46 protein-coding genes and 1 pseudogene are annotated in these 48,132 nt (G+C 58.3%); 31 read left to right on the plus strand and 16 right to left on the minus strand.

Annotated features, from left to right (window positions below; translation table 11 throughout):
• Positions 1–141, plus strand: a pseudogene (locus ACI2KB_RS28155) (cyanate hydratase); the annotation flags it as partial.
• A 99-nt stretch (positions 142–240) separates the two neighbouring features.
• Here the strand turns inward: ACI2KB_RS28155 and ACI2KB_RS28160 are convergent.
• Entirely contained in the window at positions 241–1,143 is a 903-nt protein-coding gene (locus ACI2KB_RS28160; RefSeq protein ID WP_404640225.1) for a LysR family transcriptional regulator, read from the minus strand.
• Positions 1,144–1,246: 103 nt separating this feature from the next.
• Between ACI2KB_RS28160 and ACI2KB_RS28165 the strand changes: the two genes are divergently transcribed.
• The 3 genes from ACI2KB_RS28165 (at position 1,247) to ACI2KB_RS28175 (ending at position 4,208) form a co-directional block, all read left to right on the plus strand.
• On the plus strand, positions 1,247–2,665 hold the full coding sequence (locus tag ACI2KB_RS28165; protein ID WP_404640227.1) for an aldehyde dehydrogenase family protein: 1,419 nt from the start codon (positions 1,247–1,249) through the stop codon (positions 2,663–2,665).
• 173 nt (positions 2,666–2,838) lie between these two features.
• The gene (locus ACI2KB_RS28170; protein ID WP_404640229.1) at positions 2,839–3,213 is read left to right on the plus strand and encodes a nuclear transport factor 2 family protein; all 375 of its coding nucleotides are present in this window, start codon (positions 2,839–2,841) and stop codon (positions 3,211–3,213) included.
• 86 nt (positions 3,214–3,299) lie between these two features.
• Positions 3,300–4,208 carry a LysR family transcriptional regulator gene (locus ACI2KB_RS28175; protein WP_404640231.1) on the plus strand — a complete coding sequence of 303 codons (909 nt, stop codon included), beginning with the start codon at positions 3,300–3,302 and terminating at the stop codon, positions 4,206–4,208.
• Positions 4,209–4,217: 9 nt separating this feature from the next.
• On the opposite strand, the gene ACI2KB_RS28180 is transcribed toward ACI2KB_RS28175, so the two are convergent.
• A complete protein-coding gene (locus ACI2KB_RS28180; protein ID WP_404640233.1) occupies positions 4,218–5,156 on the minus strand; it encodes a LysR substrate-binding domain-containing protein in 939 nt (312 codons plus the stop codon).
• Between the two features lie 281 nt (positions 5,157–5,437).
• On the opposite strand from ACI2KB_RS28180, the gene ACI2KB_RS28185 reads away from it, so the two are divergent.
• The 7 genes from ACI2KB_RS28185 to ACI2KB_RS28215 all read left to right on the plus strand — a co-directional run bounded on the left by ACI2KB_RS28185 (position 5,438) and on the right by ACI2KB_RS28215 (position 14,686).
• Positions 5,438–6,202: an SDR family NAD(P)-dependent oxidoreductase gene (locus tag ACI2KB_RS28185; RefSeq protein WP_404640235.1), complete on the plus strand. Its 765-nt coding sequence runs from the start codon at positions 5,438–5,440 to the stop codon at positions 6,200–6,202.
• A 95-nt stretch (positions 6,203–6,297) separates the two neighbouring features.
• Entirely contained in the window at positions 6,298–6,753 is a 456-nt protein-coding gene (locus ACI2KB_RS28190; protein ID WP_404640237.1) for an SRPBCC family protein, read from the plus strand.
• A gap of 172 nt (positions 6,754–6,925) precedes the next feature.
• Positions 6,926–7,690, plus strand: coding sequence for an SDR family NAD(P)-dependent oxidoreductase (locus ACI2KB_RS28195; protein ID WP_404640239.1), 765 nt, complete (start codon positions 6,926–6,928; stop codon positions 7,688–7,690).
• Between the two features lie 109 nt (positions 7,691–7,799).
• Positions 7,800–9,488, plus strand: coding sequence for a DUF1302 domain-containing protein (locus ACI2KB_RS28200; RefSeq protein WP_404640241.1), 1,689 nt, complete (start codon positions 7,800–7,802; stop codon positions 9,486–9,488).
• 32 nt (positions 9,489–9,520) lie between these two features.
• Positions 9,521–10,894, plus strand: a complete 1,374-nt coding sequence (locus tag ACI2KB_RS28205; protein WP_404640243.1) for a DUF1329 domain-containing protein — start codon at positions 9,521–9,523, stop codon at positions 10,892–10,894.
• Positions 10,895–11,159: 265 nt separating this feature from the next.
• On the plus strand, positions 11,160–12,197 hold the full coding sequence (locus ACI2KB_RS28210) for a WD40/YVTN/BNR-like repeat-containing protein (RefSeq protein WP_404640245.1): 1,038 nt from the start codon (positions 11,160–11,162) through the stop codon (positions 12,195–12,197).
• The gene (locus tag ACI2KB_RS28215; RefSeq protein ID WP_404640247.1) at positions 12,194–14,686 is read left to right on the plus strand and encodes an RND family transporter; all 2,493 of its coding nucleotides are present in this window, start codon (positions 12,194–12,196) and stop codon (positions 14,684–14,686) included. Before ACI2KB_RS28210 ends, ACI2KB_RS28215 begins: the two co-directional genes overlap by 4 nt.
• A gap of 158 nt (positions 14,687–14,844) precedes the next feature.
• Here ACI2KB_RS28215 and ACI2KB_RS28220 read toward each other — a convergent pair whose 3' ends face one another.
• From ACI2KB_RS28220 to ACI2KB_RS28230, 3 genes are read right to left on the minus strand one after another with little or no spacing between them, the layout of a single operon-like run.
• Entirely contained in the window at positions 14,845–15,654 is an 810-nt protein-coding gene (locus tag ACI2KB_RS28220) for an HpcH/HpaI aldolase/citrate lyase family protein (RefSeq protein WP_404640248.1), read from the minus strand.
• 12 nt (positions 15,655–15,666) lie between these two features.
• Positions 15,667–16,827, minus strand: a complete 1,161-nt coding sequence (locus ACI2KB_RS28225) for an acyl-CoA dehydrogenase family protein (protein ID WP_404640250.1) — start codon at positions 16,825–16,827, stop codon at positions 15,667–15,669.
• Positions 16,828–16,882: 55 nt separating this feature from the next.
• Positions 16,883–17,710, minus strand: a complete 828-nt coding sequence (locus tag ACI2KB_RS28230; protein ID WP_404640252.1) for a MaoC family dehydratase N-terminal domain-containing protein — start codon at positions 17,708–17,710, stop codon at positions 16,883–16,885.
• A gap of 228 nt (positions 17,711–17,938) precedes the next feature.
• Here ACI2KB_RS28230 and ACI2KB_RS28235 point away from each other — a divergent pair, with 228 nt between their 5' ends.
• The 10 genes from ACI2KB_RS28235 (at position 17,939) to ACI2KB_RS28280 (ending at position 27,215) form a co-directional block, all read left to right on the plus strand.
• A complete protein-coding gene (locus tag ACI2KB_RS28235; RefSeq protein WP_404640254.1) occupies positions 17,939–19,135 on the plus strand; it encodes an acetyl-CoA C-acetyltransferase in 1,197 nt (398 codons plus the stop codon).
• 144 nt (positions 19,136–19,279) lie between these two features.
• Entirely contained in the window at positions 19,280–20,170 is an 891-nt protein-coding gene (locus ACI2KB_RS28240; protein ID WP_404640256.1) for an MBL fold metallo-hydrolase, read from the plus strand.
• Positions 20,171–20,287: 117 nt separating this feature from the next.
• Positions 20,288–21,190, plus strand: a complete 903-nt coding sequence (locus ACI2KB_RS28245; RefSeq protein WP_404640258.1) for a LysR substrate-binding domain-containing protein — start codon at positions 20,288–20,290, stop codon at positions 21,188–21,190.
• 253 nt (positions 21,191–21,443) lie between these two features.
• Positions 21,444–22,136, plus strand: a complete 693-nt coding sequence (locus ACI2KB_RS28250) for a 3-oxoacid CoA-transferase subunit A (RefSeq protein ID WP_404640260.1) — start codon at positions 21,444–21,446, stop codon at positions 22,134–22,136.
• Between the two features lie 3 nt (positions 22,137–22,139).
• Positions 22,140–22,805: a 3-oxoacid CoA-transferase subunit B gene (locus tag ACI2KB_RS28255; RefSeq protein ID WP_404640262.1), complete on the plus strand. Its 666-nt coding sequence runs from the start codon at positions 22,140–22,142 to the stop codon at positions 22,803–22,805.
• A gap of 13 nt (positions 22,806–22,818) precedes the next feature.
• Positions 22,819–23,703 (plus strand): acyl-CoA thioesterase, encoded by an 885-nt coding sequence (locus ACI2KB_RS28260; protein WP_404640264.1) that lies wholly within the window; start codon positions 22,819–22,821, stop codon positions 23,701–23,703.
• A gap of 170 nt (positions 23,704–23,873) precedes the next feature.
• Entirely contained in the window at positions 23,874–25,163 is a 1,290-nt protein-coding gene (locus tag ACI2KB_RS28265) for an MFS transporter (protein ID WP_404640266.1), read from the plus strand.
• A 32-nt stretch (positions 25,164–25,195) separates the two neighbouring features.
• Positions 25,196–25,519, plus strand: a complete 324-nt coding sequence (locus tag ACI2KB_RS28270) for a 4-methylmuconolactone methylisomerase (RefSeq protein WP_404640268.1) — start codon at positions 25,196–25,198, stop codon at positions 25,517–25,519.
• A 49-nt stretch (positions 25,520–25,568) separates the two neighbouring features.
• Positions 25,569–25,847 carry a muconolactone Delta-isomerase gene (gene catC, locus ACI2KB_RS28275; RefSeq protein WP_404640270.1) on the plus strand — a complete coding sequence of 93 codons (279 nt, stop codon included), beginning with the start codon at positions 25,569–25,571 and terminating at the stop codon, positions 25,845–25,847.
• A gap of 99 nt (positions 25,848–25,946) precedes the next feature.
• Positions 25,947–27,215, plus strand: a complete 1,269-nt coding sequence (locus ACI2KB_RS28280) for an acetyl-CoA hydrolase/transferase family protein (RefSeq protein WP_404640271.1) — start codon at positions 25,947–25,949, stop codon at positions 27,213–27,215.
• Between the two features lie 115 nt (positions 27,216–27,330).
• Here ACI2KB_RS28280 and catA read toward each other — a convergent pair whose 3' ends face one another.
• From catA to salA, 4 genes are all read right to left on the minus strand, one after another.
• Complete coding sequence (catA, locus tag ACI2KB_RS28285; RefSeq protein ID WP_404640272.1) at positions 27,331–28,266, minus strand: catechol 1,2-dioxygenase; 936 nt, start codon at positions 28,264–28,266, stop codon at positions 27,331–27,333.
• A 49-nt stretch (positions 28,267–28,315) separates the two neighbouring features.
• Positions 28,316–29,437 (minus strand): muconate cycloisomerase family protein, encoded by a 1,122-nt coding sequence (locus ACI2KB_RS28290; protein ID WP_404640274.1) that lies wholly within the window; start codon positions 29,435–29,437, stop codon positions 28,316–28,318.
• 21 nt (positions 29,438–29,458) lie between these two features.
• A complete protein-coding gene (locus tag ACI2KB_RS28295; protein WP_404640276.1) occupies positions 29,459–30,883 on the minus strand; it encodes an MFS transporter in 1,425 nt (474 codons plus the stop codon).
• A 75-nt stretch (positions 30,884–30,958) separates the two neighbouring features.
• Entirely contained in the window at positions 30,959–32,260 is a 1,302-nt protein-coding gene (salA, locus tag ACI2KB_RS28300) for a salicylate 1-monooxygenase (protein WP_404640278.1), read from the minus strand.
• A 148-nt stretch (positions 32,261–32,408) separates the two neighbouring features.
• Between salA and ACI2KB_RS28305 the strand changes: the two genes are divergently transcribed.
• Positions 32,409–33,314: a LysR family transcriptional regulator gene (locus ACI2KB_RS28305; RefSeq protein WP_404640280.1), complete on the plus strand. Its 906-nt coding sequence runs from the start codon at positions 32,409–32,411 to the stop codon at positions 33,312–33,314.
• Here ACI2KB_RS28305 and ACI2KB_RS28310 read toward each other — a convergent pair.
• A complete protein-coding gene (locus ACI2KB_RS28310; RefSeq protein WP_404640282.1) occupies positions 33,276–34,229 on the minus strand; it encodes a LysR family transcriptional regulator in 954 nt (317 codons plus the stop codon). The two genes, ACI2KB_RS28305 and ACI2KB_RS28310, sit on opposite strands and share 39 nt — an antisense overlap.
• Positions 34,230–34,367: 138 nt before the next feature.
• On the opposite strand from ACI2KB_RS28310, the gene ACI2KB_RS28315 reads away from it, so the two are divergent.
• The 6 genes from ACI2KB_RS28315 to ACI2KB_RS28340 all read left to right on the plus strand — a co-directional run bounded on the left by ACI2KB_RS28315 (position 34,368) and on the right by ACI2KB_RS28340 (position 39,021).
• Positions 34,368–35,243, plus strand: a complete 876-nt coding sequence (locus ACI2KB_RS28315) for an NAD(P)-dependent oxidoreductase (RefSeq protein ID WP_404640284.1) — start codon at positions 34,368–34,370, stop codon at positions 35,241–35,243.
• Between the two features lie 47 nt (positions 35,244–35,290).
• A complete protein-coding gene (locus ACI2KB_RS28320) occupies positions 35,291–35,605 on the plus strand; it encodes an NIPSNAP family protein (RefSeq protein ID WP_404640286.1) in 315 nt (104 codons plus the stop codon).
• 11 nt (positions 35,606–35,616) lie between these two features.
• Complete coding sequence (locus ACI2KB_RS28325) at positions 35,617–36,588, plus strand: VOC family protein (protein WP_404640288.1); 972 nt, start codon at positions 35,617–35,619, stop codon at positions 36,586–36,588.
• Entirely contained in the window at positions 36,581–36,958 is a 378-nt protein-coding gene (locus ACI2KB_RS28330; protein WP_404640290.1) for a YciI family protein, read from the plus strand. Before ACI2KB_RS28325 ends, ACI2KB_RS28330 begins: the two co-directional genes overlap by 8 nt.
• Positions 36,959–36,967: 9 nt before the next feature.
• Entirely contained in the window at positions 36,968–37,921 is a 954-nt protein-coding gene (locus ACI2KB_RS28335; RefSeq protein WP_404640292.1) for a fumarylacetoacetate hydrolase family protein, read from the plus strand.
• 149 nt (positions 37,922–38,070) lie between these two features.
• Positions 38,071–39,021 (plus strand): transporter, encoded by a 951-nt coding sequence (locus tag ACI2KB_RS28340; protein WP_404640294.1) that lies wholly within the window; start codon positions 38,071–38,073, stop codon positions 39,019–39,021.
• A gap of 92 nt (positions 39,022–39,113) precedes the next feature.
• On the opposite strand, the gene ACI2KB_RS28345 is transcribed toward ACI2KB_RS28340, so the two are convergent.
• Both ACI2KB_RS28345 and ACI2KB_RS28350 read right to left on the minus strand, forming a co-directional pair.
• The gene (locus tag ACI2KB_RS28345) at positions 39,114–39,893 is read right to left on the minus strand and encodes a coniferyl-alcohol dehydrogenase (RefSeq protein ID WP_404640296.1); all 780 of its coding nucleotides are present in this window, start codon (positions 39,891–39,893) and stop codon (positions 39,114–39,116) included.
• Positions 39,894–39,917: 24 nt separating this feature from the next.
• Entirely contained in the window at positions 39,918–41,369 is a 1,452-nt protein-coding gene (locus ACI2KB_RS28350) for an aldehyde dehydrogenase (RefSeq protein ID WP_404640298.1), read from the minus strand.
• 197 nt (positions 41,370–41,566) lie between these two features.
• Between ACI2KB_RS28350 and ACI2KB_RS28355 the strand changes: the two genes are divergently transcribed.
• Entirely contained in the window at positions 41,567–42,451 is an 885-nt protein-coding gene (locus ACI2KB_RS28355) for a helix-turn-helix transcriptional regulator (protein WP_404640300.1), read from the plus strand.
• 110 nt (positions 42,452–42,561) lie between these two features.
• Here the strand turns inward: ACI2KB_RS28355 and rclC are convergent, their stop codons facing one another.
• Positions 42,562–43,173, minus strand: a complete 612-nt coding sequence (gene rclC, locus ACI2KB_RS28360) for a reactive chlorine resistance membrane protein RclC (protein WP_404640302.1) — start codon at positions 43,171–43,173, stop codon at positions 42,562–42,564.
• A 125-nt stretch (positions 43,174–43,298) separates the two neighbouring features.
• On the opposite strand from rclC, the gene ACI2KB_RS28365 reads away from it, so the two are divergent.
• Entirely contained in the window at positions 43,299–44,288 is a 990-nt protein-coding gene (locus ACI2KB_RS28365; protein WP_404640304.1) for an NADPH:quinone reductase, read from the plus strand.
• Positions 44,289–44,365: 77 nt separating this feature from the next.
• Here ACI2KB_RS28365 and ACI2KB_RS28370 read toward each other — a convergent pair whose 3' ends face one another.
• Together ACI2KB_RS28370 and ACI2KB_RS28375 are read right to left on the minus strand one after the other, a co-directional pair.
• A complete protein-coding gene (locus ACI2KB_RS28370; RefSeq protein ID WP_404640306.1) occupies positions 44,366–44,983 on the minus strand; it encodes an isochorismatase family protein in 618 nt (205 codons plus the stop codon).
• A 101-nt stretch (positions 44,984–45,084) separates the two neighbouring features.
• Positions 45,085–45,930, minus strand: a complete 846-nt coding sequence (locus ACI2KB_RS28375) for a pirin family protein (protein WP_404640308.1) — start codon at positions 45,928–45,930, stop codon at positions 45,085–45,087.
• A gap of 115 nt (positions 45,931–46,045) precedes the next feature.
• Here ACI2KB_RS28375 and ACI2KB_RS28380 point away from each other — a divergent pair, with 115 nt between their 5' ends.
• Entirely contained in the window at positions 46,046–46,972 is a 927-nt protein-coding gene (locus ACI2KB_RS28380) for a LysR family transcriptional regulator (protein ID WP_404640309.1), read from the plus strand.
• 21 nt (positions 46,973–46,993) lie between these two features.
• On the opposite strand, the gene cynR is transcribed toward ACI2KB_RS28380, so the two are convergent.
• The gene (cynR, locus tag ACI2KB_RS28385; protein ID WP_404640311.1) at positions 46,994–47,878 is read right to left on the minus strand and encodes a transcriptional regulator CynR; all 885 of its coding nucleotides are present in this window, start codon (positions 47,876–47,878) and stop codon (positions 46,994–46,996) included.
• Positions 47,879–48,132: the final 254 nt, after the last annotated feature.

Here is a 48,132-nt window from a genome sequence, read left to right on the forward strand (position 1 = left end):
CTGGTTCACGAGCAGTTTGGTGACGGCATCATCAGCGCGATCAACTTCAAGATGGACATCAAGAAAGTCGAAGACCCCGAAGGTGGTTCCCGCGCGGTGATCACTCTGAACGGCAAGTTCCTGCCTTACCGGCCTTTCTGATTGGCCTGCATGCCGCAGTGTCCGGCGCGTACCGGGCGCTGCCATGCCGACCAATCGCTTGTTGCACGTCGGCTCAGAACATCTGTTGTGCGCACGTTTTTAAAGATTGGCGCGGCGTTGCTCATGAATAAGATCGATCAACGCCCGAAGCCCGACCGGAATATGCCGGTGACCTGCGTAATAGAGCGATAAGCCTGGTAAAGGACTCGCCCAGCGCTGCAACACCTCGATCAAACGCCCTTCATTGATGTCTTTCTCTACATACCACCGTGGCAGTTGCGCAAGCCCAAGTCCATCTCTTGCGGCCTCCCGCATCAGCAGGGGCGCGTCCAGAATTAGCGACCCAGCTACCTCCACCGTCACGGTCGCGCCTTCTTGTACAAATTCCCACGGTGAGGCAATGCCACTGGGATACCGCGCGCGAATACAGGGTAGGGTTTTCAGGTCTTCCAGGCACGTGGGCCGGGTGTGGGTGGAAAAGTATTGCGCAGATCCCACCACGGCAATCGGGATGCTGTCGGTGATCGGGACTCGAATCATGCCACTGGCGACGCGAGAACTCAGGCGCAAACCCGCATCGAACCCATCCGCGATGATGTCCACCAGCTTTTCCTGAGTCGAGATCTCCAGCGTCATGGCTGGATAGCGCGCCATGAACGTGCGCATCAGAGGCTGGAATAACATCAGCGCAGCACCGAGGGAGCTATTCAATCGCAAGATCCCGGTGGGCTCGGGCTTCTGTTCCTGAAGCGATGCCATGGCCGCGTTGATGCTCGCGACGGCGGGCCGTATTTGTTCTACAAAGCGTCGCCCTGCATCAGTAAGCGAAACGCTGCGGGTGGTGCGATGAAACAGACGTTCGCCCAGCCGTGCTTCGAGCCCCCTGAGGGCATTGCTCACGCCGGTAGTCGACATGTTCAGCTCGACCGCGGCCGCGCGAAAATTCTGCTTGTTCGCCACCGCGAGGACGACTTCCAGTTCAACGAGGCCGTGCTTATACATTGTCCTGATTTTCCAGATAGTCCATCCGTATTTGAACTCATTATTTCGATTCCCTTCAACTGTTAGATTCGAACCTCTACAGCGTTTAAGGAGGACATTCGAGATGTGGAATGTAGACCAAGCCTATATCGACGGCGCATTCGCTCAGGTTCACGGTACTGAACGGGTGCCAGTCATCAATCCGGCATCCGAACAGATCATCGGCCATGTCACGCTTGCCAACCGTGCCGACGCGACCCGGGCAATCGAGGCGGCCATGCGCGCTCAAGGCACATTAGCGTCGTTCAGCAAGGCGCAGCGCATCGAGATGCTGAACGCCTTGCAGCAGGCTGTGCTGTCGAACTCGGATCAGATTCGCGATTCAGCCATCGAGGAGTACGGCGGTGTGTTCGCTCGCACCCAGTGGGTCAGTCAATACGCTGCCCAGTGCTTCGAAAATTCAGCGCGGTTGCTTGAGCGATACGAGTTCGTCAAAAAAATCGGCGATGCTTCGGTGATCATGGAGCCTATAGGGGTGGCGGCATTGATTGCCCCCTGGAACAGCGTTGCCGGGACAGTCTGCAGCAAATTGGCTTCAGCCATCGCGGCGGGTTGCACGTCGGTGATAAAGCCCAGCGAGCTCAGCCCGCTCCAGACTCAAGTGCTGGCCAACGCCCTTCATCAGGCAGGACTGCCCAGTGGGGTGTACAACATACTGCTGGGACGCGGCCACGAAGTTGGCGACGAACTGACGCGCCACCCGGGTATCTCCAAAATATCGTTCACCGGCTCCACGTCCACCGGCAAGAACATCGCGCGTGCGAGTGTCGACACGATGAAGCGTGTGAGCCTTGCGTTAAGCGGCAAATCCGCGATGGTGTTGCTGGCCGACGCTGATCTTGCGACAGCCATTCCGTTGGCCCTGAACGCTGCGTTCATGAACAACGGTCAAGCGTGTGTTGCAGGCTCTCGGCTGCTGGTGCCACGAGCACGTCTAGATGAGGTGGTCCGCTGCGTACAGGCCTGCGTCAAGACGATGCGGGTAGGAGATCCGCGCAACCCTGCGACGGTCATCGGGCCGGCGGTGTCTCTGGTGCACTATGAGCGCGTGCAAGGCTTCATACGACGAGGTCTGGAGCAGGGTGCAACGTTGGTCGCTGGTGGAGAAGGCCGGCCTGAAGGGCTCAAGCGCGGCTATTTCGTGCGCCCCACGGTCTTCGCCAACGTCAGCGAGGACATGGACATTGCACGAGAGGAAATTTTCGGACCGGTGTTGTGCATCATGGCCTACGACTCGCTGGACCAGGCCATTGCCATGGCCAACCGCAGCGATTACGGCCTGCAGGCTTATGTCTTTTCCAACGACTTGGACATGGCGCAGCAGGTGGCCTCACGCCTGGAGGTCGGGACGGTCCTCGTCAACCGCTGCACGACCGAATTGCTGGCACCCTTTGGTGGGCGCAAGCAATCCGGGGTAGGGCGCGAGTTCGGATTATCTGGCATGGAGTCCTTTCTGGAACCGAAGACCGTCCTGGCCAGTTGATGCGCCCTGGTTGGAAGGCGTGAGATTGGCGTAGACCCGGTCCCAGGCATTCGCCAGATTGGTGCGCCAGTGCAACATGCTTTGGTGATTTTGCAGTATTGCCATGAGTGGAGGCAGAAAATAGAGTCAGTTCATACAAAAACAACAACGAGAGTGACCTCATGACTTTTTCAATGAAAAAAATGTTCGACTGCATTGATAGCCAGGATCTGGACGGATTTTTAGAACACCTGGCCGATGATGCTGTGTTCAGATTCGGCAATTGGCCTAGCATGAAAGGCAAAGAGGCCATTCGCGCCGGCACGTTGGGGTTCTACTCACAGATCCAGTCACTTCGCCATGAGATGACCGGCGAGTGGATCACCGGCAACGTGACCATCATCGAGTTCGACAGCTTCTACAAACGCCATGACGGCGTCATCGTGAATGTGCCCTGCTGCGTGGTGCTGCGCTTCAACGCCGAGCGTCTGATCGAAGACTATCGCATCAATATCAACCTAGGGCCGGTGTTCGCCGAGACCCCCGAACCTCACCTCGTAGCTGCCTGATCGCTTCGGCGTCATGTGCCTCTGTGTGCGAAGCGACTGTCCCGTCGCGGCGTGCGCAGGGGGGGGAGAGTGTGCAGGGCGCTGAGATGAAAGATCTAAATCTGCTGTATGTCTTCGAAGCGATCTGGCGTGACCACTCGACCTCTATCGCCGCACAGAACCTGGGCGTCACCCAATCGGCTGTCAGCGGCAGTCTCAAGCGTCTGCGCCAGACCTACGGGGATCGGCTGTTCACCCTGGTTGGGCGTCGCATGGAGCCTACGCCTTTCTGTGTGCAGATCGCCGCGCCTTTGCTCGAATCGCTCGAACTGATCAGAAACGCGCAAAGCCAGATGGTCGAGTTCGACCCAAAGCTGTGCCGCAAGACCTTCACCTTCAGGATGCTCGACGTGGGGGAGGTCGTGTGCCTCCCCCCCATCCTCAAGCGCTTGGCGAATCAGGCGCCATTGGCAAGATTGAATACTGTTCGCGGCGCCATGGATGAAACCCTCGCAGGTCTGGCCACCGGCAGGGTGGACATAGCATTGGGCTATCTGCCGTCTTTGCAGACCGATATCCATCGTTTGCCGGTGTTCTCCCAGCACTATGTCTGTGCGATGCGACGCCATCACCCATTGGCCGAACAGCCTTTAGGCCTTGATGAGTATCTGGCCAGCGATCATTTGGTGGTCGAAGCGGGGGGCACCAGTAATCAGGCCCTTGAGCGTGCGCTGGTGGATGCCGGTGGCAGATCGTGCATCAGAATGCGAGTGCCGCATCACCTGTCCAGCGCGCATCTGGTATTGCAGAGTGACATGCTGTGGACCTTGCCCAACGCCTTGGGCAAAACTCTTGCGCAGTTCTATCCCCTAGTCATCAAACCGCTGCCGTTACAGGTCCCGTCGTTCGAAATAGATCTTTACTGGCATGACCGTTTTCACCGCGATCCGCTGAACAAGTGGTTGCGAGAGATGGTCAGTGGTGTGCTCAAGAGTCAGCAGGCGGAGTGGCAGTGATTGCGGCGGTCATTGCGCCGCTTCTTTGGACAGAGTGCCTGCTCGGATGAGTTCTGGCAGATGCAGCCCCAGATAATCGATCACGCTGCGTACTGAGGGCAGCATGCCTTTGGGTTTCGGGTACACCAGGTGAATCAGGTGCGATGGTCCAGCCCATGAGGGCATGACTGTTTCCAGTGTGCCAGCACGAATCGCGTCCACCACGATCGGCTCGGGCAGCATGGCGATTCCCAGGCCATTGAGCGCCGCATCCAGCTGCATGCTCAGATCATCTGATATCAGGCATGGGGTGTGAGCCAGAAGAATTTCATGCTGCTGCGGATCGTGCAGCAGCCAGCGACCGGCCCCGTCGTGCATGTCGGCTGGAAGGCAAAGTGTAGGCAGCCCGGACAACGCCTTGATCGAAGTCGGACGTCCCAGGCTCTGCAGCAGGGCAGGGCTGGCCACAAGAATCCGCCTGGCTTTTCCCAGCGTCCTGGCAACCAGCCCCCCGGTGTCTTCGATATGAGTCAGCGCTCGCAGTGCGATGTCTATGCGTTCTTCGTACAGGTCTACCTCGCGGTCAACGGCAGTGACCTCCAGCCGCACCTTTGGAAAAGCCAACATGTAACTCGGAAGCAAGGGGGAAAGGTAAGCGCGCGCCATCAACTGTGGGCAGCTCACGCGCACAAGTCCCACAGGCTCGCGACGCAGGTGCTCGATACTCTCGAATGCCGTTTGCGCGCCGTCCACGACCGCCTGGCTCAAATTGTAGAAATGTTGTCCGGCTTCGGTCAGAGAGACTTGCCGAGTCGTACGGTGCAACAGGCGGGCACCCAAATGTTTTTCCAATAATGCGATATGACGGCTGAGCAAAGTTTTTTCTATCCCGCTTGCCCTGGCCGCCGGTGAGAATCCACCGTGCCTGACTACCAGTACGAAGTAGTAAAGATCGTTCAAGTCATTCATGAGAGGCCTCTGTTTTTATTATCGACTTTCGTGCCCCGCTCAGGCTTGGCGAACCGAATGATACACAGGTTATTGGTGCATGGACGCAACAGTCTTTAGCGAATTCCTCGTCTAGTCACAGGTAAGTGCGCTGCTTAAAGTTCAGGCGTCACTTCTCTATCACCGGGAAGCGACCATGAAAAAATGGCAGTCATGGTTAGGGGCGAGCGACGCTACGCAGGGCGTGCATCGCTGCCTTTTAACGAGATGAATAACAAAAATGTGGCCAATGGAAGCATGTCATGAGCGAGTTAACGCAACGCAATATAATGGTCACCGGTGCATCTGGCGGCATTGGTCAAGCGTCTGTTATTGCACTGGCAGCGGCCGGTGCGAGAGTGATCGTACTGGACCGAGATATCGCCGGGCTTGAAGATCTGGTTGAAAGCGTGCTGGCCAATGGCGGCGCGATCCATGCCATTCCCTGTGATGTAACCGATGAGCAGGTCGTGGCTTCTGCCGTTGCAGAGGTGGTCACAAAGTTTGGTGTCCTGCATGGTGCTTTCAACAACGCCGGTATCGAACAAAGTCATCTCCCCCTTCACGAAATCTCGGCCGATGCCTGGCATCGCATCATCGACGTCGACCTGACGGGTGTCTTTTTCTGCATGAAACATCAGATCCGCGCCATGCTCGCAAGCGGCGGCGGTTCGATCGTCAATACTGCTTCTGCGTTGGGGGCCGTTGCCATTGCAGCGGCCTCGGATTACATCGCCGCCAAGCATGGGGTGCTGGGCCTGACCAAGGCCGCAGCCGTCGATTACGGGCCGCACAATATCCGCGTCAATGCCATCCTGCCGGGCATCATCGAAACGCCGATGATTCTTCGTCTGAGCCAGGAAGACAACTTCGCCAACCAGTTTCAGGCATTGCGTGAACGCCATCCCATCGGTCGCTTTGGCAAGCCTGAAGAGGTGGCCGCGGCTGCTCGCTGGCTGCTGTCCGATGCCTCAAGTTTTGTGACCGGTACCACGCTATCGGTAGACGGCGGATACCTCGCCATTTGAACCCTCTGCCCGATTCCCCATCGATTCGGCTAGAGCAGCACGTAATCACAAGGCATCGGTGATTGCGAACTTGAACAATAACAAAGGTGAGTCACATGATTAACGTGAGCAAGCGGCTGGAAGTCAATCCGGCAGGTGAAATCAAGCTGAGCCGTGCACAAGTCTGGGAAGGCCTGGTGCAAAAAGCCCGTAATCCGATCGGTTATGTCAAACCCATGGAAAACTGTGAACTGGTGGAAGAAGCGCCGGGGGGCAGCCCTTTCATTCGCGAAGTTCGTCTGCATGGCGAGACGTTGCAGGAGTTGATTACCTTGTTTCCGCAGGAGCGCGTCGAGTTTGTACGTCTTTCAGGCGGCGCGCGCGGCATTATCAAGAATATTATTGAAGAAGAAAACGGGACATTATTTCTGCGCTTCACCTTTACCTTTTCGTTAGAAGGCGTTCAAGCGGGCAGTGCCGAAGAAAAGGCATTCGCTGAGGGCATGGAAAGTTCTTACCTGGAAGCCGTCAACACGACCTTGGGCAAGATCCGAACACAAAGTGCCGCTTGATAGCGTCATTCTGCATTCATTAAAAGTTGAACACATCGCGCGGATAACGATGAACGTGCGAATTTAAAATGACGTGAGTCGTGTGCGATGTTTTCTCTCAGCCTGCGGTTATTCCTGGCTAACGCTCGTAAGTTCTGAAACACCGATTGACTGTCCATGTAAGGAGTAAGTCATGAGTGATCGTCTAAAAGGCAAAGTTTGCATCATCACCGGTACGGGTGGGTCGATGGGACGTGCTGCCGCCTTAATGTTTGCCCGTCAGGGCGCCAAAGTCGTTGGCTGCGACATCCACCCCGAGTCAGCTGAAGCGACGATGGTCCAAGTCAAAGCCGCCGGTGGGGAAATGGTGTCGATGAATCATTGCGATTTGACTGACACGGAGCAATGCAGGGCACTGGTGGATCTGGCGGTGACCAGTTATGGCCAAGTGGATGTGTTATTCAACAATGCCGCGATGGCGTATTTCGGCTGGATCGACCAGATTTCCGATGCCGATTGGCACAAGACGATTGATCAGGAGTTGAACCTGGTCTTCCATCTGGTGCGAGCGGCATGGCCAGAACTCATCAAGCGTCCCGGCGCTTCGATCATCAATACCGCTTCTGTTTCCGCGTGGTCGACTTACAAGATGTTGCCCGGCATTGCCCATTCGGCTGCCAAGGGTGCGATTCTCGCCATGACTCGCCAACTGGCGATGGAGGGGCGTGTATACGGTCTTCGTGCCAACACTGTTTCCCCTGGATTGATTGAAACAAAGCAGACGCTCCCGCTCTTGCAAGATCCTGAGTGGGTCGAAGTAATGGTCGGAAAAATCATGCTCGGGCGTATTGGTAAACCTGAAGAGGTCGCCGCTACCGCCCTGTTTCTTGCATCCGATGAAAGCTCTTTCATTACCGGTGCTGACATCAAGATTGATGGAGGAACGACGGCCTGGTAGGGCGCTTAATAAAACAGCTTTGCGGAAAGCTGAGCAATACCCCCATGACATGCGACAAACAGTTTCTTCCTGATCCAATGCACTTATAAAAACTAAGTTGGTGAAGAACATGACACCTAGAACAATAACAACGACTGCAGATGCTCTGGCGTGCACGACCCAGCAAGAGTTCACTCATCAATACCGTGCGGTGGCGTACGCGGTCATCACCGCCATAGCGACTTTCGGCACACCGATGGCGCGAGCGTTCGAGTTCAATACCGGCATCGAGGACTTGAAAGTACGCTGGGACAATACGCTCAAGTACAGCGCTGCGTGGCGGGTCAAAGATCAGTCTTCGAAACTGACTGGCGATGCCAACCAGGACGACGGTGACCGTAACTTTGACAAAGGCTTGATTTCCAACCGCGTCGATATTCTTTCCGAGCTCGATGTGACCCGCAATAACGTCGGGATGCGGCTCAGCGGTGCCGGCTGGTATGACTCTGTCTATAACCAGAGCAACGACAACGATTCGCCGTTCACCAACAACTCGACCTCCGCGTCATACGACCATTTCACCTCCGATACCCAAAAGCTGCATGGTCGCAAGGCAGAGCTGCTGGACGCGTTCGTTTTCGGTAAAACCGACATCGGTGACATGCCGGCGACCCTTCGCGTCGGTCAACATACCGTGTTGTACGGGGAAAGCCTCTTTTACGGCGCGAACGGCATCGCGGGTGGTCAGGCACCGACTGACATCGTCAAGCTACTTTCGGTGCCGGGTACACAGTTCAAAGAACTGGTTCGACCGGTACCGCAGATATCCGGCCAGCTCCAGCTACGCGACAATCTGGCCCTGGGCGCTTACTACCAGCTGCACTGGGAAAAGGACCGGCTGCCGGCAGCGGGCAGTTATTTCTCCACCGTGGACCTGCTCGATGACGGCGGCGACAGCATTCTGGCCGGACCCGGCAGCCGCTTCATTCGCGGCAAGGACAAGGACGCCAAGGACTCAGGCCAGTTCGGTCTGCAACTGCGCTGGCGCCCGGAAAACATTGACGCCGAATTTGGCCTTTACGCCATTCAATACAACGCGAAAAGTCCGGTGGTTCATACCCATCTGAGCCCTGCATTCGCGCCAACCACTTATGAGCTGGTGTACCCCGAAGACATCAGGGCAGTAGGCGCCAGCTTCAGTACCACCGTCGGCGATACCAACGTTGCCGGGGAGTTCTCGGTGCGGGACAACATGCCTCTGGTGCCCGCGGCCGGGGCGGTCACCGTGTTCCCGGGGCAGGAAGCCAGCAACGGTAGCCATCCTCTGTATCCGGTTGGCCGGACCGCCCATGGGCAGGTGTCCTGGATCGGTCTGCTCGACGCAGGCCCGCTCTGGGAGGGCGGCAGCTTTATCGGGGAAGTCGCCTGGAACCGTCGCTTGAGCGTGACCAAAAATGCCGATGCGCTGGACCCCAACTCAACCCGCGACGCCGGCGCCATCAGGATGATCTTCGAACCGGCCTACTACCAGGTCCTTGATGGCGTAGACCTGACGGTGCCGATCGGCGTGGGCTATGGCCTGTTCGGTAAGTCTTCGGTGATCAACCCGGGTTTCAGTGTCAACCACGGCGGTGACTACAGCATTGGTGTGAAGGCCGACTACCTGAAAACCTGGAAATTCAGCCTCGTCTACACCGGCTTTTTTGGAGGGGAGGGGACCAGCGTAGAACCGGCCAACTCGCCCGTTCAGGCCTACTCGTATGGCCAGTCTCTCAAGGACCGCGACTTCATCGCGTTCTCAGTCCAGCGTTCGCTCTAGCTATAACAACAAGCCGAGCAGGAGATCTCAAAATGCAAGCGAAACACACCCTGTTATGCCTCGCGATGTGGAGCGCAGTCTTTTCTGCACCCCACGTTCTGGCCGCCGTTTCCGCTGATGAAGCCGCCGCGCTGAAAAGTACATTGACACCCATGGGGGCTGAAAAAGCCGGGAACAAAGACGGCTCGATCCCTGCCTGGACGGGTGGCTACACAACAGTCCCTGCCGGGTACAAGAATGGCGACTCCCGACCTGATCCGTTCGCCAGTGAAAAGCCGCTGTACAGTATCACCGCCAAGAATATGGACACCTACGGTGACAAACTCAGCGACGGCATCAAGGCGATGTTGAAGAAGTATCCGGACAGCTATCGCCTGGACGTGTACCCGACTCACCGGACCGCTGCCGCGCCACAGTGGGTGTACGACAACACATTCGCCAACGCCACACGGGCGAATCTGAAGGATGGCATCTGGGTCGATGGCGCCTACGGCGGGGTTCCGTTCCCGATCCCCAAGAACGGCGCGGAGGCCATGTGGAACCACAAGCTGACATGGGTGGGCGAGGCCACGTCCTACGCCTTCAACAACTATGTCGGTACTCCGGATGGCAAGCTTGTGTTGTCGGTGCGCGGCTACAACAAGGCGATGTACCCGTACTACAAAAAAGATGGGTCGCTTGAGACCTTCAAGGGCCAGACAGAGTTGCTGCGCGTCTGGATGACCGATCCACCCATCAAGAACGGCGAGCAGTTCGTGCTCATCGACTCGGTGAACAAACCCCGTCAGGCATGGCAGTACTTGCCGGGTCAGCGTCGTGTGCGCAAGGCGCCGACGCTGGGCTATGACACGCCGTCCGATGTCAACTCGGGTATGGAGTACTACGACGAGTCCTACATCTTCCTTGGCGACCTGGACCGCTATGACTGGAAGCTGGTGGGCAAGAAAGAGCTGTACATCCCCTATAACAACAACAAGTTCCTGCAGAAAGATGTCTCGATCGACAAGCAGTTGATGCCGCACCACATCAACCCGGATTCAACTCGCTGGGAGCTGCACCGCGTGTGGGTGGTGGAAGCGAACCTTGCACCGGGCAAGCGGCATGTGGTGCCCAAACGTCGTTACTACCTGGACGAAGACACCTGGGGCGCTGTACTGGCTGACGGTTGGGATGGTCAAGGCCAGTTGTGGCGTACCCAGATTGCGTTGCCTTTCCTGATGATGGACGGGCCATTCGTATTCCCGAACATTCAATGGTCGACCCACAACCTGCAGACAGGCGGCTGGAGCGGTGTGGGCGCTACGAACTGGAGCGATCCTTCCTACACCTATCACTTCAAGATGTTGAACGACGTCAAGACCGCGGACTTCACGCCCGAAGCCATGTCCGGCGAGGGTGTGCGATAAACCGGCCCCTGACCTGGAGCCCCGTGCAGGTCTCCAGGTCAGTCGTCGCTAAGCGCCACATTGCTTGTGCGCAACGCGTGCAATACAGCGGTGGCGAGAGCGCCGCTACACGGCGGGCGTCAGGCCGACGCCCTATCTGACAGGCTAATGGGTAAGCGTCGCGAGCCACGTCAGATAAAAATTATAAGAATGGTGGAGAAGGTCTATGCGTGCGAATCGAGTGGTCTGTGCTGTCATCACAGCCGCGTGTTTATGGAGCGGCGCCTTGACTGTCCAGGCGTCGGTGCCTGGTGTCCTGGAGCGACCTGCCCAGCTCTCCCCACACGCTCAAAACGCGGTCCTGATCGCGGTCACTGCAACGTCCGCACGTCTGGTGGCAGTCGGCGAGCGAGGCATCGTGGTGTTATCGGACGATAACGGTTTGACCTGGCGGCAGGCCAATGTGCCCGTGAGTGTGACCCTGACAGCGGTGCAGTTCCTCAACGACCAGGACGGCTGGATCGTGGGACACGGCGGCGTGGTTTTGCGCAGCCAGGATGGTGGAGAAAGCTGGACCAGGCAGATGGATGGCTTGTCACTGGCGCAGTTGCTGGTGCGGGCTTCCCAAGAGCGCCAGCAGAGCAAGGATGCAGATCCGGATGAACTGGAACGCGAAGCCAAGGCTGCGCAACTGATGGTCAAGGACGGCCCTGACAAACCTTTCCTGGATGTCCACTTCGTTAACGAACGCACCGGGTACATCATTGGGGCTTACAACCTCATCCTGCGTACCGACGATGGTGGCAAGACCTGGCAGCCATGGCAGTCCCACGTCGACAACCCTATGGGCCTGCACCTGTACGCCATAGGAGGGGGCGCTGCGAATCTTTATCTGGTCGGTGAGCAAGGCAGCGTGTTCCGCTCCAGCGATGATGGCGGCACCTTCGTTGCGCTGGAAACCCCATACCAGGGCAGCTATTTCAATCTGCTTGTCGATTCAAATGACCAACTGATCATCGCCGGCCTGCGGGGCAGTGCTTACCGCACCGATGACAGTGGCACGAACTGGACCCGAATCGATATTCCCTCTGGCGCGTCGATCACAGGCAGCGTGCAGCTCAAGGATGGCCGCCTGGTGCTGGTCAATCAATCGGGGCAACTGCTGGTCAGCCAGGACAAGGGCAACAGTTTTCAACTCTCGCCGCTCAAACAACTCTCGCCGCTTGCGGGCGTCACACAATCGGCTGATGGCAGCCTGATCGTGGTCGGCGTGCGTGGCGTCACCACCATCAGCCTGGCCAGCGTTACCGGGAGCGCGAAATGAAAGCAGATACCCCGTCCCACACTCAACCCCCCATCTGCAGCCTGGAAGACTTCGACAAGCGCTCAGGATCATGGGTGGAGCGCTTGTTCTTCAACAACCGCCTGATGGTGTTAGCTGTCTGCCTGCTGGTGACGGTGGTGCTGGCGTTCGAGGCGACGAAGCTGGAGCTCAATGCCGACTTCGAAAAGATGATACCCACCAGCCATCCCTACATCGCCGAATACCTCAAGCACAAAGGTGACATGAAGGGCTTCGGCAACGCAGTGCGAATTGCCGTGCAAGCCAAGGATGGAACCATCTTCACCCCGGCTTATCTTGAAACCCTCAAGGCACTCAACGACGAGGTGTTCCTGATGCCCGGCGTGGATCGGCCTTTCATGAAGTCTCTGTGGACGGCCAACACCCGCTGGCTGGGTGTCACCGAAGACGGTCTCGATGGCGGTCCGGTGATTCCGGACAACTACGACCAGTCACCTGCGAGCATTGCCCAGACCCGCACCAACCTGGAGCGCTCAGGCGACGCCGAACAACTGGTGGCTTCAGACTACAAATCGAGCATCATTTTCGTCCCGTTGCTGGACACCAACCCGGCCACCGGCGCGGCGCTGGATTATCGCCAGCTTTCAGATCAGCTTGAGGCTCTGCGCGAGAAGTACCGCGCTCAGGGTGTCGAGTTGCACATCACCGGCTTCGCCAAAGTGGTGGGCGACTTGATCGAGGGCGTCCGTCAGGTCCTGATGTTTTTCGTCTTGACCATCATCATCGCAGGGGCTGCGGTGTACTGGTACACCCGCTGCATCCGTAGCACGCTGCTGGTGGTAGCCACGTCGCTGGTGGCCGTCATCTGGCAGCTGGGTCTGCTTCCGTTGCTGGGCTTTGAACTGGACCCGTATTCCATACTCGTGCCGTTTCTGGTGTTCGCCATCGGCATCAGCCACGGTGCGCAGAAAATGAATGGAATCATGCAGGATGTCGGCCGCGGCATGCACAAGCTGGTGGCTGCGCGCTACACCTTCCGGCGACTGTTTCTGGCCGGGTTGACCGCCTTGCTCTGCGATGCAGTCGGTTTTGCGGTGCTGCTGGTGATCAATATTCGCGTGATTCAGGAGTTGGCAATTACCGCGAGTATCGGCGTTGCGGTACTGATATTCACCAACCTCATCCTGTTGCCTGTGCTGTTGAGTTTTACCGGTGTCAGCGCACGCGCAGCGCAGCGCAGCATGCGTGATGAGGCGGGGGAGGCCTCAGGTATCCAGAAACATCTGGTATGGCGGTTTCTGGATCTGTTCACCGAGCGCAAGTGGGCGGCAGTCGCGGTAGTGGTATCGCTGATCCTGGGCGTGGGTGGCTTCATGGTGAGCCTGCATCTGAAGGTCGGTGATCTGGACCCTGGCGCGCCGGAACTGCGCAGCGATTCGCGCTATAACCTGGACAACACATTCATGGCCAACGCCTATTCGGCAAGCAGCGATGTGCTGGTGGTGATGGTAGAAACGGCGAATGACCAATGCACCTCATACAAGACCCAGGCGATGGTCGATGCGCTGGAATGGGAGCTGCATGACGTTGTCGGTGTTGAAGGCACCAACTCCTTGCCCTTGCTCAGCCGCCGTATCACGGTCGGGATGAACGAAGGCAACCCGAAGTGGTACGAGCTATTGCCCAACCAATGGACCCTCAACACGGTCGCGAACCGCACCCCACGGGAAATCTTCAACCAAGGGTGCAATCTGCTGTCGCTGTTCGTCTATCTGCAGGACCACAAGGCGGATACGCTGACCCGTGTGGTGGACAAGGTTGAGGCCTTTGCCGCCAAGAACAATACTGCTGAGGTGAAGTTTCTGCTCACAGCGGGTAACGCCGGCATCGAGGCCGCGACCAACATCGTCGTCAAGAAGGCCAGTCACGAGATGTTGCTCTGGGTCTATGGCGCGGTGATTCTGCTGTGTTTCATCTCTTTCCGCTCTTGGCGGGCGGTCGTTTGCGCGGTGGTGCCATTGGCGCTGACGTCGATTCTGGCCGAAGCGCTGATGGTTATGCTGGGCATGGGCGTGAAGGTTGCGACACTCCCGGTCATTGCACTGGGGGTGGGGATTGGCGTGGACTATGCGCTGTACGTATTGACGATCGTCCTGGGGCAACTGCGTCAGGGAGCCAGTTTGTCCGAGGCGTATTACCGAGCACTGACCTTTACCGGCAAAGTGGTGATGCTCACCGGCGTTACGCTGGCGCTGGGTGTCGCTTCATGGGCGTTTTCGCCAATAAAGTTTCAGGCCGATATGGGTATTCTCTTGGCGTTCATGTTCATCTGGAACATGCTGGGGGCGCTCATTCTCCTGCCCGCGCTGGCGTATTTTCTTTTGCCGCAAACCAGTGTTGCGCAGGGCGGGGCAAACCATGCAAATACGCTCGTCAAAGGCCTGGGCACGACCACTGATGACGCGCGGTGCCCTGCGCGTCAGTGCTCTTCGCAGGCGATGAGCCTGTGACGGATCTTGTATCCGTTGCGGCTCGCCGTCCGGGCCGCTTGTTCGTTTATTGAGTTCGCTCCCGTTTTCAATGACCCATTCGGCGTTTCGGATGGGTTTTTTTTGGCCAAAAAAAGGGCGACACTTTCGTGTCGCCCAGGTGTTTTGTCAGAGGTCGATCATTCACGCAACGCCAGCAAACGGTGAGCACGTGCGATCACCGGGGCGTCGACCATTGCGCCATCGAGCCTGAATGCCCCTCCGCCGTCACTGGCAGAGATGACTCTCTGTGCCCAGTCCAGCTCCGCTTCGCTGGGGCGCAGGGCGGTGTGGACCACCGCCACCTGCTTGGGATGGATGCACAGCAGGCCCGAAAAACCCATGCCTGCGGCCAGGCGTGTCGCGTGATCGAGCCCGGCATCGTTATCGATGTTCGGGAATACGCTTTCGAGTGGCATCGCCAGCCCGGCCAGGCGGCTATGCAGGATCAGCTCGTAACGCACATGATCGAGCATACGCTCTGCGCCAGAGCTGCCTTCGATCATGGCCAGGTCAAGTCCTAGGTCAAGCCGGCCATAGGTCAATAGCAACACGCCTGCAGTCTTTGCGAGGGAGGGAAGGGCCTCAAGCCCCAGCGCGCTTTCAATGATGGGCATGACCGGCTTGCCAGTGTTGGCGGCTTTCTCAACTTGAGCCCGGCACTCGGCCTTAGGCAACACGATGCCATCGACGCCGCTGTGACGACAGGCCTCAAGGTCGCGGTCATGCTGGTCATGACCAGCCTGGTTGGTGCGCACCCAAACCCGCGCTTGCGGAGTCTGATCGAGAAACGCGAGCAGGTTTTCCCGCGCCTGCGCTTTCTGGCTTTCTTCGACGGCGTCTTCGAAGTCCACGATGACAATGTCGGCGCCACTGGACAAGGCTTTGGCAAAGCGCTCAGGGCGGTTGCCCGGCACAAACAGTGCCGAGCGTAATGTTTTATGTCTCATTGAATATCTCGCTTAGAACGAGCGTGGCAGTTCGAGTAGGTGCTCGGCGACGTAGGAAAGAATCAGGTTGGTGGAGATCGGCGCGACCTGATACAGACGGGTCTCGCGGAATTTGCGCTCCACGTCGTACTCGTTGGCAAAGCCGAAACCGCCGTGGGTCTGCAGGCAGGCGTTGGCTGCTTCCCACGACGCCTTGGCCGCCAGATACTTGGCCATGTTGGCCGCCGCACCTGCGTTCTTGCCGCTGTCGTATTCTTCGCAGGCGCGCCAGCGCATCAGGTCCGCCGCTTCGATCTCGATATGCGCTTCGGCAATCGGGAACTGCACGCCCTGGTTCTGCCCGATCGGACGACCAAACACCACACGATCGCGGGCATAGGCCGCGGATTTTTCGATGAACCACCGGCCATCGCCAATGCACTCGGCGGCGATCAGGGTGCGCTCGGCGTTGAGGCCGTCGAGGATGTACCTGAAGCCTTTGCCTTCCTCACCGATCAGGCTACTGGCAGGCAATTCGAGGTTGTCGAAGAACAGCTCGTTGGTCTCGTGGTTGACCATGTTGGCGATGGGCTGAACGGTCAGGCCGTTGCCGATGGCTTCACGCAAATCGACCAAGAAGATCGACATGCCTTCGGATTTCTTCTTTACCTCGGCCAGCGGCGTGGTGCGCGCCAGCAGGATCATCAGGTCCGAGTGCTGGATGCGCGAGATCCAGACCTTCTGGCCGTTGATCACGTACTTGTCGCCCTGTTTGACGGCGGTGGTCTTGATCTTGGTGGTGTCGGTGCCGGTGGTCGGCTCGGTCACGCCCATCGATTGCAGGCGCAACTCGCCGCTGGCGAGCTTGGGCAGGTAGTAGCTTTTCTGCGCGTCGCTGCCGTGACGCAGCAGGGTGAACATGTTGTACATCTGGCCGTGAATGGTGCCGGAATTGCCGCCACAATGATTGACCTCTTCAAGGATCAATGACGCCTCAGCCAGCCCAAGACCGGAACCGCCATACTCTTCGGGGATCATCGCCGACAGCCAGCCAGCTTCGGTCATAGCGGTGACAAACGCTTCAGGAAAGCCTTTATCTTCATCGATCTTGCGCCAGTATTCGGCCGGAAACTCGGCACACAGGGCGCGTACGCCTTCGCGAATGGCATTGAGTTCTTCGGTGTTGTAGGACATCGGGTGTTTCCTCGCAATAGGTGCCCGCAACGCTGGCGGGCGCATCGTGTACAGATCAGTCGAAATAAACTTCGGCGCGTTGACACAAGCCTCTGGCGTTACTTGCCCACAGTTCTGCGACGCCGGAATTGATGTGCTGCCCCCCCACTTGAAACGCATCGGGAGCGATGAGCGGGCGTAATCCGCGAAAGGCAAAGCGCCGCACACGGGCCAGAGGATTGGCGTGGACAAAAGCCGCCAGGCAAAGGGTTGCGGTCAGCGGCCCGTGCACCACCAGATTGGGATAGCCTTCAACTTCCGTGACGTAAGGCAAGTCAATGTGGATGCGATGGGCGTTGAAGGTCAGGGCCGAGTAGCGAAACAACAGAACTGGACTTGGGACAATGTTTTCGACCCAATCGGATTCGGGAACCAGCTCCCCCATGCTCAGCTTGGGTGGACTTGGCTCGCGATAAACGATGTCTTGCTCCTCACTGATGCACAGCTGCTCTTGCTGCCAGTACTCATGAAACAGCGTGACGAACAGGAGAGATCCGCTGTCGCCGGTTTTCTCGGTAATCTTTTCGATTCGAGTCCGACGGGTCGCAGACCCGCCTACGCGCAAGGGATGATGAAAGCTCAGGCGCCCACCCGCCCACATGCGGTTGCGTCCATGGGCAGGGGGCATGAAACCGCCTAAGGCCGGGTGGCCGTCTGGCCCTAGATCGCTGGTATTGGCCGGGTCCAGGAAGAAGCACCAGTGCCATAGCCACGGCAACTCGTCGCCTGCCTTCGGCACTGGCGCGTTAAAGGTGGCGGCGATGCGTTGGATCAGGTTGTCGCTGAGCTGTTCTTGTACTTCCAGAGTACGTCCCAGCCATTGGGATGGATCGAAGCTGAGCATGTCGTGCATCCATTGGAGTTATGCGCGCATCATGCAAGCCGTCTGCGAGGGGGAGGAATTCGATTTTGCAGAAGACAGTTTCAACCAAAGACTAAACCACCCGGCTGCACGTGCGCGCCCCCAGGTCATTAGCCCCGGCGAAAGGCCGCCTTTCGCGATACAAAATTGCAGCGAGGCCGACCGACCAACCATGCTGGACACATTGCTCATCATCGAGGTTTGGCTGCAATGAAAGACGCGCTGATCGTTTCTCCACTTCGCACGCCCATCGGCAAGTTTGGCGGAGCGTTGGCTCCATTGACCGCCGATCAACTGGCTGCACAGATGATCCAGCAACTGCTGGCGCGTGTTTCAATTGCGCCGCAAACGCTGGACGAAGTCATCGTCGCGCAATCCTATTCCTCCAGTGAGGCGCCCTGCATGGGACGCTATGCGGCGCTGGCAGCGGGGTTGCCTATCGAGGTACCTGGCTACACTCTGGACCGTCGTTGCGGTTCGGGGCTGCAAGCTGTCATCGACGCTTCGATGCAAGTACAGACAGGCCATGCACACGCCGTGCTGGTGGTGGGTGTCGAAAGCATGAGCAACATCGAGTACTACAGCACGGACATGCGCTGGGGAGCGCGAGCGGGCAGCGTGCGTTTTCATGACCGCCTTGAGCGTGGCCGCGAGCGATCACAACCTGTGGAGCGCTTCGGTCACATCTCCGGCATGCCCGAGACCGCGGATAATCTGGCCAGAGACTACGGCATCACCCGTGAGCAAGCGGACAGTTTTGCGGTGCGAAGCCACTTGAATGCGGCCGCCGCCTGGCGCGAAGGGCGATTTGCCGACGAGGTTATTGCCGTGGACGTTCCTGGCAAGCGCAACAGCGTAAACCGCGTGGAGATGGACGAGGGCATTCGCGAGGACGCCAGCGTGGAAACCATGAGCCAGCTGCGGTTACTGCGCCCGGAAGGTGTCTGTACTGCGGGTAATTCCAGTCAGCAGAACGATGCTGCTGCTGCCTGTCTGGTGGTCTCGGCTGAGTACGCTGCGCGTCACGGGCTTACGCCAATCGCGCGACTTGTGGATTGGGCCGCTGCAGGTTGCGACCCTTCGCGTATGGGCATCGGTCCGGTTCCCGCTACAGCCAAGCTGCTTGCGCGCACCGGCCTTACCCTGGACGACCTGGATTTGATCGAGGTCAATGAAGCTTTCGCCGCCCAGGCGCTGGCGGTTCTCAAGGCCTGGGACTTGAAAGATTTCTCCAGAGTCAATGTCAACGGATCGGGGATTTCCCTTGGCCACCCCATTGGCGCCACTGGTGTGCGCATCATGACGACGTTGCTTCATGAACTGCGACGTCGCGAAGCGCGTTACGGGCTGGAAACCATGTGTATCGGTGGTGGGCAAGGACTGGCGGCCCTGTTCGAACGGCTCTGATAAACCCTGGCGCCAACGGGTCTTAGCGAAGTGTTAACAGGATCTTAACGAGAAACCAAAAGCGCCCATGGCAACCATGGGCAGATAATTCGAAGGACGTCGGCGATTGCCGCACACTAACAAGAACTGATGAGGTGCAATGCGATGATGCAGTCCCGCATGATCGGCGACATTAAAGTGACGCGTATCCTTGAGTACGCAGGTCCGACCCATGATCCAGCATTCCTGTTTCCAAAGATGGAAGCTGGAGTGTTGCAGGAGCACAGGGGCCTGATGGCGCCCAATCACTGGATCGAGCACATGAACAAGCTGTTGGTGACGATCCAGTTTTGGGTGGTTCATGCCGGCAGCAACATCATCGTGATCGACACCGGCGTCGGCAACTTCAAACCTCGCCCCGGTATTGCGCGGATGAACATGCTCAACACGCTGGTGCGCGAGTGGATGATCGCCGCCGGTGCCCCTCCTGAGAAGGTGACCCATGTGGTCATCACCCATTTGCACTCCGATCATGTCGGCTGGAACACCACCTGGCAGGATGGCCGCTGGGTGCCGACCTTCCCCAATGCGAACTATTACTTCCCCAAAGATGACTTTGACTTCTGTTATCAGGGCAAGAACAAGGAAGCGGGGGTGATCGATGTGTTTGGCGAGTCGTTTTTCGACAGTGTCATGCCGATCGTTAACGAAGGGCTGGCGAAGATGATGTTGCCTGGCGAGGAGATCGCCGACTGCCTGCAAGTCGAGGCCGCGCCTGGTCACAGCCCGGGCCAAGTGACCTTCCGCGTGCGCTCTCAAAAGGAAGAGGGCATCTTTTGCGGCGACATTCTCCATAGTCCCATCCAGATCGTGCGTCCCGACATCAACTCCGGGTACTGCATCTGGGAAGATATTGCGCGCAAGACGCGCCTGGACTTCCTCAATCGCGCCGCCGACAGCGAAGCGTTGATCATGCCGGTGCACTTCGGTGAACCACATTGCGGATTCATCCGGCGTCAGGGCGACGGGTTTGCTTTCGAACCTTCTCACTGGTGATCAGCAGAGCTCCCCGGCGGCAATCGCGAGGCCGTTGGGGAGCCGCCTAGGAGCGCCCCTAGCCAGACACAATGCCTGCGGGTACAGTTCGTTTCTACCGGCAAGAAGTTCCTCCTCATGGCGATGCATTTCGATATCACTGATTTCCGCTTGTTCATCAATATTGCGGAGACCAGCAGTCTGACGCGCGGTGCCGAGCGCTCGTTTCTCTCTGTGCCTGCCACCAGTAACCGCATCAAAAACCTCGAAGAAAATCTGGGTATCCGATTGCTCGAGCGCTCGCCGCAAGGTGTGACCCTGACCAATGCTGGCAAAACGTATCTGCAGCATGCCCGGGTAATCCTTTCCCAACTGACGATGCTCACCGGTGATCTGCAGCAGTACACCGATGGCCTCAAGGGCCAACTGCGGTTGCAGGCCAACACCACAGCCGTTACCGAATACCTGCCGCCTGTGGTCGGTGATTACTTGATCAGCCATCCCGATGTGCACATCGACATGCGCGAGCGGCTCAGCGATGACATCGTCCGTGCGGTGCGCGACGGCAGTACCGATCTTGGCATCGTTTCAGGCAGCGTCGTGACCGATGGTTTGCAGAGCGTACCGATCGTGTCGAGTCGCTTGATGGTCATTGCTCCTCTGGGGCATCCGATCCTTGAACAACAGGAGGTATTCTTCAAGGATGCGCTCAATTACGCCTTCGTCTCACTGCTGGAAGGCAGCGCGATCAACGTTTTTTTGAGCCGTGCCGCCGCCTCGCTGCACCTGCCATTGACCATTCGTGTGCAGGTCGCCAGTTCTGACGCTATCTTTCGCATGGTCGAGGCAGGCGCTGGTATCGCGATCGTGCCTCAGGCCAGCTATGACCGCCTCAAGGACAGGCAAAAGATTGGCGCATGCCAACTGGTCGATCCGTGGGCGCTGCGCACGTTCCAACTGTGCGCCCAGGACTTCGACAGTCTGTCGACTTTCGCCCGGGAGTTCGCCGATTGCCTGATCGCGCGCTATCGCGCCGACTGATCGCACACGCAAACCGGAACACCACCTACCTTCTTCAAGCCTGGATGCGTCGCCGGCATCGGTGACGCTGCGCACTCATGGGTATCGATCCTCGCCTGACGGGCTATTTAATCGAGCGTTAATTCGTCCTTTCGAAGTCCGAAATTGTGGCCGAAGGAGCACGCTGGCAATCTCGTTCCTACGCGGGGTACCGCCTTGCGCACTGCGAGCCAGTCTTATGCCTGGCCAAAAGAACGAATAAGGAAGGGTCGCGATGATCAATAAGTTGTTACCGAGCCCCGCTCAAGCGCTGGCGGATATTCCCGATGGAGCTGTTGTGGCTGTTGGCGGTTTCGGCGGGGCTGGTATGCCCGACGACTTGATTCAGGCGCTGATCGCCCAAGGAGCCCGTAACCTGACGCTGGTGAGCAACAACGCAGGGCAGGGCGATATTGGTTTGGCCGCGCTGCTCAAGACCGGCCAGGTGCGCAAGATCCTGTGCTCCTACCCGCGCATGGTGGGTTCCTACGTGTTCGAAGAGCTCTACCGGGCGGGCAAGATCGAGCTCGAAATCGTCCCGCAGGGCAATCTCGCCGAGCGCCTGCGCGCCGCCGGTTGCGGCATCGGGGGTTTCTATACGCCTACAGGCTACGGAACGTTGCTGGCCCAGGGCAAGGAAACCCGCCTGATCGATGGACGCCACTATGTGTTCGAGTCCCCGATTCATGTCGACTATGCACTGATCAATGCGCAGGCCGGGGACCGCTGGGGCAATCTCGTTTATCGCAAAACCGCGCGCAATTTCAGCCCGGTGATGGCCATGGCTGCCCGTAACACCATCGCATCGGTCGGCCGGGTGGTTGAGCTGGGTGAGCTTGATCCCGAGCACGTCGTCACACCAGGCATTTTTGTCAAACACATTGTTCAACGCACAGCTGTGCCGTTGACTCAGCATCAGGTTGGGTGAGCTATGGATAAAGAAACGCGCAATGCAATGGCGATCAGGGTCGCGCGTGACATCCCTGAAGGCGCCTATGTCAATCTGGGTATCGGCCTTCCTACCTTGGTGGCGAATCATTTGCCAGAGGACAAGGACATTTTCCTGCACAGTGAAAACGGTGTGCTTGGCCGTTGGGTGGCCGCGCCCAGTGGTGAAGAAGACTGGGACATGATCAACGCCGGGAAAGAGCCTATCAAACCGTCCCCAGGCGTTGTGTTCTTTCATCACGCCGACTCGTTCGGGATGATGCGCGGTGGCCACCTCGATATCTGCGTGCTGGGGGCATTTCAGGTGGCTGCCAATGGAGACCTTGCCAACTGGCACACCGGTGCACCTGACGCAATACCGGCCGTAGGCGGCGCCATGGACCTGGCCATCGGCGCCAAGCGTATCTTCGTGATGATGGATCACTTGAGCAAGGACGGGCAGAGCAAGTTTTTGGCGGCCTGTACCTACCCGCTGACCGGCCTGGGCTGTGTCAGCCGCGTCTATACCGATCTGGCGACACTGGAATTGACGCCTGAAGGGGTGAAGGTTCTGGAGTTGGTGGGGGGCATCACTCCCGAATGCTTGCAGGAAATCACCCCCGTGCCGCTGGACATGAGCGCCATCACCCAGCCGTCGACGGCTGCCTGACAGGATGTCTGCCGTGGCGCTTTACGGGTCTTTGCCTTCCTGGGACCAGCGGGATTTGGCCGAACTGCTGACCTTGGACTCGGATGGACAAAATCGCTTTCGTAGCCACGTCTGCGATATCAATGTTCACGGCGAGGTCTATGGCGGGCAATTGCTCGCGCAGGCTTTGTGGGCGGCTGCTCAAAGCGTTCGCGCCCGCAGTCCCAGTGTTCTGCAGATGACTGCGCTGCAAGCAGCGCACACCCGCAATGCTGTGGAGTTCAGTGTGGAAACGCTGCAGGACGATTCGCGCTTTTCGTATCGACACGTTTATGGCGTGCAGGGTACTGGCCTGATCTTCAGCGCGAGTGTCGCTTTCAAGCAGCCCGAGCGAGACTTGAGGCAATCCTCGCGATTCGACGTTCAGGTGCCGGATCCGGAAAGTCTGCCGACCCTTGACCAGATGGTCCCCAGTCACGACCGCAGGTCAGCCTGCTTTCAATTGCGTTTTACGGGTAACAAGGTACTGGATGTCCGGCCAATCCACGCTCAGGCCTCAGAGCTCACACAGACAGGGCCTGGCCTAGAGGGCTACTGGATACGCCTGAGTGAGGCTTTGCCGGATGAAGGATGTTTGCACCACGCGGCACTGGCTTACATGTCCGAGTGCTGGCTCACTAATTTGTCGCCCATCGCGCCTGCCGGCCTTGATCGTTCGCCTCTTTTTTCCACCCGAAAGCTCAACCATAGCCTGTGGTTCCACAGCGCCGATATCAACGCCAATGACTGGTCATTGTTCCTCCATGACCCTGTCAGAAACGATGGTGTGAGGGATCTTGTGACCACACGTATTTATCGACGCAACGGTCAACTGCTGGCCAGCCTGACTCAGGACATCCTGATGTCTCTGCAGGGCTGAAGGGGGGCTGTTCGACAAATCAAAAGAGGGGCTTTCGTAACGGGAAATGGGCGAACCCCTGAAACTGACGCATGCTGCGTAAGCCGACTCACAAGCTGCCCGGCGGCGTTATCTAATGCGCTGGTGACCTGACCGCAGTCGCCACTCCAATAACAAGAAGGACGTGCAAAATGTTTGATTGGTACAGGGCAGGTTCGCCTCGCGAACGCAAAACCTTCTGGGCATGCTTTTCCGGCTGGGCGCTGGATTCGTATGACATGCAGATGTTCAGCTTCCTGCTTCCAACCATCATCGCACTTTGGGGGCTGACCAAGGCAGAAGCCGGGATGGTCGGTACAGCCGCGCTGCTTTCGGCCGCTGTGGGCGGGTGGATCGCCGGTATCCTGAGCGACCGCTACGGCCGTGTACGCCTGCTGATTTTCTCCATCATCTGGTTCACGTTCTTTGGCGTAGTGGCAGGTTTTGCCCAGAACTTTGAGCAGTTGCTGATCGCGCGAACGCTCCAGGGTTTTGGCTTTGGCGGGGAATGGGCCGTAGGCGCCGCATTGATGGCCGAAGTGATCAAGCCTGCGCACCGTGGTCGCGCCATGGGCTTTGTGCAGTCCGGATTCTCCTTGGGCTGGGCCGGCGCTGTGTTGATCATCACGGTGATTCTCGCTTCGTTCCCGCCTGAACTGGCATGGCGGGTGGCTTTCTGGTTCGGAGTCGTACCTGCGCTGGTCGTGCTGTACATCCGCCGCCATGTTCAGGACTCGGACGCTTTCGTTCAGGCGCTCGCCAGCCCGGCACCCAAAGCATCGGTATGGACCGTCTTCCAGACTCAGTATGTGAAGCTGACGATGCTTTCGAGCATTCTGGTGATCGGTCTGCAGGCCGGCAGCTACGTCATTCTGGTCTGGATACCCTCGTTGCTCAAGGAGCGCGGGGTTGAGTCAGGTTCTTTGATTGCCACGATCCTGGTCATGGCTGCAGGGTGCTTCGCCGGGTTTGCCAGCACGGCCTATCTGGCCGACAGGCTCGGCAGGCGCCCGACGTTGATCCTGCTCTCGCTTGTCTCCTGGGTGGTCACCGTCACTTACATGTTCATCCCGCTCAACCCGTTGATCACCCACATCATGGGTTTTCTGGTGGGCTTCGCAGCCATCGGCATGTACGCCGCGCTTGGGCCGTTTCTGAGCGAATTATTCCCAACCCATGTTCGTACCACCTGTATGGGTTTTTCTTACAACGTCGGCAAATCTCTGGGCGCAACCGCCATCACCGGTGTGGGTCTGCTATCAGGACACGTCGGTCTGGCGCAGGCCATCGGCATTTTCTGCCTGGCTGCCTATGCCATTTCCGTCATCGCTTTGCTGCTTCTGCCCGAGACCAAAGGCATCAGCATCCAGGAGCTGGACGCGCAGGACCCGAACGCGTCCGTCCACGAAACCTCATCTCCCAAGAACCCGAAGACCGCCTGACGAGCGCCTTCAGCCAGCCATTAGAGGCCCATATGATTCGTATCCTTTACCTTCTGGTTAAGCCCGACAGCATGACCCACGAGCAGTTCGAGAAGGAATGTGTCGTTCACTTCCAGATGTCTGACGGCATGCCGGGCTTGCACAAATATGAAGTGCGTCTGGTTGACCGCAATCCGACCGATACTCATGTGCCTTATCTGGATGTGGGTCGCATTGACGCAATTGGCGAATGCTGGTTCGAAAGCGAAGCCGCGTATCAGGTTTACATGGACTCGGATATCCGTAAGGCCTGGTTCGAGCATGGCAAATATTTCATTGGAAAACTCAAGCCGTTCGTCACTAAGGACGTGGTTTGAGTCCGCACGTTGCAAATGGCCTTACACCTCTGTCTATCAGGAGCACACCATGCTGTATTGCGTAGAAATGACCGTGAATATTCCTCGTGACATTCCCGCAGACGAAGTTGAAAAAATCAAAGTTGCCGAGAAGGCACGGGCTGTCGAGTTGCAAGAATCCGGCAAGTGGCCGCATCTGTGGCGCGTCGTTGGGAAGTACTCGAACATCAGCATCCTGGACGTCGACAGCAATGACGAACTCCATGCGCTGTTATCCAGCCTGCCGCTGTTCCCGTACATGACCATCCAGGTCACTCCATTGGCCAAGCATCCGTCGTCGATTTTCTGATGTCCATGGCGGCCCCTGGCGGGCCGCTTTTTCACTCTGAGCTCTGTCACAGGGGCCAACCGTGCTTCCACGACGAGCTCTTTGCGTGAGCTCTCAAAAATGCCTCTCGAACTCAATCCTGCCTCTCCTGACTTTTCCAGCCTGATCCACCCCGGCGCTACCCTATTGTGGGGGCAGGCCAATGCCGAGCCAGTAACGCTGACGCGGGCGCTCTTGGCGCAGCGCCACGACTTCAAGCGGCTGCGCATCATGCTGGGCATAGCCGGTAGCGATACGTGTCTGCCCGAACACGCCGACGCGGTCGATTTTTTCGCGTACTGTGGCGCTGGCAGTAATCGTGCCCTGGCAGATGCCGGTGTTCTGGACATCCTGCCCATTCACTATTCCCAAATGACGCAGATGCTGCGCAGCGGCGAGCTGCACATTGACGTCCTGATGCTGCAGCTGTCGCCCGCCGACGCTCATGGTCGCCATAGCCTGAGTCTGGCCAATGAATACCTGGTCGCGGCCCTTGAGCACGCCACTGTCGTAATTGGGGAAGTCAACCGACAGGCCCCTTGGACTTACGGCGAGCGCACACTGAGCCTGACGGATCTCGACGCGGTCATGTATACCGATCGCAGCCCCTTGACCAGCGGCAGCGCAACGATCCGCGCTATCGACACCCAGATTGCCTGGCATATCGCACAGCTCGTGGAGGATGGCTCGACTTTGCAGACCGGGATCGGTGCAATCCCCGACGCCGTGCTCGGCGCGCTGACCGATCATCGAAACCTGGGTGTGCATTCCGGCAGCATAGGTGACGGCGTCATGCGTCTGATGCAGAACGGAGTAATCAACAACTCGCGCAAGACTCGCGATACGGGGGTGAGCATCGGTGGCATCCTGATGGGCAGCCAGACACTCCACCAGTTCGCTCACCGTAACGACGCTCTTCAACTGCGTTCGACAAGCTACACCCATGACGCCCAGGTATTGGCGAGCCTTGACCGTCTGGTGGCGATCAACTCTGCCGTGGAGGTCGATCTATCAGGTCAGATCAATTCCGAAGCCGCCGCAGGGAGTTACCTTGGGGCGGTCGGTGGCGCACTGGATTTCATGCGCGGTGCGCAGCAATCGCGAGGGGGGTTACCTGTCATTGCGTTGCCATCGAGCGCGGGCGCCAAAAGCCGAATCGTGCCTCGACTCAATGGCCCGGTAACCATCCCGCGCAGTGATGCCGGGTTGATCGTTACGGAACATGGCGTAGCCGACCTGCGGGGGCTGACCATCAAACAACGGGTTCGCAAGATGCTCGATATTGCGTCACCTCAGCACCAGGCAGACCTGGAACAGGCGTGGGCAAGCGGGGGGATCGCCGGGCGTTAAACATCTGCGCTAAACGGTATACCCAATGCGCAAAAGCCCCGTCACAACGACGGGGCTTTTGCCAGAGGAAGGGCAATCAGGTGAGATTGTCCCGTCTGATGTTCGGGGTCGGTCTTCACTGGCCCATGCGAGGACGATGGCTGCGCCGCTGGGCTTCGGGGCTCACTGCGCTCTGTAGCTGAAAGTCGAATCTGAGCTCGGCGAATCGTCGCCCGTCCAGACCACGCGCTTTTGAGGCATCAGGGTTGTCGTTGATCACCGCCTCACCCACCAGCCCCTCGCGGGTGGCGTAAGCAAAGTCATCCCAGAGGTAGGCATCACCTGCCAGATTGATTTGGCTCGTCAGGTGACGATGACCGTCGGCGCTGACGAACACATGAATGTGCGCAGGACGCTGCCCGTGGCGACCAATCGCATTCAGACACTCCTGAGCAGGGCCGTGCGGATCCAGACCATAACCACTGGGAATGATACTGCGCGCCCTGTATCGACCCTCGGCGTCGGTCTGTATACGGCGTCGCAGGTTGAACTCCGATTGACTAGGGTCGAAAAAAGAGTAGGTGCCATTGGTGTTGGCCTGCCACATATCGACGACCGCCCCGGCAACGGGCTTGCCGGCGGTGTCACGCACCACGCCCTCGATGAACAGCGGCGTGGCAACGTCGTCCTCGCTGCCATCGTCCATGCGCGTCTGGCCCACGCTCAAAGGCGCGTTGGCAACGTAAAGAGGCCCTTCGATGGTTCTGGGTGTTCCACCTGTGAGGCCTGCCTGTGCGTCCTTGGCATCCTGCAGCAGGTCAATGAAGTGCTCCAGGCTCAAACCTGGCAGCAGAAGACCGAACTCGGTGTGCTTACCGACCCTGTTCATCAGGTCGACGGCAATCCAGAACTCATCTTCGGTCACCTCAAGGTCTTCGATGACCTTGGCGGCGTCGGTGATAAGGCGCAGCAGAATCTGCTTGAGCCTGGGGCTCCCTTGATCGTTGTTGAGGCCGGCAGCCTCCTTGAAAAGGGCCTGGACTTCTGGCGTGTGGCTGATTTTTACGGTCATGTTCTATACCTCTTTTTTGTTGTAGGGGCAGGCATCCACGGTTCTTCCGTCAGGTGCGACGGAACCGCGTGAGGCGATCTTCGTCCAGGAAAAGTCCCAGGCCGGGCGTGTTGGGAACGTGCAATTCAAAATCACGGTAAACAGGTGCCTGGGTGACGATCTCCTCGGTCAGCAGCAGGGGGCCGAACAGCTCGGTCCCCCACAACAGCTTCTTGAGGGTCACGAACGCATGCGCCGAGGCCAGCGTACCGATGGCACCTTCCAGCATCGTCGCGCCATACAGCGAGATGCCTGCAGCCTCGGCGATCTGTGCCGTGCGAAGCACTGCGCGCGGACCACCGTTTTTGGCAATTTTCAGGGCGAAGACACTGGCTGCTCCGTCTGCGGCCAGGCTGAAAGCGTCCTCGACCGACTCTATCGATTCATCGGCCATGATCGCCGCCGGACTGCGCTGATTGAGTCGGACCTGACCGGCGCGATTGACCCGTGTGATCGGTTGTTCAATCAGTTCGATACCGTTGTCGCCCAGCACCTGGCAACCGCGAATGGCCTGTGACTCGTCCCAGTACTGGTTGACGTCCACACGCACACTCGCAAGGTCACCCAATGCACGTTTGATGGCGATGACATGCTTGAGGTCCTGGTCCAGTGGATTGGCACCGATCTTCACCTTGAAAATGCGATGACGACGCAGGTCCAGCAGCTTCTCTGCCTCGGCGATGTCCCGGGCAGTCTCGCCACTGGCGAGCACCCAGCCCACTTCAACGCTGTCACGAACACGACCACCGAGCAGTTCACTGACGGCCAAACCATGGCGTTTGCCCTGAGCATCTAGCAGTGCGCTTTCCAGTCCCGACTTGGCGAACGTATTGCCCTTGGCGATCCTGTCCAGACGCTGCATGGCCGCGTTCAGGTTGTCGGCGTCCATTCCCAGCAGTGCAGGTCCCAGATGACAGTCGATGTTGGTCTTGATGCTTTCCGGGCTTTCGTACGCATAAGACAAGCCGCCCACCGTGGTCGACTCGCCCAGCCCCTCCACGCCATCGCTGCACCGCAGACGAATGATGACCAGGGTCTGCTGCGAGATGGTGTGCATCGCCAGCTTGTGTGGCCGAATGGTTGGCAGATCGACAAGGATTGCCTCGATACTTTCAATTTTTGCAGCGCTCATGTTCGATTCCAGTTCCAGGTTTTATAGATCAGGCGGCCGCACCCACAGCCGCGGGTCGGTGCCTTGCTCGACTGAAGCAGGTGAGGGCAGAGGTGACGATGCAGAGGCTGCCACCGGTCTTTCAGAATCGACAGTTATCAGATGCCAGTGGCTTAGCCTGATCATGAACACCGCGATGGCGGCTGCTCCGATCAGGCCAGGAACCGCAAAGGCCAGAAACGAGAAGTGCAGGGGCAGCTCCAGCGCATGCGCGGAGGCACCCACCAGCGGGCCGGCAATGGCCCCGAAACGTCCGATACCCATGGCCCATCCCAGCCCAGTTGAACGAATGTGCGCCGGGTAGTACTGGACTGCGAAGGCATTGGCCAAAATCTGCGCGCCTGTCGTACCGGCACCGGCGGCGGCAATCAACGCATACAAAACCGGCGCTGGCGCTTCAATCGCCATCATCGCCAAGACCACGCCGCTCGCCGCAAGAAAGGCCAGCAGCACTTTGCCCAAGCCAAGCCGATCGGCAAGCCAGCCCCCTGTCAGCGAGCCGACAATGGCACCCAGATTCAGGATCAATAGGAAGGCGATGCTCGACGTTGTGCCGTAGCCGGCGGTGTTCATCAGCTTCGGCAGCCAGGAGCTCAGGCCATAGATCATCAACATGCTGCAGCAAAAGGCAAGCCACAGCATCAGCGTGTTGACCAGCCTGTGCTCGGTGAACAACTGCCCGATCGAGACCTTGTCACTCTGGCCGGCCTCGGGTCGCAGCACATCATTGGTATGGGGTGTATAGCTAGCTACTACTTGGCTCAGAAGCACCTGTGCGCGAGGCGTATACCCGCGTCTCAACAGGAAGTTGATGGATTCCGGCAGTTGCCTGACCATCGATGGCAACACCAGCAATGGGATCGCTGCGATGAAGAACACCGAGGGCCATCCCCACTCTGGAATCAGCGCCATGCCGAGCCCGGCGGACGCCATCCCGCCCACCGAGTAGCCCGTGAACATGAGCGCAATCAATCGGCCGCGAAGGCGTTGCGGAGCGTACTCATTCATGAGCGCGATCACGTTGGGCATCACGCCACCGATACCGATGCCGGCTATGAAACGCAAAACTGCGAACTGTGTCGGTGAGTCGGCGAAGCCGGTGACGGCCGTTACGCCACTGAACAATACGACACACACGGTGATGGTATTGCGTCTGCCAACACGATCGGCCAGCGGTCCGAATAGCAGAGCCCCCAACATCATGCCCATCAGCGCGCAACTGGCAAGCAGACCCGCCTGTAGGGCGCTCAGTCGCCACTCTTGCATTAAAGACGGGAGCACAACGCCGTAGATGACCAGGTCATAGCCGTCGAACACGATGATCAACGCGCACCAAAACAGCAGGCGTAGGTGGAAGGGATTCAGCCGTGCTTCAGCGAGCAGCGCAGAGACATCGATGTTTCGCATGGGTGGGTTCTGTTTGTCGTTATTATTGAGCCGAGGGCGCGATCGTGGCGCGCCCTCGGGTACAGCCCCAGCCGGTCAGGACGCGGCCAGTTGGTGCTCCCAGCCCAGAAGCGAACGCGCCTGAGCGACATCGGTTTGCGGATCGTGATGCCACAACCAGTTGAAACGGGTTTCGAGCTTGTCGGCCAGGACCTTTTCGTCGGCCGCAGCTTCCGGGTCACGCATTTCGTAGAGTTCGCCAGCCTGAGTCGAGGTGCGCTGAACCTTGCATGCCCTTGGGCGGCGCACTTGGTCGTAGGTCTTCAGCACGGCGTCGAGATTGCCGGTGTTCAAGCGCGAGTCACCCAGCAGGCGCGCCAGGAAGTAAGCATCTTCGAGGCCCTGGCCGGCTCCTGCGCCCTGGTGAGGCAGCATGGCGTGAGCCGCATCACCAATCAGAACGACACGGTTGTAGACATAGCCTGGCAGTTCAGCGAGATCGTGCAGCGCCCAATAGGTGGGTTCGGGGATGCATTCGAGCAGGGTGCGGGCAGCTTCGCCCCAACCTGCGAAATCTTCGAGCATCTGCGCCTGACTGGTTTTACGCACCCACGGCTCGCTGGCCGGCCACTGCGGAGAATCAGAGGAGCGGTCAGACAGAAACGCAACGACGTTGATGATTCGGCCTTGTTTGACCGGGAAGGTCAGGATATGGCCATCTTTGACCAGATACATCTGGGGAACATCCACCAGATGGGTGTCCAGACCCTTTGCTCGATAGGCAGCGCGCAGGGTTTCACTGTCAATCATGCCGCGATAGGCGCAGGTGCCAGTAAATCGAGGCTCGGCAGGTTCAGCGCCAATGCCCTGCAGCACGTGGCCGCGAATGACCGACTTCACACCGTCGGCGGCGATGAGCAGATCACAACGGTAATCGGTGCCGTCGGCAAAGACGACCCTGGCTTCATCACCATTCTGTTCGACGCTGACAGCGCGCTTGTCGAACTGAGCAATGCCTTCTGGCAGGTGGGTGGTCAGTACATCGAGAAAGTCGGCACGGTGGACTGAAGATTGCCCCACTCCAGGCATCACCGTCGTCGCCAGGTACTTGGAGTCGCCTTCGCCGCGGCGCCATTCGAACCACACATCTTGCCAGGGAGCTGGTGTGCGGTCTTCGACTTTGCGGTAGGCGTCACCAATGCCCAGACCATCCAGGGCGCGTACCGAGTTGGCACCGAAGGCGACGCCAGCGCCGACTTCACCAAAGGCTGGAGCTGCTTCAAATAGCTGGATATCAAGATTGCTGTTGCGTGCCAGATCAAGTGCCAGGGCGACACCGGAAATGCCGCCACCCACGATGCCGACGCGCAGAGTTGGTTGGGAGTTGTTGTTGGACATGTGTGGTTACCCATGGAGAGTTCTTGTTGTGGTACTCATCATGGGTTTCGTCGCGACATTGATAAATGCAGCGATCGATATATCGAATATCACAGTTATGAATATTTCTCTGAGGTATGCTTTGGTCAGGCATTCAGAGTGAAGCACGATGGAACTACATGATCTGGACATGAATCTTCTGGTCATCTTCAACCAGTTGCTGCTGGACAGGCGTGTATCAACCGCTGCGGACAGTCTGGGATTGACGCAGCCGGCGGTCAGTAATGCGCTCAAACGCCTGCGTGGTGTGCTGGGCGACGAACTGTTCGTGCGCACCTATCACGGCATGCAACCGACTCCTTATGCCGAGCAGTTGGCAGAGCCGGTGCTGCAGGCGATGGACACGCTGCGTGATGCCCTAAGTCGGGCGAACACCTTCGACCCTTCCACCAGCGTCCGGACTTTCCGGTTGGTGATGACCGACATTGGCGAAATCAATCTGATACCTCGGCTGATGGATGAACTGGCCCGCCTAGCGCCTGGTTGTGTCATCAGCACCGTGCGGGAAAGTCAGGTAGGCCTGAACGAAGATCTGCAAGACGGTACGGTAGACCTCGCGATCGGTCTGATTCCGCAACTTCGGGCGGGCTTTTTCCAGCGTCGGCTGATGCGTCAGCATTACGTCTGTCTGTGCCGCAAAGACCACCCTGCGACCCGCGAGGCATTGACCCTCGACCGATTCAGCGCCTACGGCCACGTGCGAGTGGTTGCGGCCAATACCGGACATGGCGAAGCGGACGTCCTGATGACGCGCCTGGGCATCAAGCGCTCAGTGCGGTTGGAGGTGCCGCACTTCGCTGCAGTGGGCCATATCCTGGAGCGCACCGACCTGCTGGCCACGGTTCCCGAACGTTTTGCCGCCATCAGTCGGGAGCATTTCGATCTCACTGCGCTGCCTCATCCGGTGCCGTTCCCGGAATTCTCGGTGAACATGCTCTGGCATGCCCGGTATCACCGTGATCCGGCTAATCGTTGGTTACGACAGCTGATTTTCGATCTGTTTTCCGAGGGCTGATCCCGGTGTTGCGGGCTGCTCGAGGGACTCGCGCAAGGCTTGAGCGACCAGTTCCCTGAACCATCTGCTTTGTGGGTCGCGATGGAAACGGTCGTGCCAGTACAGAGCGATATCGAACGCCGGCAGCTTCAACGGCAGTGGTTTGAGCCGCAGCGCAAAGAACTGCGCCAGTGTGCTAGCCAGCACTTGCGGTGCCGCCCACAGCATGTCCGAAGCGAGCAGCAGGTGAGGGGCCGAGAGGTACTGGGGAATGCGCACACCTATGTTGGATCGTGCGCCTTCCTCGACCAGCGCACGCTCAAGCGCAACATGCCCTGTACCCCCGGTTTCGACCAGCAGATGCTGCTGGGAAAGGAAGCGCGACAGCGTCATCTCCGAGTCGGCGAGGGGGTGTCCTTCCCGCATTACGCAGACGTAGTGTTGGGATGACACACAGGTTCGATGAATGTCTGTTTTCAACATCGGAAGGTAGCCGATCGCCAGATCGATGCGCCCGGTCGATAGCCCGCTCAAGGTGTCTTCAACTGTGCTGGCGACCGTCTGTAACCGGCTTGCGGGCGCCTGGTGATGCAGTGCCTTGATGATCGCGGGCAGGCACACGGCCTCACCGATATCCCGTGTGCGCAGGGTGAATGTCTTTCGGCAATGCCTGGGGATGAACTCAAGCGTGTGACTTTGCGCCTCGCGCACCAGGTCCAGCGCCTCCAGCAGCCCTGGCGCGATCTGTCCGGCAAAGGGCGTAGGCTCCATTCTGCGTCCGACCATGGTGAACAGCCGGTCGCCATACTCCTGCCGCATCCTCTTGAGCGAGCCGCTTACTGCCCCTTGGGTAACCCCCAGATTCTCTGCCGCGACGGACACCGAGTGGTCGCGCCACAGGGCCTCGAATGTAAACAGCAGATTCAAATCTTTCATCAGGCGAGCCTCGTATCACTTTCATTACTACTTAAGAATCACTGTAGCTATTTGTTCTGGGGGGGCAGTCAGGCCTAAGTTAACAGCCATCAACGTCCTGCGTTCGCGCAGGTCACAATAACAACAAGAGAGTGTCCAATGTCTTCTATCACCATCGGCATGGTGGGGATCGGCCAGCTCGGTCTTCCCATCGCAACCAACCTGCTCGCTGCAGGTTTTCGAGTGGTGGGTTACCGCCGCCGTGATCGTGACGCTTTTGTCGAACTCGGCGGCATCGCGCTGGAGTCTCCAGCCCAGGTCGCCAACCAATCCGATTTTATCCTCACGTGTCTTCCGGGCGAGGCTGCCCAACTGGAAGTCATGGAAGGGCCTGAAGGGTTGCTCGCAGCGCTGCGGCCAGGGCATACCTTGATCGAAATGGGTACCTATCAACGCAGCTTCAAGGAAGAGATGGCCCGGCGTATCGAAAGCAAAGGCGCCCGTGTCCTGGAAGCTGAAGTCAGCGGATCCCCACCGTTGGTTCTGGCTCGCAAGGCTTCGCTGTTTCTGGGCGGTGATGAGTCACTGATCCAAGACTGTCAGCCGGTGCTCAGTGCTATCGCCGACATTCAGTTTCGCATCGGTGAGTTCGGTTGCGCTGTGGCGATGAAGCTGATCGCCAACTATCTGCTCACCATCCACACCCTGGCCGCCGCCGAGGCATTGAATCTTGGGGTCAAGGCAGGCTTCGACGCCGAGAAAGTGGTCGAGGTGATCAGCAAGAGCGCGGGTAACTCAATGATGTTCACCGTTCGCGCTCCCATGATGGCCGCCAGGAAGTTCACCCCGGCGCCAGGCCCACTGGTGACGTTGGAAAAGTATCTGGAGATGGCAGGTGAACTTTCCGAACGTTTGGGATGCGCCTCACCGTTATTCGATGTTGCCCAATCCTATTTCAACCGTGCCCGCGACATGGGCATGGGCGAAGAAGACATTTCGGCGGTGATCAAGCTGATCGAACGAGATTCGAACTGATCCGGCACCGATTCCTTTCGTGTACGTCCCCAACAAGAGAGAACGACATGCTTATCGAACAACGCACCTACTACCTCAAGCCTGGCACCCTGCATGACTTCCTTCGTATCTACGAAGAGGAAGGTTTGAAGATGCAGAGTGAGGCGTGGGGCAACCTGATTGCCTATTTGAAGCCTGAGACCGGCGACGTCAATCGCGTCATTCACCTCTGGGGCTTTTCAAGCTTTGAAGACCGTGCCCAACGCCGTGCGGCGCTGTCGAGTAATCCCAAGTGGCGTGAGTTTCTCGGCAAGGCCGGGCACATGGTCACAGCCCAGCATGCCGAGCTGCTGAGCGGCGCACCGTTTTCTCCGATCAAGTAAGGAGATCCATCATGATCCGTTTTCTTCATCATGTAGGCCTGTCGGTCCCGGACCTGGAAGTCGGTCGCGCTTTCTACGAGACCTTTGGCGTTGAGGCGCGAGTGTCCGGCGAACATCTGGTCCTGCGTTGCAAAGGTCGGGCTCAAGACCAGATCCGTCTGATGCCAGGCAGTCCCAAACGCCTGAGCTACGTGGCGTACGGCACTGATGCCGAAGGCATCAAGCAAATCCGCAAGAACCTCAAGAAGCATAACGTGACGCTGCACGATGCACCGTTCGAAATCGATACGCAGGGTTTGTGGTTCCTGGATCCGAGCAACGACTGGGTTCATGTGTGCGAAGGTGTTGAAGCACCATCTTCACCGCGCCCCACGCCTGAGGTAAATACCCATGGCCGCTATCGCCGGATAGGCGAGCGGGCGTGTGATCTCACTTCGTCGTCCCGTCAGGCCTCGCCCTTGCGCCTGGGACACTTGATCAAATTCAGCCCCGACGTGGACCGCTCAGTGGCGTTTTACACTCAGGTCCTTGGCATGAAGGTGTCAGACAAGGCTGCGGATATCCTGGCGTTTCTGCGATTCGGTTGCGGCGGTGATCACCATGCCCTTGGCTTGGCGAAAAGCTCTCACAGTGGATTGCATCACTTGAGTTTTGAAGTGATGGACATTGACGAGATCGAACTGGGCGCCCAGAACCTGATTTCCAAAGGCTACACCAACGCCTTTGGCCTCGGTCGGCATGTGGGTGGATCGAACTACTTCCATTACATTCGGGATCCGTGGAACAGCCTGGTCGAATATTTCTGGGACATCGACGTCGTGCCCGAGGACGACAGCGACTGGGTGGTACTCAACGCATCTGGTCCTCACGAGTTGGCCGCGGTATGGGCAGTGAGCCCGCCACAGGAAGACTTCGCGCAGAACTACGAAGCACCGGCTGATGCCGCCTCTCCGGCGCTGCTGGAGGCTCTCGCCAATGGCTGACCTGACCACCGAGAAAGACCTGCTGGCCGGGATGCTCAACAAGCCGTTGTTCGTCGCGTTCCGCAGCCCTCGCAACCTTACGCGCATGTCTGAGCTGCTGGGCGCTCATTTGCAGTGGGCGATCGCCGCGCAGAATCGTGGCGAGTTGTTCGCCTCCGGGCCTTTCGTGTCCGACCAATACAGCCCGGGACAATTGGGCGGCATGAGCATCTTGCGTGCATCTGATCAGGAGGAGGCAGAGCGCCTGGTCCAGGCCGACCCTTTTATCGCCAACGGCGTGTTCGGCGTCGAGGTCCGCAAGTGGATGCTCATGGAAGGGGGCCTCACGGTGCACGTGACCTTCTCCAATCAACGCGCTTCGCTTCTGTAAGGGTGGCCCATGAAATACCAACTTTTCGCTTACCAGTCGGATGCGGCAGTGCCTGTCACCGGAATGCTCATCGACAACCGTGCCTATGATTTGAGCCAGCTCGCCGCCACGATTGCGCCTGAGCTGGCCGGACAGGCTCTGGACGCGTTGCTGGAAGAGTGGAGCAGTGCCAACGAGCACCTGCAGGCGCTCGCTGACCGTGTTGGACGACACCCTGCAGCGTTTGAGGACCAGGCTCTTGATCTTGAGATGCTGGAATTTGCGCCGCCGTTGCAACGTCCGGGGGCCATTTATGCCGCCGGGGCCAACTATCGCGATCACGTTGCAGCCATGGCCCGCGCCTTCAACATGAACCTTTCGCTTGACCCGCGCAGCGAAGGCATCGCGCCCTGGCATTTCATCAAGGCCGGACGCGGTACGTTGTCGGCCCACAAGCAGATCGTGGAAATGCCTCACGGGACGCAAAAACTCGACTGGGAAGCCGAGCTCGCTGTGGTCATCGGTCGTCGCGCGTACCGCGTCAGCAAGGACAAGGCCCTGGACTACGTGGCCGGATACAGTTGCGCCAACGATCTGTCATCACGCGACAGCCTGGTACGTGCCAACGTCGACACCAGCTCACCATTTCGTTTCGACTGGATCGGCCACAAAGTATTCAACGGCGGCTGTCCGCTGGGCCCTTACTTCACCCCTGCGCAGTTTGTCGAAGATCCGGAAAACCTTGATATCAAGCTGTGGCGCAACGGGAAGCTGGAGCAGGACTCCAACACGTCCAACCACCTCTACGGGGTAGCTGACCAGATCGAATACCTGACGCAGCGGGTCGAGCTGTTCCCCGGTGACATCATATTGACCGGAACGCCAGCCGGCGTCGGTATGGAAAAAGGCGTGTTCCTCGCGCGTGGCGACGTGCTGAAAGTGTGGATCGATGGGCTGGGCGAGTTGGACACCATCATTGCCTGATCCCGCTTGACCCCGCCCACCCTTTCGGTCGGCGGCTTCCGAGGCTGACCTTTGCTCATTCCCTGTCACAGGGAAGGGCTTTGTGCAGCCTCAAATCCGTAACACCTGCACACACGACCTACACAAGCATAAGAAGAAGGTACGAGGATATGAGGCGTATAGCCCGATTCCCCAACGCAGCAGTACATCCGTTCGCCACAGCCTTGATCGCAGGTGCGCTGCTCAACGCCACGTCAGCCCATGCCACCGAAGGTGGAGGAAGCGGGTACCCGGTCGGCGTCAACACCGTGCAATCAGGAAGACTTCCTCCTCCGGGTTTGACCACGTTCTATTACCTGAGTGACTACAACGCCAACTCCACAAAAGACAGCAGCGGTCATGACAAGGCGGGGATCCACAACTTCGATCTGGACGTGAAGGCGCTATCGATCCGGGTCGACTATGTCTATTCGGACTTCACCCTCTTCGGCGCCAAGGTGGAGAGCCGCTTCGCACTGCCTCTGGTCAAGGGCGACATCAGTTTCGACGTGGACACGCCAAGAGGACGCGTTCATCGCTCGGAAAAACAGGATGGCGTTGGCGACCTGACCGCGGTTCCGCTGATTCTGAGCTGGAGCACCCCACGGTTTCATCAACTGCTGGGGCTGGACATCGTCACGCCGGTGGGGTCTTACGACAAGGACAGGTTGTTCAACCCGGGACGCAACACCTGGTCTTTTGGGCCGTGGTATGCCTTCACCGCGTACCCGATCGAGAACCTCGAAATCAGCTCCAAGATGGTTTACTTCATCAACAAGAAAAACGATGCAACGCGCTATCGTTCAGGTAACGAGTTCAACGCCGACTACAACATTGGCTACAACATCACCAAGGAGTGGCAGGTTGGTGTAAACGGTTACTACTACAAGCAAACCAGTGATGACGTGCAATTTGGGGAGACCGTAGGCGATGGTAACCGCGGCCAGGTATTTGCGTTCGGCCCAGCGATCAAGTACCAGGTGCCCGGCTATGGGTTCGCCATGAAGTGGCAGCACGAAATGAAAGTTGAAAACCGGTCTGAGGGCGACCGTCTTTGGTTACAGGCCGTTTACAGGTTCTGACTTCAGCTTCCGCCGCTGGCGCAGCTCATGCGCCTCGTCATGGGTCGGGCCGCCTGCGATTCAAAGACCGGAGGAGGCCCGTGCCGAGCATCTCAAGCCAGCCCGTGCCGGGCAAGGGTCAACATGGATGACATGCCGCCATCGGCGGTGATGTTCGCACCCCGCAGCCAGGCCGCACCATCGCTCTGAAGGAAAGCCACGATCGGTGCAATATCGCTAGGGCTGGCGGGACGATCCATTACGCGCATGTCTTCCTCAGCTCGTTCGCCGAGCGTCTGGATAAAGTCCGCCAGGATAGGGGTATCGACGGGACCGGGGCTGACGCAATTCATGCGAATCCCTCTTTCACGCCACGTCCAGCGGTTCATATGCGTCCAGACCACCAGATATTCCTTGGAGAAAAAATAGCTCCTGGAGCCCTCAATGCCATGGTTTTGGCAGAACGCATCGACGGTTGAAAAATCGACGGATTCGAATGCCTTGATCGTGTCGACTGAATCGGGCCAGCCGATGCCTGCCAACGACGCCAGGTGGGTGATTGATGCACCGTCCGCCAGATTTGTATCGATCAAATCCAGCGTCAGTTTCTTCAAACCCAACACATTGACCTTGAGCACCTGCGTGGCAGGAGCCGTCGGAGGAAGGCCTGCGATATTGCACAAACCGTCAATGTGCTTTGGCAGGGCCTGGACCAGCCTGTCGATGGAGGCTGGGTCGCACAAATCAGCTCTGTAGAAGTCGTCTACGTTTTCGACAACCGCATTGCGGTCGACACCTATCACCCTCGCGCCCTGCAGTTTCAGTTCCCTAGCAGTCTGGGCGCCGATGCCCGACGCTGCTCCAGTCACGACAATGACTTTACCGTTCAACATCGTTTTCTCCTTTTTGATCGACCATCAGATGGGAAAATGCCCAGGCGCTGTCTGGATGGTGATCCAGCGTAGATCCGTGAATTCGTCGATGGCGGCCTTGCCGCCAAATCGCCCGTAACCACTGGATTTGACGCCTCCGAACGGCACCTGGGGTTCATCCGCTACCGTCGGCCCATTGATGTGACAGATGCCCGATTCGATCCGGCGTGCAACCTCGATCGCCTTGGTGATGTTCTGGCTGAAGACAGCGGCCGAGAGGCCATATTCGGTGTCGTTGGCCATGGTGACGGCCTCGTCCAGACAGCCTGCGCGGATGATGGAAACACAAGGGCCGAAGCTCTCTTCATGAAAGACCCGCATGCCACGCGTGACGTGATCGATGACAGTCGGCTGGACGATGGCGCCCATGACATGCCCACCCGATACCAGGGTGGCGCCTCTGTCCAGGGCGTCGGCGACCAGCGCGCGGAGGCGCTCGGCTGCTCCCTCGTTGACCACCGCACCGAGCGGTGAATGGTCTTCTCGAGGGTCACTTGCTTGCAGTGTGTCGACCTTGGCCTTGAAGCGCGCGACGAACTCGTCGGCGATTGAGTCCACTACAATCACGCGTTCGGTAGACATGCAAATCTGTCCCTGATTCATGAAAGCACCGAAGGCCGCAGCTTTCACCGCTTCGTCCAGGTCGGCGTCTTGGAGCACGATCAAAGGTGCCTTCCCTCCCAATTCCAGCAAGCAAGGCTTGAGGTGACGAGCGCAGGACTGAGCGATCAGGCGGCCGACCCGCGTCGAGCCGGTAAAATTTACACGTCGCACGGCTGGGTGGGCGATGAGCGCCTCGACGACCGCGCTTGCGTCCTCAGGAGCGTTATTCAACACATTCACAACGCCTTTGGGGAAACCGGCTTCGCGGCACACGTCAGCAATCAGCCAATGGGTTTTGGGGCACAGTTCTGACGCTTTGAGAACCACGGTATTGCCACATGCCAACGGCATCGCAATGGCGCGTGTACCGAGAATGACCGGAGCGTTCCATGGCGCGATGCCGACGCAGACGCCCGCCGGTTGCCGTATCGACAGGTTGAGGGAGCCGCTGTGGTCAGAGGGAATGACCTCACCGCTTACCTGAGTGGTCAGGCTGGCGGCTTCACGAAAGATGTTTGCGGCCAACTTACAGTTGAACAGGATCCACATTCGGGTCGCCCCGGTTTCCTGGACTGCGGCGTCGGCAAACTCGCTCGCGCGCCGTTGCAGAATATCAGCGGCGCGGTTGAGCAAAGCACGTCGCTCGCCCGGAGGCATGGCAGACCAGGCGGGGAATGCAGCGGCGGCCGCGTTTGCAGCACTGTTGGCGTCATCTGCCGTGCCAGCCGCGGCGAGGGTTACGGGTTCCCCACTGACAGGGTTTATACGTTGAAAACTCTCTCCCGAATCGGCATCAAGATCTTCATTGTCGATGATCAAACGCGCTTCATGCATTTCCTAACCTCCAGCATTTGTATTGTTTTTAGTGAGTGCCGCAGATGTTTTCGAGATGCGCGGTCGACACCAGGTACTCCAGAAGCTCTGGACGGATTTAAACAACTTGGATCAGGATTGAGAATGCGTTTTTTTGGGCGAATATTGCGAGAAATTGGCATTCTGTCATGCGACATTCTGCGGATCAGGTGATCGTCTTGAATACATCGGGTCATATCCATTCACATGCCTGGTGCGAAACGCTCGAGGTTTCACTACGGTCGCGAACTCTCGATCTGACGAGGCGTTCGCCCGCCGGCAAGCACCACCTTCTCTTGATCGAGTCTGGCGAAGCGATTGTGACGATTGCAGACCAACGCCACGTCGTTCAAGCACCAGCCATCTGCAGCATTGCCGGCGAAAGTGTTGCTCGGGTGCAAGTGCGTGCAGGCGCCAGTGTCCGATTGATCGCCTGTTCCGGCGAGATGCTGGTCGATTCGATTGGGGACTTGCCAGAGTCGTTCGCGTTGAGGATTCTCACGGGACGCTCGATCTTCAGTGGCATGGACAACGAAGTCTTCAGGCAAATCAAGCAGCTGTTTTCCGGGATCGCACGAGAGCTGACTCACGGTCAATCGTCCTGGATCGCGACGTGCGCCTATCTGCGGCTGCTGCTGGTTGAGCTCTCGCGTATTACGGGCCTGACCGAACAGACGCGTGGCGGCGAGGTGACTTCTGTGTTGCAGCGCTTTCGCAATCTGGTGGAGATTCACTTTCGAGTCCACCGCCCCATCAATGATTATGCATTGCAACTGGGTATCACCCAGGATCGCTTACACGCGATCTGTACTCGCGAACTTCAGCGCACGCCGCTGGCGTTGCTGCATGAGCGGGTGCTGCATGAGGCGAAACAGCGACTGGAGCGCTCATCGAATACTATCCAGCAGATATCGGCAGGGCTCGGGTTTCGAGACGCAACCTACTTCAGCCATTTTTTCAAAAGGAAGACCGGCTTCTCGCCGGCGCAATATCGGCAGCAGGTTCTTCACAACGGAGCGGTTAGCGCAGCGGCGCAGCCTTGTGAGTTTTCGGACTGGCCATGACGGGGGCAGCGGCTGGACCAGCCGCGCCCAATATTGGCATCGTCAGGGATGAGACTCGATTTGAGGGGCATCATTGAGCACCCCCGCTGGTTTCAGGTCGCATGCCTCAATCAGATACTCGCCGCTTCATAAGGCCGCGCTACGCGCTTGGCTTCGAGCAACTGGCGGGCGGAGTCCGCGATCATGACCACTGCGCCAGCGAGCATGAGCACGTCCTTGAGTACCAGCCTGCCGCCGCCGGAGAGATACGGGAATCCGAAATTGGCGTCACCCATGCTCGACACCCATGCTTCGGGCGTCGTAATCAGGAACGAGAGCGTGACGATCGGGGTCAGAAACGCGAAGATCGAACCCACCATGCCCAGACGACGGGAGAAGCCATACGACAATACCAGCAGGCCAATCAGGATCTCGACCGAACCCAGACCGTCAGAGAAAGCGTAGGTATGGTTCTCGGTCTGCCATTGGCGTTTGACCGGGTCGAGTTGCCCCTCGTGAGTCAAATGTTCCTTGTATTGCTCCGGGTGTTCGTAGAAAAACGACATCACCGGACTGTTGGCTACAAAGGGCGTAATACTGTCGGCTTCGTAGGGAACGAACTTCAGTGCGCCGATCCACAGGAATATAATGGCCACGCCAACCCTGATCAGATGGACGCCGAGTCGGTCCAGTCTGGTGGCCTTGGTAAGGACTGTTTCAAGCAATGTATTTTGAGCGGTCATGGCGCGAGCCCCTGATCTGAGTTGAGGGGTTCAGCTTAAGATTTACAGGCAGATGCTTTGTCCGTGATCGGCTCAATTTCTATCGCAATCATCTCATTCACGGACTTTTCGCCGGGACAGGTTTTATGAAAGCAGCGTATTACGATCAGGTGGGTCCCGCAGGTCAGGTATTGAAGGTCGGTGAAGTGCAGACGCCGCTGCCGGGACCGGGAGAGGTGAGGGTCCGAATCGCTTTTTCGGGGTTGAACCCAAGCGACATCAAGGGGCGTGGTGGTTTCAAAGGCGCGATGGCTTATCCGAGAGTCATCCCCCATCAGGATGGTGCGGGCATCATCGATGCGGTGGGTGAGGGCGTTGCCCAGTCAAGGCTCGGCGAGCGTGTCTGGGTCTTCGAGGCACAGACGGGGAGGGCATTTGGCACTGCTGCCGAGTTCGTGGTTCTGCCAGCCGATCGCGCGATCGCTCTGGCCGATGAGGTCAGTTTAGAGCAGGGGGCAAGTCTGGGGATCTCTGCGCTCACTGCCCATCGCTGTCTGTTCGCCGACGGGGATCTTCGCGATAAAAAAGTGCTGGTTCATGGCGGGGCCGGGGTGGTTGGACGCAGCGCCATCCAGTTGGCAAAGTGGGCCGGTGCCTGGGTCGTGACGACGATCCGCCACGAACGTGATCGGGAAACAGCACGAGCATCAGGTGCTGATCTTGTCGTCAATATGCGCGAGGACGATGTCCCATCCAGAGTCATGGCGGCCACTGACAATACCGGAGTGGACCGGATTGTCGAAGTCGACCTGGCGAGCAACCTGGAGTTGGATATGGCATGTCTGGCCAGGGGCGGCACGGTGAGCGCCTACTCGGTTGAGGCCCCTGATACCGCTGTCTCAATTCCCGTGCTCAAGGCCATGGTCAATTGCTGGGTGGTGCGCTTCATCCTGGTCTACACCATGCCAGAAGAGGCCAAACGCGCCGCGATACGCGACGTGACTGCTTGTCTCGCTGCGGGAAGCTACAAGCCGTTTGTGGGCCAGGTTTTTTCGCTTGAGCAGATCGCCCAAGCTCACGACGCGCTCGACGCTCGCAACGTCAAAGGGCACATGCTTATTCGGGTCTCGGACTAACGAAACGGCGTGACCTTCGGGCGGGCGAGTCGGACGTTGAGTCATCACTCAACGCCCGACTCTGGTGCGGCAGACTGTCAGGCCTTGGCAGCCAAGTAGCTGGCGTTGAGGTTACCGTAGAACGGCAGGTGTTCGCCCATGATGTCGGCGAGGGCCTGTCCGGTTTCGTTGCGCCAGTCGGCTTGTATCTCGGCAGCCACGGCAACCCACGTCATCGGCACCACCCCGGCCTGAACCATGCGTGCGATCGCGACTTCCTGTACCAGCTTGCTCCATGTCCCGGAGGCGTCGATCACGGCGTACACCTCATAGCCTGCCTTGATTGCAGAAAGCGCGACGAAAGTGACGCAGACCTCGGTCGAGACACCCGCGATGATCAGTTTCCGGCGGCCGGTTTTCTCGATGGCCGCGACCATGTCCGGGTTGTCCCATGCGTTGATTTCACCAGGACGATGGATAATCGGTGCGTCCGGCAGCGTCTGTGTGATGATCGGCAGGACCGGACCGTTAGGGCCGTCGGCCGCACTGGTGGTGATGATACTCGGCAGTTTGAACGCTTTCGCAAGTTTGGCCAGCGCCGCCACTGCGGTCATGTATTCGGGAAGGCTCTGGTCGTGTATGCCATTGGAAAGCCCGGTTTGATGGTCGACGAACAGTACGGCTGCCGTATCAGCGCCAAGATGGTCATAACTCATGGATGACTCCTTGATTGAGTGGAAGTGATCTTCGCGCAGCACACCCGTCAAGCGGGAGCTTTGCGCGGGGGAAACCGGATGCAAGGGGAGTGATGCAGATGTCAGAGAGGCGACAATCGCCCCATCTCTCCAGCCACGTAGCGGGAGTAGGCAGCCTGAAGTCCCGCCTGGTCGTTCATGACGAACGGGCCATAAGCCGCTATGGGCTCCTTGGGGTCCACACCGGAGAGGATCAGCAGGTGAGCACCTGCATCTGTGGTTATACTCACGTGGTCAGGTTCAGCACCGTAGCTGAGCGAGATAGCCTCATGGGCGGATAGTTGCTGCTGTTCACCGCTGCCTTCTATTTCTAGGTTGCCGGACAGCACGTGGAACATGACGTTTTGTCGATCCACGAGATTGAGCGAGAAACGGGATTCAAGCTTCAAGTCAAAGAAACTGAACGGCTCGGCAGGCTTGATCGGGCCTGTCACGCCGTTGAGCGTCCCGGCTACGACCCTGACATGGGCGCCTTCTGTCGTCACACTGGGGATCTGATCACTGTCAGCGTGGAGCATGGCCGGTGCCAGAGTCTTGTTGGCTTTGGACAAATTGACGAACAGCTGCAAGCCGTGAACTTCGATACCGGGTGTGGCCGGTTGTTCATCATGCACGACGCCGCGTGCCGCCTGAGTCCACACCATGGCCCCTGGTTCAATGACGATGTCGTGGCCGAGGGAGTCTCGGTTACGCAGGCCGTCGGCTGAGTCTTCGAACAGATAGGACACTGCAGAAAAGCCCGCATGGGGGTGTGGCGGAAATGTTGGGCCCGACGTGCGGAAATGATCGAAACCTATCACCGGCGCGGCTAAACCATTCATTGCATCGACGTTCAGGCGATGCGCCGAGAAATGGGCGCTGAATGCCGAGTACGACGCCTGCGCAACTGGGGAGAACTTTATAGACATTCCTGAAAATCCTGCTTAGGCATCTAGATGCCTGAATCGAGTGAAGCATGTTAGGCCACACCCTCATCACCGATAAGGTGGCCCGACCACCCTAGACTGTTGCAGGACAGCACTAATGATAGAAGACCTCAATGATCTTCAGTTTTTCGTACTCGTGGTGCGCCATAGTGGGTTCACGGCGGCCGCCAAAGCATCGGGTATTGAAAAGACCCGCTTGAGTCGACGCATCGCCATCCTCGAATCCCGATTGGGCGTTCGTTTGTTGCACCGGAGCACGCGGCAGATTTCGCTCACCGAAGCCGGACAGCAGTTCTACGCCCAATGCCGCGTGATCGTGGAGGGGGCCAACGGGGCCTTTGACAGTGTCGCGAACCTGCAGGTCGAGCCCACAGGGCTAGTGAGGCTCAGCTGCCCTCAAGTCATGGCCGAATCCTATCTTTCACCTATCTTGCCTGCATATCTCGCGGCGCACCCGAAAGTGCGCCTGGAGCTGGATGCTTCGGATCGGGCTGTCAACCTTGTGGAAGAAGGTTTCGATCTAGCGCTGCGTGCACGGGCAGAGATTGAGGACGCTTACGGTTTGGTCGCCAGACGTCTTGGGACAGCTCGGCGGGTTTTGGTTGCCAGCCCATCGTTTCTCTCCCGCCATGGCACGCCTGCTTCATTGCAGGAGCTGGCACTGCTCGATACGTTGTGCCGTCCTGGCGAAGTACAGGACGGGAAGGGGAGGTGGTTGCTGCACAACGGCAATGAACAGCAGGTGTTCATTCACTCGCCGCGCATGCTTATGGATGGTTTGAGAATGCAACTTGAAGCTGCAGTCAACGGGCTGGGTGTTGCATTGCTGCCAGAGTCCATTGCGGCTTTGGCGATACAGCGCGGTCAGCTGCAACTTGCATCCCAGATGTGGACGGGCGCGGCGCATATTATCCACCTGTTGTATCCCACCCCGAAAGGCATGCTGCCTTCGGTTAGAAGCCTGATCGACTACCTGTCGATTCATCTCCCCGCGAGTATTCAAGAGCGAAGCATCGAGGTTTGACTGCCTGTTTTGGCCGTGCCGTTAACCCATCGAAAGGGTACTGCGTACAAGCCTTTCAAATGCCATCGAGGCAGTGCTCTGGTAAGTGTTTCTTTTCTTGAGAAGCGCTGCTGTGCGCTGCGGAGCCTCATCGGCGAAGTCGATTTTCCTGATCGAACGATCTTCATTGGCTGTGGCTTGCGGAAGAACGGTTGCCAGCCGCGCATGCCGCACGATCTCAAGCAACGCATTCACTGAGCTGGCTTCCAGCACGACATTGGGTTTTATGCCTTGGTCACGACAGTAGTCATCTATGCAGGTGCGGGTGATGAACGTACTGGTCAGCAAGGCCAGAGGCAGCGTCGCCAGTTCTGTGGTTGCGAGAGGGGATTGACGATCGTATAACGGGTGGCCTTGACCCACCATCAGTGCCAGGCGTTCTGTATAGAGCGCCGACCACTCGATGTCTGGGTTCCATACTTCGCTGAACGCGATGGCAATATCGAGTGAGTCCTCGGCCAGTGCCGCTTCAATGTCACTCATCGATAGCTCAAAGACTTCCAGATGGATACGAGGGTACTCGGCAAGGAAATCGCGGACCAGGGGACCCGCCAGATAGGCCATGAAGGTAGGCGTCATGGCAACCCGAAGGTTGCCTCGGGACAGGTCCTTGACGTCATGGATCGCCCGTTTTCCGGCCTCGAGATCTCTGAGCACCCGCCGTGCGTACTCCACATATACCGCACCAGCATCTGTGGTCTGCACGGTACGTCCTCCACGATCGAGCAACTCCGCTCCGAGTGATTCCTCCAACTGCTTTATCTGCTGTGACAACGTCGGTTGAGACACGTAGAGCGCTTGGGCTGCACGGGTGAAGTTGCCGTGGTCGACGACGGCCAGAAGATAACGCAGATGGCGCAGTAGCATGGTGGACACCTATAGGCTGTGCTTATTCGAAGTATTGCATATGGGTCTTGGATCTAATAATTCGTTTGCTCCATTCTCGACTCCACAGCCAGCCAATACGACGGCGCTGTTCAACCAGACCCTTGCACCGGAGTGAACATCATGACCCAGTCCAATGCCTACCAGGATCCAACGCTGGCCCTGACCGCCAAACTGCTCGACAGCAAATCCCGTAAAGGTTTCACGTTTGAACAACTGGCCGAAGGCACCGGCCT

It is taken from the genome of Pseudomonas sp. NPDC088444 (assembly GCF_044900175.1).
Lineage (GTDB): Bacteria > Pseudomonadota > Gammaproteobacteria > Pseudomonadales > Pseudomonadaceae > Aquipseudomonas.

Excerpts from the sequence above, each read along its gene's own strand:
- ACI2KB_RS28160 (WP_404640225.1), bottom strand. The coding sequence starts at position 1,143 with ATGTATAAGCACGGCCTCGTTGAACTGGAAGTCGTCCTCGCGGTGGCG.
- ACI2KB_RS28165 (WP_404640227.1), top strand. The coding sequence starts at position 1,247 with ATGTGGAATGTAGACCAAGCCTATATCGACGGCGCATTCGCTCAGGTT.
- ACI2KB_RS28170 (WP_404640229.1), top strand. The coding sequence starts at position 2,839 with ATGAAAAAAATGTTCGACTGCATTGATAGCCAGGATCTGGACGGATTT.
- ACI2KB_RS28175 (WP_404640231.1), top strand. The coding sequence starts at position 3,300 with ATGAAAGATCTAAATCTGCTGTATGTCTTCGAAGCGATCTGGCGTGAC.
- ACI2KB_RS28180 (WP_404640233.1), bottom strand. The coding sequence starts at position 5,156 with ATGAATGACTTGAACGATCTTTACTACTTCGTACTGGTAGTCAGGCAC.
- ACI2KB_RS28185 (WP_404640235.1), top strand. The coding sequence starts at position 5,438 with ATGAGCGAGTTAACGCAACGCAATATAATGGTCACCGGTGCATCTGGC.
- ACI2KB_RS28190 (WP_404640237.1), top strand. The coding sequence starts at position 6,298 with ATGATTAACGTGAGCAAGCGGCTGGAAGTCAATCCGGCAGGTGAAATC.
- ACI2KB_RS28195 (WP_404640239.1), top strand. The coding sequence starts at position 6,926 with ATGAGTGATCGTCTAAAAGGCAAAGTTTGCATCATCACCGGTACGGGT.
- ACI2KB_RS28200 (WP_404640241.1), top strand. The coding sequence starts at position 7,800 with ATGACACCTAGAACAATAACAACGACTGCAGATGCTCTGGCGTGCACG.
- ACI2KB_RS28205 (WP_404640243.1), top strand. The coding sequence starts at position 9,521 with ATGCAAGCGAAACACACCCTGTTATGCCTCGCGATGTGGAGCGCAGTC.
- ACI2KB_RS28215 (WP_404640247.1), top strand. The coding sequence starts at position 12,194 with ATGAAAGCAGATACCCCGTCCCACACTCAACCCCCCATCTGCAGCCTG.
- ACI2KB_RS28220 (WP_404640248.1), bottom strand. The coding sequence starts at position 15,654 with ATGAGACATAAAACATTACGCTCGGCACTGTTTGTGCCGGGCAACCGC.
- ACI2KB_RS28225 (WP_404640250.1), bottom strand. The coding sequence starts at position 16,827 with ATGTCCTACAACACCGAAGAACTCAATGCCATTCGCGAAGGCGTACGC.
- ACI2KB_RS28230 (WP_404640252.1), bottom strand. The coding sequence starts at position 17,710 with ATGCTCAGCTTCGATCCATCCCAATGGCTGGGACGTACTCTGGAAGTA.
- ACI2KB_RS28235 (WP_404640254.1), top strand. The coding sequence starts at position 17,939 with ATGAAAGACGCGCTGATCGTTTCTCCACTTCGCACGCCCATCGGCAAG.
- ACI2KB_RS28240 (WP_404640256.1), top strand. The coding sequence starts at position 19,280 with ATGATGCAGTCCCGCATGATCGGCGACATTAAAGTGACGCGTATCCTT.
- ACI2KB_RS28245 (WP_404640258.1), top strand. The coding sequence starts at position 20,288 with ATGGCGATGCATTTCGATATCACTGATTTCCGCTTGTTCATCAATATT.
- ACI2KB_RS28250 (WP_404640260.1), top strand. The coding sequence starts at position 21,444 with ATGATCAATAAGTTGTTACCGAGCCCCGCTCAAGCGCTGGCGGATATT.
- ACI2KB_RS28255 (WP_404640262.1), top strand. The coding sequence starts at position 22,140 with ATGGATAAAGAAACGCGCAATGCAATGGCGATCAGGGTCGCGCGTGAC.
- ACI2KB_RS28265 (WP_404640266.1), top strand. The coding sequence starts at position 23,874 with ATGTTTGATTGGTACAGGGCAGGTTCGCCTCGCGAACGCAAAACCTTC.
- ACI2KB_RS28270 (WP_404640268.1), top strand. The coding sequence starts at position 25,196 with ATGATTCGTATCCTTTACCTTCTGGTTAAGCCCGACAGCATGACCCAC.
- catC (WP_404640270.1), top strand. The coding sequence starts at position 25,569 with ATGCTGTATTGCGTAGAAATGACCGTGAATATTCCTCGTGACATTCCC.
- ACI2KB_RS28280 (WP_404640271.1), top strand. The coding sequence starts at position 25,947 with ATGCCTCTCGAACTCAATCCTGCCTCTCCTGACTTTTCCAGCCTGATC.
- catA (WP_404640272.1), bottom strand. The coding sequence starts at position 28,266 with ATGACCGTAAAAATCAGCCACACGCCAGAAGTCCAGGCCCTTTTCAAG.
- ACI2KB_RS28290 (WP_404640274.1), bottom strand. The coding sequence starts at position 29,437 with ATGAGCGCTGCAAAAATTGAAAGTATCGAGGCAATCCTTGTCGATCTG.
- ACI2KB_RS28295 (WP_404640276.1), bottom strand. The coding sequence starts at position 30,883 with ATGCGAAACATCGATGTCTCTGCGCTGCTCGCTGAAGCACGGCTGAAT.
- salA (WP_404640278.1), bottom strand. The coding sequence starts at position 32,260 with ATGTCCAACAACAACTCCCAACCAACTCTGCGCGTCGGCATCGTGGGT.
- ACI2KB_RS28305 (WP_404640280.1), top strand. The coding sequence starts at position 32,409 with ATGGAACTACATGATCTGGACATGAATCTTCTGGTCATCTTCAACCAG.
- ACI2KB_RS28310 (WP_404640282.1), bottom strand. The coding sequence starts at position 34,229 with ATGAAAGATTTGAATCTGCTGTTTACATTCGAGGCCCTGTGGCGCGAC.
- ACI2KB_RS28315 (WP_404640284.1), top strand. The coding sequence starts at position 34,368 with ATGTCTTCTATCACCATCGGCATGGTGGGGATCGGCCAGCTCGGTCTT.
- ACI2KB_RS28320 (WP_404640286.1), top strand. The coding sequence starts at position 35,291 with ATGCTTATCGAACAACGCACCTACTACCTCAAGCCTGGCACCCTGCAT.
- ACI2KB_RS28325 (WP_404640288.1), top strand. The coding sequence starts at position 35,617 with ATGATCCGTTTTCTTCATCATGTAGGCCTGTCGGTCCCGGACCTGGAA.
- ACI2KB_RS28330 (WP_404640290.1), top strand. The coding sequence starts at position 36,581 with ATGGCTGACCTGACCACCGAGAAAGACCTGCTGGCCGGGATGCTCAAC.
- ACI2KB_RS28335 (WP_404640292.1), top strand. The coding sequence starts at position 36,968 with ATGAAATACCAACTTTTCGCTTACCAGTCGGATGCGGCAGTGCCTGTC.
- ACI2KB_RS28340 (WP_404640294.1), top strand. The coding sequence starts at position 38,071 with ATGAGGCGTATAGCCCGATTCCCCAACGCAGCAGTACATCCGTTCGCC.
- ACI2KB_RS28345 (WP_404640296.1), bottom strand. The coding sequence starts at position 39,893 with ATGTTGAACGGTAAAGTCATTGTCGTGACTGGAGCAGCGTCGGGCATC.
- ACI2KB_RS28350 (WP_404640298.1), bottom strand. The coding sequence starts at position 41,369 with ATGCATGAAGCGCGTTTGATCATCGACAATGAAGATCTTGATGCCGAT.
- rclC (WP_404640302.1), bottom strand. The coding sequence starts at position 43,173 with ATGACCGCTCAAAATACATTGCTTGAAACAGTCCTTACCAAGGCCACC.
- ACI2KB_RS28365 (WP_404640304.1), top strand. The coding sequence starts at position 43,299 with ATGAAAGCAGCGTATTACGATCAGGTGGGTCCCGCAGGTCAGGTATTG.
- ACI2KB_RS28370 (WP_404640306.1), bottom strand. The coding sequence starts at position 44,983 with ATGAGTTATGACCATCTTGGCGCTGATACGGCAGCCGTACTGTTCGTC.
- ACI2KB_RS28375 (WP_404640308.1), bottom strand. The coding sequence starts at position 45,930 with ATGTCTATAAAGTTCTCCCCAGTTGCGCAGGCGTCGTACTCGGCATTC.
- ACI2KB_RS28380 (WP_404640309.1), top strand. The coding sequence starts at position 46,046 with ATGATAGAAGACCTCAATGATCTTCAGTTTTTCGTACTCGTGGTGCGC.
- cynR (WP_404640311.1), bottom strand. The coding sequence starts at position 47,878 with ATGCTACTGCGCCATCTGCGTTATCTTCTGGCCGTCGTCGACCACGGC.